The organism is Ruegeria hyattellae (assembly GCF_041537925.1).
Lineage (GTDB): Bacteria > Pseudomonadota > Alphaproteobacteria > Rhodobacterales > Rhodobacteraceae > Ruegeria_C.
In genome coordinates, this window is the sequence record NZ_JBGOSH010000015.1 from 54,812 (window position 1) to 111,704 (window position 56,893).

A 56,893-nucleotide genomic window follows, 5' to 3' on the forward strand; every position below is an offset into this window, starting at 1 on the left:
AATGCTGGCTCACCGGCACCGCCGCCGAGGTCACCCCCGTGGGTGAGATCGGGCCATACACGTTCGAGGTCGGAGCCCTGACCCGCGACATCGCCGAAGCCTATGAGAAACTGGTGCGCGCCTGATCCGGGCGCGTGCTTTACTCCGAAGCCCGATTCATCTTGCGCAGCGCTCCATTGACCAGCCGGCGCATCATCCAGCGGGCGGCCCACGGGGCGATATTGGTCATTGCCAATGCCAGCTTGGGCATCAGGCCCATCACCACCAAAGGCTTGCGCGCCGCAACGCCGCGCAGCATCAGATCAGCCGCGACCTCGGGCTGCAAGACACCGGGGAAAGCCTTGAGCTCGCGGGTGACGGGGTGCATGGTCTCACGCTCGGTCAGGACCATCGGAGTTTCGATCTCGGCCGGGCAGATAGCGGTGATGTCGATGCCACGTTCGATCATCTCGACCCGCAACACCTCTGCCAGGCCGACAACTCCGAATTTCGACGCGCAATACGCACCATAGGCATAGTTGCCGATCTTGCCAGCAAGCGACGCGATCAGCGCCAGATGTCCGCCCCGCTGCATGTGGTTCAGCACGGCGCTGGCGAAATAATGTGTGCCCAGCAGGTTGACCTCGATCACCTTGCGGAAATCGTCATCGTCGATCTGTCCATAAGGCGCTGCCAGCAGGATTCCTGCCGCATTCAGTGCAAAATCCGGCGCGCCGAGGGCTGTGACGGCCGCGTCCACTGATCTGTGCACAGAGTCCCGGTCAGAAATATCGAACTCGAAAAAAGCGACTGTCTGGCCCGGTTTGCACGCGGCTTGCAAGTCGTCGCGCATTGATTGCGAGAAGTTCAGATCGAACAGGGCCACGGAACTGCCCTCGGCGATCATGGTTCTTGCGACAATCAGGCCAAGCCCGCTTGCAGCGCCGGTGACAAAGGCGCAACGCGGTACACCGGTTTTCCAGCGATATGGCATCCTTGCCTCCGGCGATTAGAAATCGACGCCGCGCTGGGCCTTGATACCAGCCTGGAACGGGTGCTTCACCTCGGTCATTTCGGTGACCAGGTCGGCATAGTCGCACAGCTCAGCCGGGGCGTCGCGTCCGGTCAGGATGACGCCGGTCTTGTCCGACCGTTTGCGCAGCCCGTCCAGAACATCCGCCACTGTCAGATATTCATAGCGCAGCGCGATGTTGATTTCGTCCAGCACCACCAGATCATAGTCGCCGCTGGCCATCAGGTCGCAGGCCTTGCCAAAGGCCGACTTGGCCGCGGCCATATCGCGGTCACGGTCCTGCGTGTCCCAGGTGAACCCCTCACCCATCGTGTGCCAAGTGACGCCGCCATGCTCTTCGAAAAAGCGCCGTTCGCCGGTTTTCCACTTGCCCTTGATGAACTGAACCACCGCCACCTTCTGGCCCCAGCCCAGCGCCCGGATCACCACCCCGAACGCGGACGAGGATTTGCCCTTGCCCTTGCCGGTATGGATCAGAACCAGTCCCCGGCCCGGGTCCTGCGCCTCGGACACTTTGGCGCGGTGCTTGGCCTGCACCTCTTTCATTTTTTCCTTGTGGTCTTGGGCGTCTGTCATGATCGGTCCTCGCATGTCGGTTGCGCCACCCTATTGCGCATGGGCGAAAGGTAAAGCTCAGTTTTTTGGCAACCGCAGCGCGCGGGTCTTGCTGCGTTCCAGACCCAGCTGATGTTCGCGCCAGACCACGATGATATTGCCCGCAATAACCAGCGCGGCCCCGATCAGGATAACACTTGTCGGCCAGTCTCCAAACCAGACATAGCCGATCAGCACCGCAAACAGCATCGAAGCATAGTCGATCGGCGCCAGCATCGAAGCCGGACCAAAGCGATAGGACGAGGTCACCAATATCTGAGCGACGCCGCCGATAACCCCGGCAGCGATCAGTTTGAACAGTTGCGCCGGGTCCGGAACCACCCAACCGAAGAACCATGTCGTCAGCGACAGAATCGATGCCGTGACCGAGAAATAGAACGCAATTGCGGCGGTATGATCTGTCGCCACCAGTTGCCGGATGTGAATCTGCACGAAGGAGCGCGCGCAGGTCGCCGCAAGGATCAGTAATGCGCCGATCGTGGCGGTATCCTGAACCCCTCCTCCCGCGCCCAGGCGCGGCCAGATCATGATCAGAACCCCCAGCAGACCGATGGCAACGGCGGAGATCCGGATCATCCTGACACGCTCGCCCAGCATGACCGAGGCCAGAATGATGGTGAAGATCGGCGTGGCATAACCAATGGCGGTCGCCTCGGGTAGCGGGATCAGGGCCAGTCCGGTAAAGGTCAGCCCCATCGCGGCGGTGCCCAGCACTCCGCGCCAGAAATGGCCCATCGGGTTTCTGGCGATCAGGCCATGACGCAACTCACCCTTCAGGATCAGCCACAAGACGATCACCGGGATCGCGCAGAACGACCGAAAAAACACGGCCTGTCCGGGCGGGATCTCTCCATCCAGCGATTTGATCAGGGCCGCCAGCATCGTGAACAGAAAAATCGCGCTGGTCTTCAGACCGACCGCCAATAGCGGTCGATGCGATGTTAAGGATGTTGCCATGGCGCGGAGATTGCGCCTTTGGCCGGAAAAGATCAATTGCTTGATTTTCCCCGACCGCACCCGCAATTCTGCGCCTGAACCACTGACGGAGGCCGCCATGGGCGCTGAAAACCATCTGATATCCGCGCTTCGAGACGCAAGCGCGGGGCGCGATGCGGATGTGTTTGCGAATGTTCCAGGTGGCGACGATGTGAGTTTCGGCGCGCTTTTTGCCGGGTCCGAGCGGATGGCGGCCGCCCTTGTTGCGCTTGGTGTGCAGCCGGGCGACCGCGTCGCGGTGCAGGTGGCCAAGACGATTCAAGCGATTGAGCTTTACCTGGGCACTGTCATGGCGGGGGCCGTGTTTCTGCCTCTGAACACCGCTTATACCGGGGTCGAAGTGGGATATTTCGTCGGTGACGCCGCGCCAGCGCTTGTCGTATGTGACCCCGCACGCAAGGCTGAGATCGAAGCCATTGCGGATGGTGCGCTTGTCCACACACTGGATTCGTCCGGCGAGGGAACGCTGCGCACCCTTGCAGACAATCAAGACGGGTTTCAGCCGGTACCACGCACGCAGGACGATCTGGCGGCGATCCTTTATACCTCTGGCACAACGGGCCGGTCAAAGGGTGCAATGCTGAGCCACGCGAATCTCGTCTCTAATGCGGAGGTTTTGCGCGATTATTGGCACTTCACGTCTGAGGACGTACTGATCCACACCTTGCCGATCTTTCACACCCACGGTCTGTTTGTTGCGACTAATGTGGCGCTTCTTGCCGAGGCGAAGGTGGTGTTTCTGCCCGGTTTCGACGCGGATGCGATCCTAGATGCGATGCCGGGTGCGACGGCGATGATGGGGGTGCCCACCTTTTACACCCGCCTGTTAAGTGATCCGCGACTGACGCGGGCGCGGGCGTCGAATATGCGGCTCTTCATTTCGGGGTCTGCGCCGCTGCTGGTGGACACGCATGAGCAATGGGAGGCGCGCACAGGCCACCGCATCCTCGAACGCTATGGAATGACCGAGACCAATATGAGCACCTCGAACCCGCATGACGGCGAACGCCGCGCCGGCACTGTGGGTTTCCCGTTGCCCGGCGTCGAGGCGCAAATCATGAAAGACGGCGCGCCGGTGCCTTTGGGCGAGATTGGTGTGCTTGAGGTGCGTGGCCCTAACGTGTTCCAGGGCTATTGGAAGATGCCGGAAAAGACCGCCGAGGAATTGCGCCCGGATGGCTGGTTCATCACCGGCGATCTGGCCCAGATAGATGTGGACGGCTACATCTCGATCGTCGGCAGGCAAAAGGACCTGATCATCACCGGCGGTTTCAATGTTTACCCGAAAGAGGTGGAAAGCCTGATCGACGATCTGCCCGGCGTGCTGGAAAGTGCCGTCATCGGGGTGCCACATCCCGATTTCGGCGAAGCTGTTGTTGCTGTCATTGCCCGGGATTCCCCTAATTTAGAGCCTGATATAATTGCGACGGGCCTGGCGGATCATCTGGCGAAGTTCAAGCAACCCAAGCGCATCATCCTCACAGAAGCGCTACCGCGAAACACGATGGGCAAGGTACAGAAAAAGGCGCTGCGCGATCAGTACAAGGACCTGTTTGATGACAAACGCTGATCTTTCCGATTTTGGAACGTTGGAGTTCGAAGTCTTCGGCGATGCGACATGGTTCTCCTGTTTTGCCGTTAGCGAGTTGGCTGTGGTGTCGATGGGTGCTGTGGGCTCGGCCGTCGCCGATCTGATTGCAGCACTTGGTCTGGGAACAAAGCCAGTGGTGACGGTTGATCGACGGCTGGCCTCGCTCTGGTTCCAGGGGTCGATCCAACCGCAAGGCTGGTCGGTGCCGCCGCTCTGGGACGCGATTGCGGGCGATTACCGGGCGCAGGATGGCTGGATCAGATTGCACACCAACGCGCCCCATCACCGCGCGGCGGCCCTATCGGTTTTGGGATGCAAGCCCGAGAAAGACGCGGTTTCCGAGGCTGTGCGCGGATGGGCAAAAGACACTCTGGAAGCAGAGATTGTGGCTGCAGGCGGTGCTGCCGCCGCGATGCGCAGCCGTGATGAGTGGTTGGTGCATCCTCAGGGCAAGGCGGTTGCCGCCGAACCGCTGGTGCGCTGGGTGCGTCGGGATGGCCCGTGCCGCGATTGGTTACCGACGCGTGACCGGCCATTGAAGGGGTTGCGCGTGCTCGACCTCACGCGGGTGCTGGCTGGCCCGATCGCCACGCGGGCGCTGGCAGGCTTCGGCGCCGGCGTGCTGCGCGTCGACCCGCCGGACTGGCAAGAACCCGGCGTTGTGCCTGATGTGACGCTGGGCAAAAGATGCAGCCGATTGGACCTGAAAACCGCCGAAGGGCTGTCACGGTTCGAAGCCCTGATCGCCAGGGCGGATGTGCTTGTGCATGGCTACCGCCCCGGGGCGCTGGACGCGATCCTGCCATCCGAGCGGCGTGCGGCGCTTGCACCCGGCCTGATTGAAGTCTGTCTGGATGCCTATGGCTGGACCGGGCCCTGGGCCGGACGGCGCGGGTTCGATTCACTGGTGCAGATGAGCAGCGGGATTGCGGATGCGGGCGCGCGCTGGGCCGGGAGCGACCACCCCCATCCTCTGCCGGTTCAGGCGTTGGATCATGCGACCGGTTATCTAATGGCGGCGTCGGTCCTAACAGGCCTTCTGTACGCGCTGGAGCGACGCGAGATTGGAACCGCGCACCTGTCGCTCGCCCGCACCGCTGAATTGCTGACCTCGCTTGATGGGACGTGTGGGGGGGCCGTCGCCGGGCCGGTGCAGGCTGATTTCTCCGAACAGATCGAACATACGCCTTGGGGACCGGCCGATCGGCTGCGCCCGGCAATCCTTGTGGCAGGCGCGCCGATGCGTTGGGACCGGCCAGCCTCAGAACTTGGAAGTGCCGATCCCGCTTGGAGCTAATCCCAGGTTTCAGGCAGCGCGGCGCCGATTTCACCGGCAAAATAGCGCAAAAAATCCAGCATTAGAGCCTTTCTTTGCTCAGCCAGTATCCGCCCCCCAGTGGTCAGCATATCGTCGGGCAGTGCCAATAGTTTGATGCGCCAATGGTCGAGCGCAAATTGGCGGTCATCCGGGTCCCGGTGCTGACAGAACGGGTCGGTGGGATCGTAAAGCGCCCGGTCGAGCGCTCCGGCCACGCAAAACGCGCGGGCGATCCCGATGGCCCCCAGCGCATCCAGCCGGTCGGCATCGCGCAGAATGCGGGCCTCAGTGGTTTCGGGCGGAATACCTGCGGAAAAGCTGTGCGCCACAATGGCGTGGCGGGTGGCCTCGATCTGATCGGGGCTGAACCCGCAATCGGGTAGGATCGACTCTGCCACCTCGGCGGACATGCGCGAGGCCTGCGTCCGGTCGGGATGGTCCTTCGGCAGGTTGACCAGATCGTGCAGATAGCTTGCGGCCAACAAAACGCGTGGGTCGGCGCTGCCATCGTCGATCAGTTGCGCATTGGCCCACACCCGGTCCAGATGCGCCAGATCATGGGCCGGGTCCTGTGCCATGCGCGCAGCGGCCACCGCGCGCAGATGCGTGTGCAGGTCAGCCAATATGGCCACGGTTTTCACCGATCTGGCCGCGATGCAACAGCAGGTGGTCCAGGATCACACAGGCCATCATCGCCTCGCCCACCGGCACGGCGCGGATACCGACGCAAGGATCGTGGCGGCCCTTGGTGATAATCTGGGTCTCCTCGCCAGACACGGTGATGGTGCGGCGCGTGGTCAGAATCGACGAGGTTGGCTTAACCGCGAAACGCACCACAACATCCTGCCCGGTCGAGATACCGCCCAGCACCCCACCCGCGTGGTTGGAGCTGTATTCCGGGCCGTTTGGACCCATGAAGATCTCGTCCGCGTTGGCCTCGCCGGTCAGTTCGGCGGCAGCCATGCCCTCGCCGATCTCGACGGCTTTCACAGCGTTGATCGACATCATCGCAGCGGCCAAATCAGTGTCTAACTTGGCATAAACTGGCGCGCCGAGCCCGCGCGGCACGCCGCGCGCGACCACTTCGATCACCGCGCCGACCGAGTTTCCGCTCTTGCGCAACTCGTTGAGATAGCCCGCCCAGTCCTCGGCAGCCGTGGCATCGGGAGTCCAGAACGGGTTCTGTTCGATCTGGTCCCAGTCAAACCGGTCGCGATCAATCTTGTGCGGCCCCATCTGCACCATATAACCGGAGATCTGCACATGCGGGGCAAGCTGTTTGATCGCTTCGCGCGCCAGCCCGCCAGCAGCCACCCGCGCCGCAGTTTCGCGGGCCGAACTGCGCCCTCCACCGCGATAATCGCGGATGCCGTATTTCTGCCAATAGGTGATATCGGCGTGACCCGGGCGGAACTTGTCCATGATGTCGCCGTAGTCTTTCGACCGCTGATCGGTGTTTTCGATCATCAATTGCACCGGGGTGCCGGTGGTCTGGCCTTCGAACACGCCAGACAGGATCTTCACCTGATCCGCTTCGCGCCGCTGGGTAGTGAACTTGTTCTGGCCCGGCTTACGCTTGTCCAGCCAGTGCTGGATCATCGCCTCGTCAATGGGCACGCCCGGCGGGCAGCCGTCAACGGTGGCGCCCAGAGCAGGGCCGTGGCTTTCGCCCCAGGTCGAGACGCGGAAGAGATGGCCAAAACTGTTCATAGACATGAGCTGCTCCTTTGCGCGACGTGCTTAGCGACGTGTGCTGTGCGCCTCAAGGGGGATTCCCCCTGAGGCGCTGCGGTATCAGGCCGCCTGAGTGAGCGCTAAGCGGGTTCTGACAATCCCGATCGCGGCTTGCGCGGCTTCGCGGCCCTTTTCGACGAAATGGGAACGGTAGATGGCGTTGTGATGATCGGTTTCCTGGTATTGGTGCGGGGTCAGCGAGACCGACAGGACCGGCACGCCGCTATCCATCCCGGCTCGCATCAACCCGTCGACCACCGACTGGGCCACGAAATCATGACGGTAAATCCCGCCATCAACGACAAAAGCGGCGCAGGCGATGGCGGCATATTGGCCAGTCTGTGCCAGATCGCGGGCCAGCAGCGGCATTTCGAATGCGCCGGGGACGTCATAGACATCGATCTGCGCGACGGGGATCAACTCCTGAAACCCGTCAAGCGCGCGGTCGACGATATCGGAATGCCAGTTGGCTTTGACAAAAGCATATCGGGTGTGTGTCATTGTGAACTCCTTTCGTAACAGACACGTCACCCAAGGCGATCACGAGCAGCCACGCCATTTCACCGGCACAGCATGCGCGTTCTCTTCCATCCGGACTGTAACCGTCGGCCCTGGCCTCTCACCAGATCTGCTGACACTCTGCGCTGGTTCCACGATCAGCCCGAAAACCGGTTCCCGCTTTTCGGATCGTGGATACGGCAGAGCCGCTCGCGGGCTCACGGGTCTATGCCCGCATACCGCCGGTGGGGAATTTCGCCCCGCCCTGAGAACATCATGGACCTTGCCAAGATGCGCGCCGCACTGCAAGACCCTGATTGAGGAGAGCGCCGATGCATCCAAACTCTGCCTTTCGCGGCACCACACCCGAAAACAATATCCGGTTTGCGCGCGAGCGCGGCTTTGGTGTTCTGGCGGTTGCCGTCGACGGGCTACCCCTGCTCAGCCATGTGCCCTTTCTGTTGTCCGAAGGTGGCAGCACAGCGGATCTGCATCTGGTGCGGTCGAACCCGATTTCCCGGATGTTGCGGGACCCGGTTGTGGCACGGATCGCGGTGTCTGGTCCCGATGGCTATATCTCGCCCGATTGGTACGAGGTCGCGGATCAGGTGCCGACTTGGAACTATGTCGCGGTGCACCTGACCGGAGAGCTTGTGCCGCTGCCCGATAGTGATCTGCGCGGCATCCTGGATCGGGAAACGGCGTTTTTTGAAACCCGGCTGCTACCTAAAACGCCGTGGCACGCTGACAAGATGACCGAGGAGGCGCTGGGTCGCATGATGCGGATGATCGTGCCTTGCCGGTTCCATGTGCACAAAATTGACGGCACTTGGAAGCTGAACCAGAACAAGCCCGAAGAGGTGCGGCTGCGCGCCGCCGATCGGGTTGCGGCGGTTGGATTCGGACTTGACACTCCGGCCCTGTCCCAAATGATGCGGGACGCGGCAGAGTGATCGGCCAGCGGCGCGTGCCTTTTCCGATTTGACAGCTTTTGTTTTGACGCATGTTCTGTAAGTTCAGGTCAGCGCAGGAGGCTCCTCATGAAACTCTACCACAGTCCGACATCGCCCTATGTGCGCAAGGTCATGGTTTTGCTGCATGAAACCGGTCAGTTGCCGGATGTCGAGATCTCGTCCGTTGCTGGCACGCCCCTGTCTCCCGCCGATCCGCTGTTGGGCAAGAACCCGTTGACCAAAATACCGGCGCTGGAGCGCGCGGACGGGCCGACTTTGTTCGACAGTCGGGTGATCTGCGCATTCCTCGATACGCGGGTGCAGGCGGGTTTGTACCCTGATGGCTCGCGCCGCTGGGAGGTTCTGACGCTCGAGGCGCTGGCGGATGGTATCCTCGATGCCGCGCTGCTGATGACCTATGAGGGGCGGCTGCGACCCGAGGACATGCAATGGGACAGTTGGACTGACGCGCAATGGTCCAAGATCGCGCGCGCCTGTGCTGCGCTGAATCAGCGCTGGATGGCGCATCTGTCCGGCCCGCTGGACATGGGGCAGATCGCGGTGGGCTGCGCGCTGGGCTACCTCGACCTGCGCCATGGCGTTCGCGGTTGGCGTACCGGGAATGAGGCGCTGGCCGAGTGGTATTCCACCTTCGAATCGCGCCCAAGCATGGAGGCCACCCGGCCCCCGGGGTGACGAGATCGGCGCAGCTTCGCGTGTTTTTCCGCGCACAGTTGAAATTTTGTTCCCAAATGTCGACTTAAGAAACGTCCTGCGCGCCTATGACCGCTGGACGAACCGATTTCTGCCCGATAGATACCCGCGTTAAGTCACTGCATTCGCGTGCGGTGGATATGCACGTTTGCCCGTTCGCGGGCGCTGAGATCGGAGAAGGCTCGTGTCCCACGCAGAAGATCACGAAGGCACCCGCAGAGATTTCCTCTACTACGCCACGGGTGGCGCAGGTGTCGTAGTTACGGGGGCCGCTGTCTGGCCTCTGGTGAACCAGATGAACCCGTCCGCAGATGTTCAGGCACTGTCCTCGATCCGTGTGGATGTGTCGGGCGTCGCCGAAGGGACGCAAATCACGGTCAAGTGGTTGGGCAAGCCGGTTTTCATCCGCCGCCGCACACCCGAAGAGATCGACGAGGCGCGTTCGGTCGATCTGGCCGATCTGCCCGACAATGATGACCGCAACGCCAACAAGCCCGGCCTTGACGCCGCCGACGAGAACCGCTCGATGGACGAAGCCGGTGAGTGGCTGGTTATGATGGGTGTGTGCACCCATCTGGGCTGTGTGCCGCTGGGCGATGGCGCGGGCGACTTCCACGGTTGGTTCTGCCCCTGCCACGGATCGCATTACGACACATCGGGCCGTATCCGCAAAGGCCCCGCACCTGAAAACCTGCCGGTTCCGATCGCGGAATTCGTCGACCCAACCACCATCAAGCTGGGATAAGGAAGCGCGACATGTCCGGAATTCCGCACGACCATTACGAACCCAAATCAAACGCCGAAAAGTGGCTGGATAGCCGCCTACCGATTGTCGGCCTCCTCTACAACACGATCATGATCCCCACGCCGAAGAACCTGAACTGGTGGTGGATCTGGGGTATCGTCCTGGCCTTCTGCCTGGTGCTGCAGATCGTCACCGGCATCGTTCTGGTGATGCACTATACCCCGAATGTCGACTTGGCCTTCGCCAGCGTCGAGCACATCATGCGCAACGTGAATGGCGGCTATATGCTGCGTTATCTACACGCAAATGGCGCCTCGCTGTTCTTTGTGGCGGTCTACATTCACATCTTCCGCGGTCTGTTCTACGGGTCTTACAAATCCCCGCGAGAGATCACGTGGATCATCGGCATGCTCATCTATCTCTGCATGATGGGCACGGCCTTCATGGGCTATGTTCTGCCCTGGGGTCAGATGTCGTTCTGGGGTGCAACCGTGATCACCGGCCTGTTTGGTGCGATCCCGTTCGTGGGTGAAGCGATCCAGACATGGTTGCTGGGCGGACCGGCGGTGGACAACGCCACGCTGAACCGCTTTTTCTCGCTGCACTACCTGCTGCCCTTCGTGATCGCCGCGCTGGTCGTGGTGCATATCTGGGCCTTCCACACCACGGGCAATAACAACCCTACCGGTGTCGAAGTGCGTCGGACCTCGAAAGAGGATGTCAAGAAGGACACGCTGCCCTTCTGGCCCTATTTCGTTATCAAGGATTTCGTCGGCCTTGCCATCGTGATGGTGATCTTCTGGGCGATCGTGGGGTTCATGCCGAACTACCTGGGCCACCCCGATAACTATATCGAGGCCAATCCGCTGGTCACACCCGCGCACATCGTTCCCGAATGGTACTTCCTGCCCTTCTACGCGATCCTGCGCGCCTTCACCGGCGAGGTATGGGTGGTGCAGTTCGCCAGCTTCATCACCGGCGGCATCGTGGATGCGAAGTTCTTTGGTGTGATCGCGATGTTCGGCGCGATCCTGGCAATGGCACTGGCGCCTTGGCTGGACACCTCGAGCGTGCGCTCGGGCCGCTATCGTCCGATGTTCAAATGGTGGTTCTACCTGCTGATCGTCGATTTCATGGCACTGATGTGGCTGGGGGCCATGCCCGCTGAGGAGCCTTACGCCTCGTTCTCGTTGATCGCTTCGGCTTACTGGTTTGGCTATTTCTTCGTGATCCTGCCCATTCTGGGCGTGATCGAGAAGCCGCTGCCGCAGCCTGAGACGATCGAAGAAGACTTCAACGCCCATTACGGCACGCAAGCTGATGGTTCCGGTGCCGCCGAAACCACGCCCGCCGAGTAAGAAGAGGGACCGACTGAGATGTTCAAGAAACTAGCAATCGGTGCCGCTTTTGCCCTTGCACTGGCCCCTGCCGCGTCTTTCGCGGCGGGCGGCGGAGAACAGCATATCGAGGATTTCGCATTCTCGTTCGAGGGTCCGTTCGGCAAATATGATCAGAACCAGCTGCAGCGCGGCCTTCAGGTCTACACCGAAGTCTGCGCAGCCTGCCACGGGTTGCAATATGTGCCTCTGCGCACATTGGGCGACGAGGGTGGGCCGGGTCTGCCGGAAGATCAGGTGCGCGCCTACGCCACCGGGTTCTCTGTGTTGGATGAAGAATCCAACCGGCACCTCTATGACGCCGAAAACGACATCTTTCGGCCGTTGATCGCCAGTGACCATTTTCCGGCAAACCACGCATCCGGTGCACCGGATCTGAGTTTGATGGCCAAATCCCGCGCCGGGTTCCACGGGCCCTATGGTTTGGGTATCAACCAACTCTTCAAAGGCATTGGCGGTGCTGAATACATCGCGTCATTGCTGATCGGATACACCGGCGAAGAGAAAGAAGAAGCGGGTTCGGTTCTTTATGAGAACACGGCATTCCCGGGCGGTTGGATTTCCATGGCACCGCCGCTCTACGGCGAAGATGTCGAGTTCGCAGATGGGCACTCCAACGACCTGCATCACGAGTCCGAGGATGTGGCAGCGTTTCTGATGTGGGCGGCCGAACCCAAGATGATGGCCCGCAAGCAGGCAGGTTTCGTCGGCGTGCTGTTCCTGACGATCCTGGCGTCGCTGCTCTACCTGACCAACAAGCGTCTCTGGGCACCACATAAGGGCAAGAGGCACTAAGCGCTTCTTTCAGAATATCGACCTGACCCCTCGCGTCTTTGACTGCGGGGGGTTTTCTTTTTAGGGACCGAATTGCAGGGATCAGGATTGGGGCGGATTGGCCCCAATCCCCATCACTTCAGAAGACGCGTTCATAAACGCGACAGATCGATCCATGTAACACGCCTCTGGCGATCCTAAAGCTGTGAGCCAATTGGTAAGATACTCAGAAACCCTGAAACGATGTGATTCCAGGTCGAGCCGGTCGGTTCGGCGTCATACTCTGAGATAGTGCCATCCTCGTTTCGCGTTCTCCATTTGAGCTGGCCGGCATCCTCCAGCGTCACGCTGTAGGTATACGCCGGTAGCGCCTCGTCCAGTGCACCCATGGTTTGCGTGGTTAATGTCGGAGCGTCGATGAGAATGCCCATTTCGGTGTTTATGTTTACTGATCGTGGGTCCCAGTTGAACGATCCAACGAACAGGTAACGGTCATCGATTGCAAACGCCTTGGAATGCAAACCAGAGCGCGAATTAGCCCAGTTTATGCCGCGCTGGTGAACTTGATAGGCATCCGGGCGCAGCTCGTAGAGTTCGACGCCCCCGCGAAGCAATGCTCTGCGCTTTTTTGCGTAATGTGCATAGACCGGCGCAACGTCATTGGAGGCAAGGGAATTGGTGACAACCTTGACGTCGACCCCGCGATTTTCCAGCGCGGTCAACCACTTCACGCCACTATTATTAGGCACGAAATATGCAGAGACGATATTCACTTCGCTTTTGGCATCCTCGAAATACGGCAACAATTGAGAAGCGAGAATGGGATCTGCGTTTTCTTTGCCTGCGGTTTTTGAAGGCGGGTCTGCGTACAAACGGGCCATAACCCAATCAAGCGACAGGGCGTCATCCGAGAAATTCTCCTTGGCGGACTTTCTCAAAGCCGCTCCATATTGCGTTTGTTTTGCTTCCTCAACGAGTTCATCGAGCCTTTGCCGTGCGTCACTTAAGCTAAAGGCTTCTGGCTTTCCAACGACCACATGTGCTGGTACAGAAAACTCGCTATTCCAATACGCATCGAAGCTTTGGGAGACTTCGCTCACCACCGGTCCAGCAGCCAGTACATCCAGGTCCGCATAGTTCATTTCTTCCCTCGCTAGGAAATACTCGGCTCCGATGTTGCGTCCACCAACAATTGTAAACACATTGTCTGCAGTCATGGACTTGTTATGCATTCTGCGGTTGATGCGTTTGAAATCAGTCAAGCCCGCAAAAAGCAGGCTCTGGTCTCTCCAGAATGGATTGAAAAGTCGAATTTCAATGTTTTCGTGATGGTCCAACGCTGCTGTCATCGCGTCATAACTGGATGTATCAATGTCATCCAGCAGCAACCTGACACGTACGCCTCGATCTGCGGCGCGAAGTAGACTTGCCGCGAAAAGGTGCCCGGTAGGGTCGTTGTGCAAAAGGTAATACTGCGCATCAATCGTTTGTTCGGCTTCTGCCGCTAACACAAGTCTTGAGACAAGCGCTTGCTCACCGTCGCTGATCAATTTGACGCCTGAACGCCCGTCCTTGGGATCCCCGAGCCTGTTTGCCGCTCGTCCAAGGGCACTGTTCGAATGCGGTTGTTGTGCAGTAGTTACAGTTTTTTCATAAGTACGGACCTTGGGTGCGCAAGCAGCGAGAGCCAGCGCAAAACAGACATGAATCATGGCTACCCATGGCTTCATAAATATTCTCCCAACATCATCCGTTCAGTGACTATGCATACAGGCGAGACTTCAAGGTTGATCGAAAATATTTCGACAAGTTGTGTTCTCGTGCCGTTTGAACTCAGCTTACCTGAAGCGGGTTTGCGCGAAATTCTCTGGGTAAATCGCAAGCCTGTGATGAAGCTGGGAAACAAAATCGTCGGCTTTAAAATTTGATGAGCGCGTGCACCGTAATTCACGCAGTCACTGATGGTAATCGAGAAGCGGAAAAGCTCTTCATTCCAGCACCATGAATAGTAGCTCCGTTTGCAAAGTTGAATTATTTTGTCCCCGTATTATCGAGCTTTATTTTTCTTGGATGATTGCTAGGCTTAGTTTTGAAGTCTCGGTTTAGAGTTGAGGTGCCAGATGAACAGACGGGTACTGACCGCAATAATCTTGTTATCCGCAGGTTCGGTTTGCGCTGCTGGTATGGAACGTTGGGGTGAGTCTGGCGATTGGACTATTTTGATAGATCCCGAAAAGGGTAGTGGATGTCTCGCATGGCGGCAGTTTGATGACGGAATGACTGTTGAGATCGGAGCGGCGCCCGACCAGGCGGGCGGGTTCTTTGCGGCTTACAATCCGGTTTGGGAGCACATTGAAGACGGTGCCACTGGCATAGTGAGTTTTGACTTTGGTGACGCAAAATTTGCAGGTGAAGCGGTCGGCATATACAAGAACGGGGTTCCAGGTGGTTACGCCTTTTTTGATAATCCTGAATTTGTAAGCGAGTTCGGAAAGCGGCAAAGCGTTACCATTACTGGTGAAAGCGGCACCGAGGTCCAACTTGACCTAAGCGGATCTTCGAAAGCCATAGAGGCGGTTCAAGTATGCCAGAAAGAACAGCCCGAACCGCTTAAAGAATAAGACTGTAGCCAACTATTTCAGTTGATAGATGTCCGGCACACACGGCTGTCTGTTCGCGGGCATCTCATCTACGCCTCCGGCAGCCTTGCTTCTAGATCCACCCACATCCAACTCAAACTTTGGCGCCGAAAGGTGACCGGTGATGTCAAATGGCCAAGCACTGCGCGAAAGGGGTTTGCCAACCCGACGAGGTTCCGCTCTTAGCGTGATAGTATCGTTTGCCCAATCCACTTGTCCCTTGGCCACCAATTGAACGGAACCCGTCTCAACCACGATGGAGTCGGAGCTTACCTGCCCAGCTTCGATGCGGACTGGGGCCACGACGCAGGTGATGTCGGTGTAACCTTGACGAAGTTCTTCTGAGAACAGCCAGGGAAAGATACCCAAACCCGCCAGTTCCAGAAGGCTGGTGCTGATATATCCTTGTGACATTGCCAAAGAAGCGCTGCCGCGCATGGAGTTTACGAAGGCTTTGCCAGAGGCGATGTTGCCCCTAACGCTGAACCCCCCGCTCAAACGGCCATACGCGTCTATTCCAACACCCAGTTCATCAAGTATTTCTCCGAACTCCCATCCTGAGGTTGACCCGGACAAGGAGAGCCAATCAGGTGAGTCAATCAGGTCAATTACTGCGCTTAGGCTAAAAATTCCGCCGCCGTATGCCACTTGAAGTGGTCCAAAATCCACGGTTCCTTCTTTTGCAGACAATTGGCTTGAGACAGTTGTTACGCCTTGTTGACCAACGATCTCTTTGAAATCTATCTGCACCTCCACGTCAGCCTCAGTCAGTAAACGTTGTACGTCCAGTAGATCGGCTGGCTTGCCTTTCTCCTTCGGCAAAACCAAAGGTTGGACATCGGCTTCATCACTTTCCTTCGGCAAAACCAAAGGCTGGGCTTCGTCGTCAGCTACTTTTGGAGCGCTGCCTACTAAACTCTTAAACTGATCCAGCGTGGCAGTCAGATTCTTCAGGTCATTAAGATCAAGCCTTTGGCTGGTTATGCTTCCGCGAATGAAAGTTGCCCCCTCCGGAAACTTTGCTTCCAAAGTGGCCTGAAGCTGAGATGAACCGGCTTCAAATTCAACTGAAGCATCAAAGTCGTCGCCCTGCTTCGAGGTTTCTGCATCTACGGAAAGGGCTCCAATCTCGACAGGTTGCAGCTTGAGCGCAGTCAGAATACTGGCACCGTTGTCGACATCCAGTTCTAAGTCAAAATCGAGACCTGACAGCCCTTTCAGTTCGCCGACAGAAAGCGCAAGGTCAAGCGCCCAAAGATCGGTGCCATAGCTTGTGGCATTTAGCCTGTTTAGCGAAACCGGGCCTCCCTCATTGGACAAGCTGAAGTCGGCAATAATGCCACCGAACTGGTCAACATATTCTTCATCCATGCTCGGTAAAAGCAGCTTGGCGGGTCCGTCGAGCGTGCCTTCAAAGGTCACATCCTGAAGCTGGAGCAGGTCGAGGATCTCGCCTTCGGCTTTAAGAATTGGGTCCTCAACTGGCCCGGCTTGCAAGGCAATGCCGAGCATTGCAAGTCGGCCGTCAGGCATGCGGCGTAGGCGTTCAATGGAGGCTGGCCCGATCACGTCCAGTCCTTGGTCAAATGCGTTGGTTTGGAACAGCAGTTTCTCGAATTCGAAAGAAGCCAGTGATCCTACCATGTGCATTTCAAATGCCGTGAACTTCAGGTCTTGGATAATCTTTGCTGATTGTGGCGGCTGTCCCTCAGGATAAAGCCGCGCATCAAAAAACAGATCGACGCCTTGAGCGGTGTAGAGGTCTTCAATCGACCCCTCAGCTTTGAGTTGCTGTCCATCCTCAAGGCTCACGGTGGTCGCAAAAGCTTCGATTTTTAGAGCATCCTGAGATACAAGCTCTGCTTGCAACTGGCCGTTGCCTTCAAGAGCACGTTCCAACCCGATGACTTCGAGAAAATCGCCGAATTCTCCAGTGTCCATCTGCAAGACGGCTCGATAGCCACCACCTTCCGCCTCAGAATATGGCTCACCATCATAGCTCACGGTCATTTCACCGAAGTTGGCACGCGTCGTGAACGGCGCGCCGTGAGGATAGTCGCCCTCGATTTCAAACCTTTGACCGTTGACGGATCCTGTTCCCGAAACCCTCGTTCTTTGCCCTTCATCTACTTGTTCCAGAGCGAGAGATTGGAGGTCGAACACAAACGAAAAGCCTGAGGCTTGGTCATCAATGTTCAACCCAATGGAGGTAAAGCTTACGTTCTTGTCGCTCAGAAATGTGAGGATTCCGCTAGTTTCCGTGTCACTTTCATTGGACGTGCTGGTCTCAGCTAAAGCTTCTTGGTTGTCCACTGCCTCGGCGCTCTCGGATTCAGGCTTCGGTGCCTGTCGGCCTTTTTGCCAGCTTGTTGTGCCGTCAGCGGCTGTAAGAAAGTTCCCTTGGAGGCCTTCCAATACGAGATTGTCAAAGTTCAGACGCCCTTTGGCCAAAGCGGCAACATCCAACTCCAGTTCCAGAAGCTTCATCTCCGCAAGAGATGTGTCTGGCATTGTCTGACTCGGGATAACCACTCCAGCGACATAGATATGGGTAATGCGTCCAAGCGCGACACTCACGTCGTCGTTGACCAAAAGCGGCTGACCGATTTGCTCAGAAAGAACACTTTCGACAAAGCCACGTCGCATGTCTGAGAATAGCGGCGCAGCAAGTAGCAACCAAACAAACGCGATTGTTGCGAAAGCGAGTAATGCGACGGCGCCAAATATTCTAAATAGCCAAGTTTTCATACGTTCCCCTGTCGCCGCTTACGCCGATTTGTCTGTCTGTAAATCGGAATTCGCCAATGCTTCTGGCAAACTTAACACGTAAAGAAGGTCGTCTTAGGCCGCGCATGTCATGCTCATCGATCCAAAGCTGCCAGGATGCGAGCATCCCGTTCGTATGGGTCCTCACGGAAATGAACGCCACCGTCTTCGACCCACGCAGTCCAATATGTCAAAAGAACAGGCATAGGTTCAGGTAACTCAACGCGAGTTGTCTTGCCGCTGTCCAGAATGGATTGCAACTTTTGTCGGCTCCAGTCCGGTTCGCCCTCCATCAGAAGGCTCGCGAATTCGAATGGATGCTCTAGGCGAACACAGCCAGAACTGAGGTTTCTCTCGTTTCGGTCAAAAAGACTGCGGTCGTTGGTGTCGTGCAAGTATACCGCGTATTTGTTGGGAAACATGAACTTGACCAAGCCCAATGCGTTGTCTGGACCCGGTTGCTGAACCAGGGTCACACCGGGGTTCTTTGCCCCCCAGTTCACTGCGTTGGCAGGGATTGTTTGCCCGTCTTTGTTCCGAACAACATAATTGTTGCGCGTCAGGTAGGCTGGATCCTTGCGGATGCGTGAGAGCTTATCCTTCCGAAAAATCGAGGCGGGAACGGTCCAAGTCGGATTGAAATCCATGTATTTGATTTCATCTCGAAACACTGGGGTCTTTCTGTAGGCTGACCCTGTAATTGATCTGGTGGTCCAAAGCGTCCCTTCGGAGGTGACCAAGTAAGTGCGGGCGCCTGCAATGTTCACCAGCACAAATTCGTCGTCGATCTCCCGCATGAGCCAGCGACCTCGTTCGAGGCTCAGACGCAGCTTGTTAACACGATCTTCCGCTGGCTTGTTAAGCGAAGCGAAAGTTTTGCCGCCAATGACCCCGTCTGCTTCTAACCCATGCCGCTTCTGAAAGGTTTTGACCAGCTCCACCAAGTTATCGTCGTAAACCCAAGCTGGGTTTGTGCCATCTTGGCTAACTTCTGGAAATTCGCTTGTTCCAACGTAGCCTTCTGTCGCAAGTCTTTCGCGCAGCTTTGCGACGGCAGGGTCTACCATTTTTGGCTTCAGAACGTTTTCATCGGGAACTTTGGTCCAACCGCCTTGCAAAGCGATGGCCCTATACTTGCTCAGTGCTTCAATGAGCATCGCATACTGCGCATTGTCGATGTCGATGCGTTCAATTAATGCGCTAAAGCCGTCGCCTTGAAGAAACTGACTCAATACAACTGCTGGGTCTTGTTGAATTACCGGTTTTGAGAAGTTCCAGTCGTCGTCCAGTGCACTTGGGTCGACTTTTCCAAACACCAAGTGATGGACGAGTTTCACGGCAGCATCAGTCGCCAGAATATCGAATAGAGCTTGATCAGAGGCATCGCCACCTTGGGCGACTTCAAATGCGGCCCGAAGCTCCTTTAGTTTAAAGTCTTCCGGTCTGAGACCTTGGTCAACTGCTCCTTCCAATTCTTCAAAGAGCTCGCCCGCCAATTCATGGCGTGTCCATGCAGGGGTAAAGCCCCTTTCTTCGTAGAAATGCGGCACTAGGATTTCCGCATCCAAACTTTTGCTGTCAGGTAGTGCGCCACTCGCATCCACGTTTGCACCTATCAGCGCTGCAATCTGTTCTGAGACTTGGTTCGCAGAGCTTAAGTTGGGGCATGCCAACAGCATTGCAATAAGCGTAGTTGGAATTACTGACCTAATGTGTTTCACCATCCCACCTGCCGTGCCGATATACATTTACTCTCAAGACGGGACGATACTCCAGTATTATACATATTCAAATTGCAATTATTGATTTCTCAAATTTGCCATCCGATCGGAAGAAGCGAAGGCAGCGTGTAAATGGACGCTGGTTCTTGCTGAAGACAGATTTGGTTTGGCGCCTTTTTAACGCAGACGAAAATGCAAGCTCGAGCGCCCGCCGAATTCCGGGAGAAGCGCCCAACATCGACCACTGGGTATTCCCGCCAGAAGCAACGAAACAACATCTGGGCCCGTGAGACCATGTTGCAGGGATAAGGATTGAGGCGGATTGGCCCCATTGGGGAACTTGTTACTGCGGGCATCTACCGTCGCTCGCGTCAGAGAAAGCGCTGGAATTAACGCGACGGATCGATCAATGCAACACGCCCCTTTTTGGGGCTCTGCCCCGCCGCGCTATGCGCACTTCCCCCGGAGTATATTTTTGGCCAGACGAAGAGCGGATTGGCGCTGGGTTGCCCGCCTGTTCGCCTCAGGCGGTCAGGCGGTTGCCATTCTGGCCGAGGATGGCCGCAGTGACGATTTCGCCTTCGCGCTTAGGGGTCGAGAAATCGACCTCGGTAAACTGCTCCGTGCGGCCCATATGCGGACTCTCCATCAGGATCTGGTGGGTCTTGCCCAGTTGCGCCTGAAGGTGGCTGTCGACCTGTGACGCGCCGCTGGCGCGCAAACACGCGGCGCGGTGCTTGATAACCTTGCCGTCCACTTGCGGCATCCGCGCGGCAGGAGTGCCGGGGCGGGGAGAGTAGGGGAAGACGTGCAGCCAGGTCAGGTTGCACTCTTCGACTAGCTTCAGGGAATTTTCGAAATGCGCATCGGTTTCGGTGGGAAAACCCGCGATAATGTCCGCCCCGAAGGTCATCTCGGGGCGCAGGCGGCGGGCCTCTTCCGCAAAACGGATCGCGTCGTCGCGCAAATGGCGGCGCTTCATCCGTTTCAGGATCAGATCGTCGCCATGTTGCAGTGACAGGTGCAGATGTGGCATCAGGCGCGGTTCGGTCGCGATGGCCTGCATCAGGTTCTCGTCCACTTCGATGGAATCGATCGAACTTATCCGCAGCCGCGGCAGGTCCGACACCAGCTTCAGGATGCGCATCACCAGGTCACCCAGCTTGGGCTCTGCCGGCAGATCAGCGCCCCATGAGGTCAGGTCGACCCCGGTCAACACAACCTCGTTATAGCCCTTATCCACCAGCCGCTTGATCTGGTCCACGACGACGCCCGCAGGCACCGAGCGCGAGTTGCCGCGGCCATAAGGGATGATGCAGAAAGTGCAGCGGTGGTCACAGCCATTCTGAACCTGCACGTAGGCGCGCGAGCGTGTCCCAAACCCGTCGATCAGGTGCCCCGCGGTTTCGGTCACCGACATGATGTCATCGACCTGCACCGTCTCGGTTTCGCCAATGAAATCGGCCGCCAGTCCTTTCCAGGTCTCAGGCTGCATCTTTTCGGTGTTGCCGATTACCGCATCGACCTCGTCCATTCGGGCGAAGGTTTCGGGCTCGGTCTGGGCCGCGCAGCCGGTGACGATGACGCGCGCATCGGGGTTTTCGCGCCGAAGCCGACGGATCTCCTGCCGGGCCTTACGCACCGCTTCAGAGGTCACGGCGCAGGTGTTGACGATCACCGCGTTGCGCATCCCGACCTGCGCCGACAGCTCTTTCATCGCCTCAGTTTCATAGGCGTTCAGCCGACAGCCCAAAGTGGTGAATTTGGGGGCGCTCATTTCAGCGTCTCCAGAAACTCTGATGTCAGCGCGCCCGAGAAGACGTGCACGCTTGGACCCGTCATCCACACGCCGTCATCGCGCCAGGCTACGTGCAGCGTGCCCCCGTCCAGATCAATACGCACCTCACGCCCCGTCAGCCCGCGCCGCGCTGCTGCAACTGCTGTCGCGCAAGAGGAAGAGCCGGACGCCAGAGTCACGCCTACGCCACGCTCCCACACCCGCATGCGAATGTGGTCGGGGCCGACGATCTGTGCCACCTGTACATTGGTGCGTTGCGGGTAGAGCGGGTGATGCTCATAGCGCGCGCCGAAAACCTCCAGCGGCACCGCCTCGGCATCTTCTACGAAGAAGGTGCAATGGGGATTGCCCATGCCAGTGGCGACCGGGGCACCCTCGATGGGCAAGTCCAGTGTATCAACCTCTTCGGCCAGCGGCACCTCGTCCCAACGCAGTTGCGGCTGACCCATATTCACCGATGTCATTCCATCGCCTGCGTCGCGGGCCAACAGGTCGCCGCGATCGGTGGTCAGGTGCAGCTCGCTCTTGCCGCTCTCGTCCATCAAGTGCCGCGCAATGCAGCGCGTGGCGTTGCCGCAGGCCGCCGAGGTCGAGCCGTCGGCGTTGTAAAATACCAAATGCGCGTCCGATGCGCCCTTTTCGATGACCGCGAGTTGGTCGAATCCCACACCGAAATGACGGTGCGCCACCGCCTGCGCCAGTCGTGCCGAGACCGGTACTGCCTGCTCACGTGCATCAACAACGACAAAGTCATTGCCCAGCCCGTGCATCTTCATGAAGGGCAACCCGGTATCGTGTTCTTCTGTCATGGCGGGCATATAACGCCGGTGTGCAAGTGAATCCAGCCTTCGGCCAAGATTCCCCAAAAAAGGGCTTGACCGCTCCGGGTGCTGCTCATAATTAGGCCGCCTATCGGGTTGGCGGTTCCTTCGGGTTAATGGCCGAACGAGAGGCGAAACTGGTCTTGAACCTTGCAGGTGAAACGACTAGACATCGCGCGGGATTGAAAGATCCCGATAAAGAGAGTGGGCCGTTAGCTCAGTTGGTAGAGCAACTGACTTTTAATCAGTGGGTCGCAGGTTCGAATCCTGCACGGCTCACCACTTTTCTAAATAATTGTCATTAACGCATAAGAGTGCGTTTTGAACGCATAAGCGTGCAAATGCAGTGTTTAGCCGTAGATGTTGGCGCAACGCAGCGCGACCGTTTTGGACAAATTTCATAACAGGCAGGCTCAGTACTAAGCTTTTTGTCAGCCAGTTTGCCCGAATCCAAGGTAGCTTGCCGGCACCTTATCTGTGAGCCATACACCATTATCTGCACAGAAGAACTCGAAGCCATCGTCGAACATTCGCTTAGCTTCGACACGTAGTACAACTGGCTTGCCGTGACGCTGGCCAACGCGTTCGGCGGTTTCAGGGTTGGTTGAGAGATGTACTTGACGACGTCGCCCAGGGTTTAACCCATCGGAGAAAATTGCATCTAAATTTGCACTGGCTGTTCCGTGGTATAACTCGTTTGGTGGACGCCTAGGTTCTAAGCCAAGGTCCACATTTACCGAATGACCTTGCGCTGCCCTAATCCGGGAACCATCCTCGGACAAAGTGAACCGTTTTTTGTCGCTGCTTTCCACAAGCTGAACGAGCTCGTCGCGGCTTAGCTTTCGGTTTGCCTTTTTCAGCTTCCGCAGCAGTTCATCAACGCGAACCCAGCCATGCTTATCAAGCTGAAGACCGATCTCTTCAGGTTTGTGCCGAAGCACTAGGCTTAGGTATTTGCTCTCTCTACTCATACCCAATCCGCGAATGCGCGTTAGTCTTGTTGGTGATTAACACGAACGCATTCGCCAAGGAATTACGTATAATGCGCGCGTTTGGTCTCATCGTGGAAATTGTCGATTTGAGTTTGTTCCAGACTTCGATGCAGTAGAAGCAACCTGGCACCAGACACAAATCGCTCGAACGAGGCAGCCCAAAGTCGACATCCAATCCATGGGCTTAATGCTGCAGTCACAGTCTGCTTTGCAGTCATTCGCTGCAGGCACGAGAGCCTGATTTTGAAGAGGTACCGCACAAGTGCGTCTGCCAAGTCAGCAGACCTCTTCCAAGCATTTTTTGGGCCTGAGTTTCTTCGAAAATAACGGGTACTCGTACACCCCTGATAGTTCTCACGACCGAGACACGGTATCAATGGATTGGTATTATGAGGTTCGAAAAATGCTCGCCAACTTGCTCGATTTCTATGAACGATACCCGGATATTTTGCTCTACCTGAAGGGTGTTGATCGGGTGTCACTAAGACCCGACCTGATTGAATCCCTTGATTTTCACGGTAAGCGGCAACGTGAAATTTTCGATATCGCACAGTTCTATCAGATTGACGAGCGCGCGGAGATGATGCTGCACGACCTCTCAGCACAATGCGGATCTTCTCTTCCGCAGAATGATGCTTGCGCGTCTTGCGGCGGATGTCTTTGACGACCCGTTCGGCCGCCGGTTTGTCGGTTCCAACTTTCAGTCTCATCTTCACTCCTTGACGGTTCAGATGAGCCAGAAACCTTCCGTTATGCAAATACTCTAATCAGGCCCAAAGGTGCTGATCACGGACAGGCAGCGAAAGCTAATTTTGTCCGCATCTCGGATATTGCAAAGTTCTGATACGAAAGTCGGCTAAGGGCTGGGTACCGTCATTTGTCGCGTTTTGCATCACCGCTGTTTCGCGAAAATACTAGTGATTGCCCTTGAGCTGGTGTCAATACGACGACCGTGCTTTATGACAGATCAGGCAAATTGATAGGGTAGACGAAAACCATGGCAGAACGTTTTGAGCGCCACCGTCAAGCTTGGACACAAGAGGAAATTCAAAAATTGCACCTACTGGTATCAAAGGGGATGGGCTTGAAGGCCATTGCCAAAGCTCTCACGCGCTCCGAAGAATCGACCAAGAGTAGAGCGAAACTTGACAAGATAAAGATCAAGAAAGCACGCTGATTTTAGCGCCCTTAGTGTACTCTTGGCGTTCTTTTCAGCCACGACCAATGGATGTTTTGGGCTTCGACCAGTCACAGCATGGAACAGCTGGAGAGCCCAACCGCCTCATGCTCCGCAGTGCGCCGATGTCCTCCATTGCAGCGAAACATTCGCAGGCGCCACATGTCTAGTTCGATCAAAAACCCTTCCGCTTCTACGAACTACGCGAGCAGCTAGATGTGTAGCTCGACGCGGAACGGCTCGCGCGATACTTTGATGCCAGTGTTGAGCTAATGCAGGTACTCGTCCAGGCCTGTGGCCATGACAGCCTGTATGGCTTCACTCAACGCGACATCACGCCTTGAAACGCGAGATCTCTGATCAGAACGACATCCACTTCGCAGGGGTTCGCTGACGCATAGTCACTGTGCGTTTTGCGCTACTGTTGGGGGCTGATCCGGCCTCCCACCTATCGCCTGAAAGGAGACAACCGATGCTCGATACATACACCATCCGCCAAGACGACATGCCCCAAGAGATGCGGTTTCTCTTGAATCACTATCCCCGCGACAGCTGGGATGCTCATCCCGGGTTCAAGGAAAAAACCCGGCACTGGCTGGGCGCGCATCAGATGTTCCGCCGCGTGGCAGAGCGCATTCGGCTGGATACAGAAGGGTTGTTGAACAACGACATGGGGTTGGACGGCTATGCCGGGCGGCTGTCCTACTACGGCGGCAATCTGGTTGGGAACCTGCATGGTCATCATGGCTGGGAAGATCACAGCTATTTCCCTGAACTGTCAGCTGCGGACCCGCGCTTTGATGCGGGGCTTGAACTGCTGGAACAAGACCACTCCGAACTAGATAAGGTGCTTGATGACTTCACCCGGACAGCGAACCGTGTGATCAAGCTATCTGCCCTGGATGAGGCCCAGGCTTATGATGAAGTCGGAAAGGTTCATGCGACAAGCGAGATGATTGAAGCGTTCCTGAAACGGCATCTCAGCGATGAGGAAGAATTGGCCGTGCCAATCATCTTGCATCACCGGCTCAGGGGATGATGCTGACGTTATGACCGACACATCCACTGAAGAAGACCAAGCTGCCAAAAATGAGCGTCGCGCACGGGGTGAATTCGTGCGCGGCGTCAGCGGCTTTCGCCATGCTATTGGCGATCCGGAGTTTCCGGCAGCAACCGGCCGCTATCACCTGTTCGTGGCGCTGAATTGCCCGTGGTGTCACAGAGTTACGTTGGCGCGCAGTGTACTGGGCCTGAACAACAGCATCACGATGGATGTGGCCTTTCCGAACCGCACTGGTGATGACGATCCAGAAGGGCCGAATCTATGGGAGGTGCGGTCGGTTTTCTTGTATTGGTTCTCGAGGATGTCGAGGACGATCTCTTCAAAGAGTGCATCGTGGCGCGTCGTCCTGTTGCCTGATCGGTAGCGACCGTCCTGGAGTCCTGCGTCGCCGCGCTCGCGATGTGCTTTGATCCATTTCTGGATAGCGCGGGCGCCAGGAAAACTTTCTGCGTGTTTGGCGAAACGCTGGTCTTTGAGGAACCGCTCTCGCATTAACGCGATGCGTTCTTCCCAAGTGAAGCCATCATTCCCCAGCCTATTAGCCATGCTGATGACTTCAGAGCGAAACTCTGCGTTTAGCCTCTCTTCACCGCTCCTATACCGACCTAATGGCTGAGCCTCTGCGAGTTCTTCAACGTTGCCAAGTGAAATGTGCAACCGAAAATCTGCGCTTGATATTTCGTGTATGATGCCTTCCAGTGACTTGAGTTGCACCGCAGGTCGTCCAACAATTCGACCAATGACTTCGTGCTGGACTCCTTCCATGTCGATCCGGCGCCCATCATACTTTTCAATCAAGTCCGTCATAGGCTTAGGATCTCAAGGTGGGCAGTACTGCCACCCGCTGCCCAAAGATATGTCTTCGGTTTGATTTCGTGGATCTGGATGTCACATCTCAGAGCGCCGCTCAGAATGCATCCAATGATGTCAGGCTTGCCGAGGCCGGTCGCTTGCATCGCGTCGACAACAGTGAAGGGACCCACTCCAAGTTTGGCGACCGCGTTCAACACAGGCGGGGTCGGAACACAATCGGCGTGAAGGCGCAGCAGCTTCACGTTATACGAAAGAGCTGACGTGATGACTTCGTCGGTCACCAAAAGAAGCCGGTGCCCAAAATGAGCCAATCGCGCAGGTAGCTCGAGGGAGTCAGGATCTTTCGCGATAACCCAGTTGGATTTCGTCTCAACGAAAACCTGATCTCCGCAGTTGAGCGTGAACAGTAAATCGGGGGTATAAGCGCGTGGAGACTTGCCGGAACCTACGTATTCGCGCGTCAAGTCGTCCTTCGTTCCATAGATCTTACCCGTGTCCAAATCGAACGTGACCGGTTGGGGCGCGATCTCCCTCACCCGTGGGTCGATCATGCCCAAGTACACTGCGGCCGACTCCAAACGGCTCTCGGTCTGAACCATGCCATCGAGCTTCGGCCCAGACAGGAAATTTGCCTTTTGGCTCTTGCCGCGCTTGTGAATTCGGCGGGCGGGGGTTTTTGCATCTGGGTCGATCTTCATTCCTCGGCAAATGCATTTACGACGCCGCGAGATCAAGAAATTAAGGTCATATTTTTCAGGACGTTAGTAATCTCTCGCGGAAATTTTCGACCGTTTTTCTTCCGTCAGTCCTCACACGCGCTTGATTTCAAAGGAGAAGGACTCTTGAGAATTTTTAGCTTCAAAAACAGAAAATTGTGTGATTTTAGACGAACTCTTTCAATTTTCGAACTCTGCTCGTGTCGAAACCTGAAAAATCGCTTTGTGCTGGTTACTCGCAACGCCCCCCTGTGCCGATGAGTGGAGGCGACGCGGCGTATCACACAGATTGGAAGGCAGTATTCGAGTGATCGAGATCGGTCCTAAACAGCGTTTGCATTGAGATCATCGTCGCTGCGGTGTGGTTCATCATAGGAGACACACTTTGCTTTTGAGCGTTGGCATTGAAGCCGAACGATCGCATCATGAAGTCTTTCACACTTGGAGCAAGACTAACCAGCAGGGCGAGCGGAATCTCCTTTCGATCTTGCTGGAGGTGGTCCGTTTGACAGGCCCGACAATCCATTGATTATGTGCGCATGACCAAACCTCAACGACCGCCAAAGCCAAAACCCATTCCTTACACCCCGGAGCCGAACCGCTATGAGCGGATGGTGTATCGGCGATGTGGGCGGTCCGGTGTGAAGCTTCCTGTTATCAGTCTGGGGCTGTGGCACAATTTCGGCGCGGACTCGACGCACGAAAACAAGCGGGCAATGTGTCGGACCGCGTTCGACCATGGGATCACCCATTTTGACCTTGCGAACAACTACGGTCCACCACCCGGTTCAGCCGAAGAGGCATTTGGCGAGATCCTCAAAACGGATTTCGCGGGCTACAGGGATGAGCTGATCATTTCCTCCAAAGCAGGCTACGACATGTGGCCGGGACCCTACGGAGAATGGGGGTCACGCAAGTACATGATTGCGTCCTGTGATCAATCACTCGCGCGCATGGGGCTTGATTACGTCGACATCTTTTATTCCCACCGCTTTGACCCCGACACCCCGCTCGAAGAGACGATGGGCGCGTTGGATCATATCGTACGATCGGGCCGCGCGCTCTACGCAGGTATCTCGAGCTACAACTCCCAACGCACGCGCGAGGCGGTGAAAATTCTCAGCGACCTTGGGACACCTTGTCTGATTCACCAGCCTTCTTACAACTTGCTCAACCGGTGGGTGGAGCGGGATGGTTTGCTCGATACCCTTGACGATCTTGGGGTAGGATCGATTGCATTCACACCGCTGGCACAAGGCATTCTGACTTCCAAGTATCTGACCGATATTCCGAGTGGTAGCCGTGCCACGCAAGGGAAGTCATTGCTTGATGGCATGATCAACGAGCGGTCTCTGGCAAGTGTCCGTGCTCTGAACGACATGGCCGAGGCACGCGGGCAGACTCTGGCGCAAATGGCCCTGGCGTGGGTGCTCAGAGGTGGGCGCGTGACGACCGCACTTATTGGCGCGTCCCGACCCAAACAGATCGTGGATTGCGCAGGCGTTATCGATAATCTCGACTTCAGTTCAGACGAGTTGGAAAAGATCGATGAAATCAGTTCGGAAGAAGATATCAATTTGTGGGCGCGGTCGTCAGAAACAGAATGACAATCCAACGAAGTCCGCAATGCCGCGGCCTATAGAGCTTTAGACTAACGGCGGGTTCAACTTCTTCAGTTTGCCCAAGCAACTATCAAGAGCGATCGGCCCAGAGCCGACCTTGAACCTGGTCAAAGGATGCTGCAGCCGCAGCCCGCATTGCCGCCATTCGCCGCAAACGCGAAACTCAAAGCAGTTGAGGGTCAGGAGTTCGGTACGAAGCCGCCTTTGTCTCTTGCCACTATTGTTGAGGCAGAAAACCCTCGCTCTCGCGGTGCGAGATTTTGGAAGCGCAGCGTGCTACCCGTCTTCGGGTGGCAATTGCAGCGTCAAGTTTTGGGATGGTAGTTAGCTTGGAACCGTTCATGGCCAAACTGAACTTCCGAAAGTGGTACAGCCCATCGATCACGACTGGTTGCGATGCGAAGGACCAATGCTACCATGGGAGCTTCAGTCTTCGCAGGGTACGCGCGTGAATACGAACGCTCCGAGATCGGCGGGTATTGGCTCGGGTCTCTTGGTGCGCAAAACGCAAATTTTCGCGGCCTGTCCATCGATATGTCTGTATCCGACTATGCTCTCATAGAAAAAATCGCCATTGATCACCAGACACTGCATGGGCGCGACTCCGACGCACGGCACTCTATCGGCGGCAATCTCAAACACCAGTTTTTCCTCGTCATTGCCTGCAAACAGGACCAGTACCGGTGGTGTGTATTGAATGCCCGAGTCCCTGAATACCTCGCCCCATATAACTTCGGTGTCTGCAAGGACGACGGCCACAAACTCCTCTGTTTCATCGTTAATCTGAACAGGCGCATTTGCTTGCGGAGGAGCAACCTGACCCCCGCCACTCAGAAACGGCGTGATATCTACACCAAAAAACAGGCCGATCACCAGGACCACAATCAATCCGGCGCCGCCCATACCGGCACGAGACACCCCACGTGACGTGTGGCGTCGGTCGTCGATGTTTTTGCTTGTGCGTCGTCCTTTCCAGCGCATGTGGCCGCCAACCCATTCGGGAGTTTAAAACTAACTTCTAACGGCTCCCCGATCTACGAGGTTTGAACGGGGAACCGATCCGGAGTTCCAAAGTCTGAAGCAGTGACCGCCGATCCTAATGGACGATATCGGGTGTCACTTCGCCACCACTCACGTTTTGATCAAAGCTTTGGAGGGTCCGAATTTCTTAGCCGTCGATACCTGCGGTATCGCGTGCTGTTTCAGCGGGAGTGCACCGGTTGCTGACACCGATCGTTGCCTGCTGGACCTGACGTTTCGCGGCCTTTTCCGGTGTGCAGTCCGGGTCCACCACGTCGCAGCCGGTCAGCGCGACCATGGCGAGCAGCATCATGCCTCCAAGTGCTTTCATCATTGTCCATTCTCCTTCCTTTTTTGTTCAAAATCCGGCCAGCCGCTCGGCCAACCAGAACGCGGCGACACATCCGATGGGATATCCGAGGAATTGGCGCGACGGCACTTGTGCTACCGACCACCCCCAGACAATTTGCAGTGTTTTTTTCAGTGTCAGGAACACGCCCAATACCGCAAAGATGAAGGCCAGTTGCCCTGCCTCAACGCCGAGGTTGAAGGCCAGTAAAGCCGCTGGGATGTCCTGTTCAGGCAGACCAATCTCGGCCAGCGCTCCAGCAAATCCCAGACCGTGCAGCAGGCCGAACCCAAAGGAAATCACCCAGGGGAAACGGCTGGCCAGCGTCTTTGGTTTGTCCTCCGACCGTAGCACTTCGGTCGCGAGAAAGACGATCGACAGCGCGATTATAGCCTCAACGGGCGGGCCCGGTACGTTCAACACGCCAAAGGTGGCCAAGCCCAGCGTGATCGAATGCGCAACGGTAAATGCGGTCACGGCCCAGATCAGTTGGCGCAGGTTGCGGATCAGCACCAGCAGGGCAAATACAAACAGAAGGTGATCCCAGCCTTCAAGGATATGTTCAAACCCCAACACGCCGTATTGCCACAGCGTCTGCACCAGCCCCTGTTGCGCAGGCAACGTGACGGCAGGCGCATCAGGCGTCAGGCGGAAGGTGGCCATGTTCACTGTGTCCAGATATCCCACCCGTAGCAAGACGTCCGTTCGTTGTGTGTCCAGCCTGTCAATCTGGATCGTATGACCGCGCAGGTCTTCGGCGCAGGTCACACGCCAGACCTGCGTCCAGGCGCGGCCGTCAAAAACCGGAGCATCGAATGCGGGCGATGAGCAGCTCTGGGGCAGCGCGACGTCGATATCCATCGGTGCCCCCCGAACATCGGGCTTGCGCCAGAAGACGTACCAATCGCTTTCGGTCTCCTGCGAGATTTCCAGATAGCCGGGCTCCAATGCATGGGCTTGCACAAAGGCGGGCACCAGCAGCCCCGCCATCATCGCAATCAAGAGCAGAAGACGCTTCATGACTCACCCGCAGACAGGCCAGCTTCTCCGAGGTCTTGGATCACATAGGTGGATCGCAGATTTTCTAAAAAAGTCTCTGTCGCCCGTTCAGCGTGCTTTTCGCGCCAAGCAGCCAAAACGCGATCTCGGATCGCGCCAAACGGCGGCAAGACGGCGTCCCACCTGTTGTCGAGCCGAACCATGTGAAGCCCGAAGGAAGACTGAACAGGACCGCTCCATTCACCCAATGGCAGGGGGTGCAACTGGTCGAAGAAACCCGTTCCGAAGTTTCCATCAACCGAAGCTCGGATGCTCAGATCAAATCCTGTCGGAAGCAGTGACGCCTGACCCAACTGGCGGTGATCTTCCCCTGCAGCCAAACGAGCCTGCGTCTGGTCGATAAACCTGTCGCTGGGGTATTGCCCGAGATAAACAAGGCTGACTGCAAGCTGCGCGGGGGTCGTGAATGTCTCGGCATTGTCGGACAGGTAAGTTTGCAGCACCTCATCTTCAGGTCGGGCCGCGCCTGCCTCCGAGGTCAGAAGAAAGTTCATCTTCTGTACCAGGCGGTTGCGAATGATCTCATCATTACCATCCAACCCCAGCGCTAACGCTTCGCGCACCAGCACTTCGCGGTTCAGCCAATCCTCTTTCAGCTTTCCCAACTCGTCAGCTGTCGGAGGGCGCCGCCACGTGTCTTCGAACTGACCAGCCAGAACATCGACCTGCCTTTGATCGATGATGATAACCCGCGCGTCAGGATCAATGGACCACTCGTCTGGTTGGACAAGTTTGAACCAGCTAAAGATCGCTATGCTGAGAAGCGCAAAAAGGACAAAGGGTTCCGTGACAATCCGGCGGAACAGGCTCTTTTTGCGTGTCGAAGATTCCATCATTTGTGGAGGATCTGTCGTTCGCCAGCTCACATTCATCAGCTCTTCGCCCATTTCCTTAACCGCCCTTGGGCACCAACAATTTCAGCGTAAAGCTCACCGTGTCGGCCGCCGAAACCACGTCATCGTAAAAATTGTGCTCGTAGGACAAGGACCACTGCCACGGTAATCCGTTGCCGCGGACCAACTTGGACACCTTGACTCCCAGCGGCAGACTGCTGAAATCGCTGGTCTCCCAGTCGTAGACAAAAACCATTTCGGATGTCCCTGCCGACCAACCATTGCCGAGGTTGTAGTTGAAGACAGGCTGGGCCGTAGACAAGTTGACATCGGGCCGGTCGTCATCCCCGGCAAAAGTGAACAAGTTCTGGTTGAATAGGCCCCAAAGCCCCCACTTTTCCTGCTTTGCAAAACCGGCCGCTGGACCCAGTGCCCATTTCTCCGCACTCAGCCCGTCCTCACCTGTTGGTAACAGGGCTACGGCACCCACACCGAGACGACCCCATTGTCGATCAAACGTCACAAGGTCAAACAGTGTGGTGTCACTCAGTCCCGACTGCCCGGTGGCACTGTCCGTCACATAAGGCAGCGTAAGCCGCGCAATGTGGTTGGTTTGTCCCAGCGTGAACGGGATCGCGGCGCGAAATTGCAACAGACTGCTGTCTTCGGGCGAGTTGTGCAGATTGAACGAATGAAATCCCTGAAGCTGGAATGACATGATCGAAGCAGTCGGGTCATTGGCAGCCGATTGCAGCGATTCCGAATTGTCCTGCGCCTGAACACCTGAAGGGACCAAAAGAACAGCCACCAAACACGACAGGTAAATTTTCTTTGACACGTTTAACACCGTGATTTCAATTTCAGAAAGACAGAGAGATCACGGCCGTCAGGATATCGCTTTCGAACCGCCGTTTTGCTGCAAACTCATGCGTATATTTGAGCTTTAGGGAGGCGTCGGCTCCCAGCAAAGTTCCGCCATCATAGGTGACAAGCGGGCCAATACCGCTGACCTGAGCCCGCAGGCTGCTGGCCCCCAGGGCGATCCGGGTGAGCTCGGCGCCTGCACCACTGTCATCTTCAAGCTGATGGTAAGTGTACCCGGCAAGGCCAACCCCCCAGCCCGAGCGGAAGCGTTGCACAACGGCTCCTTCTAATTGAAATGCAGGAGCAGTCTGATAATCGGTCGCATCGTTTTCTTCGCTGAACAACAGGCTGGCCGCGCCTGAAACCTCAAAACCACGTTCCGGAACGAACCAGGTCGCGGCAATGAAGGGCTGGAAAGACCAGACATTCTTGCCTGCATTCAATACTTGGACGCTGCGCTGCTGAATGTTAATAGATGCGGTATTGTATTCGCCAGTCGGGGCATAAACGGTCAGGCCCGTACTGTAATGCAGATTACCGCGATGCCAACCCACCAAACCGGTCAGGCTGATGTCCCCGAAGCTGGAGAGCGTGTCGTCGATCATAGCGCCCTGCAGAGGAGGGCGGATCGCTGTGAACGTGAGTTCAGCAACAGGAAATGGAACAGTGAGGTTTATGGCAGGGGTCCCGCCAAATAGCTGCGCGTCGAAAACCTGAGTTACACCCAGTCGCCAGAGATTGAGCTCGAGGTCTGCGTCTGCTGCAATCGGAAGCCCTGCAAGCGAAACGCCGTCCACGCTGCCGTCCAGATGGTCGAATGTAAGGCTTGTGTAAGTTCCTGGCTCGGGCACGAAACCGGCAAACGTATCTCTGGTTCCCAGAAAATAGGCGCCCAACCCTCCTTCAACCGCAACCGCTGGTTTTACCGGCAGAACTATAAGCGCAGCAATGGCCGTAGCACCCATCGCTGAGCACATCTCGCGCAAAAATATCTTCATTTGTCACCTCGTTCTAACTTCTTGACGCGTTTGCCGCGCTGTTTGCTCTGTCGGATCACGGCGTGTACCAGATGGGCGATGTATAGGCCCGATCCTGAATTGACTCGGGCGCACCTTCTGGGAGTTCGACGCCAAAGAACTTGCGGTCATAGGTTGTCCAGCGCGGGGTTGGAATTTCCAGAACCCGAACATAGTAGAACGCACTTTGCTCAGGATCGAAATCCGGGTCTTCCCAATAACCACCCAAGATGGCCTGACCGATATCGTTGGTATAAGTGGCTTCTCTGGCATTGACGGTGTTGCCGACCAAATCGTCGCAGATGCCTTCAATCACTTCGCGGCCTCCGCAAGAGACGTCATAGACTTTCTCGGATGTGGTCCCATCTGCGTTTAGCCAACCCTTGATGATCTGAACACGGTCTAGATTGGCCCCGTCCGGGTCACGCAAGGCCCGCACAAGGAATCGCGGCGCACGACTTTCACTCTTTCCCAGATCACCCCCCATAGGTACGCCATTGGCGTAGCCGTGCACCGCGAAGTCTGACCGAGGGAGGTCAGATTCTTCAAAATCGTAACCTGCAAATACACGTACGCGGATGCGCGTGCCCGAAGTTGCATAGACTTCTTTGCGCTGCATCGCATCAAATATGGCTTCGCGCGTATTCTCGCGCGCCCATACGGCGGCCAACCCAGACGCTGAGGTTTGCCAGGCCTTAATTGCGTTTTCAGGAGCGCCCAGTCTTCCGGCGATGGTCTCTTCAAAACGGACCGGGTCAGCTGTTGGTTCAAGCTGGGCCACTTTGCCAAAAAAATTGTCTTCGCGCGTTGTCGGCAGTGATGTATGTGAGTCAGTTGATCCAATCATGCCGAATTTGAATGGGTTCGCACCCAACTGCGCTTCATAAGCCAAGCCGCGTCGCAACGCCGGACGTACATACTCATTCGGCAACATCTCGGGCGTTTTGGCATCAGCTCCAAAGTTGGCCGTATCCCAAGTTTCAAAATCAGCAAATGGATCATCTGGTGAAAGCATTGGATGCGCTTCGCCATCCCCCTTCATCTGGGTTACTTCGTACAACGGTTCCCATCGCGCCCGACGCTCGGCATAGGCTTTGTCGATGGGTTCATCCGAGTCATACCGGCTGTCATCGAACATTAGCCCGTTAGAAAGATTGCCGTTGTGCGGAATCGCCAAAACCCGCCCACCGGTTTCCACCTCCAGAGCCTCCATCCAGTCCCACAGAGCTTCGGGGTTTACTCCTGAGTCTGACGAAAGCGGGACGCGGCTGTTAGCGACATCCTTGCCATCCCTGTAGACAACCACGCGGTGCATATTGTTGCCGTTTGGTGTCGATGACCATTCGAACCCAATGATCGCAGAAAAAAGTCCCGGCTCATTTGCGGCATCGGCCGCATCAATGGTTTCTTCCCAAGGCCCTCGGGAAAATTCAGGGTTGTTCGAATATGGATTCTTGCCTTCGAACCGGGACCCGGCCCAAAGGTTCCATGCTTCTCCGGCGGCCTCGGCAGATCCATCCTGGACATACCCATGCAAAGTCCGACCAAATTCGGTATCCAGAACAGCAGGGTCGTCTCGTTTCAGCATCGGTGCTACGCCAAGTCCCTCAGCGTGGTCCGAAATAACAAGCCAGTCCAAAGGGCGCACCAGACGAACAGGTACACCCATCGAAGAAACCACCTCTTCTCCTTTGGCGAATTTGAACGCCTCGGCGGGACCCAGGTTGTTTCCGATCATGCCCGCATCCGGCGAATAAGAGGTGTGCAGATGGGTATCGCCAAACAGCACCTGATTGGGAAAATCCTGTTGAGGATAAGGTGAATACTCACGGTCGCCCGGATTCCACGGCGGCGCATCCTGCGCGATGGCTGCTGAGCAGACCGCCATGGCAGATATAGTTAGTGCTTTCAAATACATGGTAAATTCCTCAGGATGGCGTGTACCAGATGGGCGAAGTGTAGGCGCGTTCCTGGATCGAAACCGGAGCACCCTCGGGCAGTTCGGTCCCAAAGAACTTGGCGTCAAAGGTCGTCCAGCGCGGCGATGGAATCTCAAGCACGCGAACGTAATAGAACGCCGATTGCGCGAGATCGAAATCCGGGTCTTCCCAGAAGCCTGCAAGAATGGCCTGACCGATATCGTTGGTCCAGGTGGCTGTTTCCTGATCCACCGTATCACCGACAGGACCATCGCAGTCCCCGTCAACCAACTCGCGCCCGCCGCAGGCAATGTCGAACACCCGCTCGGTGGTTGTGCCGTCAGCATTCATCCAACCTTTGACGATCTGGATGCGGTCCAGATTAGCCCCATCTGGATCACGCAGGGCCCGCACCAAAAAACGCGGCGCACGATCATCGCCCGAGGCGACTAAATCCGCACCCATCGGAACTCCGTTTTCATAGCCGTGAACATCGAAATCGGAACGCTGCAGGTCGGACTCTTCAAAATCGTATCCCGCAAAGACCCGGACCCGCATGCGTGTTCCGGTGGTCGCAAAGACTTCACGCCGCATCATCGCGTCAAAGATGGCCTCGCGCGTGTTTTCACGAGCCCAGACAGCGGCGAGGCCCGAGGCAGAGGTTTCCCATGCTTTGATCTGGTTGGCCTCATCGCCAAGCCGGCCGGTGATGGCCTCGTTAAACCGCATCTCATGGGCCGAAGGCTCAAGAGCCGTGATCTTGCCAAAGAAGTTCTCTTCCCGCGAAGTGGGCAGAGACGTGTGCGCATCCGTGGACCCGATCATCCCAAACTTAAACGGGTTCGCGCCAAGCGCGGCCTGATGTTGGAGACCCAAACGATAGGCGGAGCGCGCATATTCGCGGGGCAGCATTTCCGGTGTTTTGACTTCGGTTCCGAAACTGCCTTTGTCCCATGTTTCGAAATCAGCGAAGGCGTCATCAGGGGACAAGGCTGGGTGGGTTTCTCCGTCCCCTTTCATTTGAGTTACTTCATAAAGAGGCTCCAGACGCTGCCGACGCTCGGCATATCCGGCAGACAGGGGCTCTCCAGAGAACCGTTTATCGTCGAACATCAACCCGTTGGACAGGTTTCCATTATGTGGGATGGCCAGAAGCTGGCCACCGGTTTCCGACTGGTATTCCTCCATCCAGTCCCACAGCGCCTCGGGATCATTGCTGAGCTCATTGGACAGCGGGATACGGGTGTTGGCCTCTTCCTTGCCGTCCCGATAGACAACTACTCGGTGCAGGTTGTTGCCGTCCGGGGCCGAACTCCATTCATATCCGATGAAGGCGGTAAAATGACCGGGTACGTAGGCCTCTTCAGCGGCATCGATGATCTCTTCCCACGGAACCTTGGGCACATTTTGATCCGAAGCCAGATGGTTCGTGCCTTCATACGCGCGGCCGAGCCAAAGGTTGTACGCAGCCTGGGTGCTCTCAATCGTCTTCTGACTGACCAGTTCGTAAAGTTCTGCGCCCAGGGGGTCTTCCAACAATGTCGGATCAGCGCGTGTCAGCAGCGGCGCGATGCCAAGACCGTCGGAATGATCGGATACCACCAACCAGTCGAGTGGTTTCTGCAATCTGGCGGGAATCCCGGTGGACGCAACCACCGTTTCGCCCTTGGCGAACTTATAGGCGTCCGCGGGCGACAGTTTGTTAAAAACCAGCCCGGCATCCCAAGAATAGGACGTGTGCAGGTGGGTGTCGCCAAAGAAGACCTGATTGGGAAAACTCTGTTCCGGGTATGGTGAATATTCAGCCCGATCTGGCGCAACATTGGGCGCATCCTGCGCCATAGCCGAATGTGCTATTATGCCTGCAATGCAAGTTACAGCAACGCAACTGATCGCAGAAGTCGAGAATAGAAGCCCACGAGAATTCTGAGCGGAATACATGCCTAATGCCCCCATAATATCGTTTATTATCAGGTAACTATGTTATTGTAACGTGAACGTTATTGGGCAAAGCTAACAGAACAGTTTTCAAAATACTTTCCCAAATGGGGTAATTGCGATGAAGAAGAAATCTAAAGATGCATTTTACCCTATCTTTTCTTCAGCGTGGCTAGCAGGCGTATCTCAAGGAAGCTTAGAAAAACTCGAGCAGATTTCGGAAATCGTTGCGTACAAGGATAAGGAAACGATTTACGCAATTGGCGGGCCCCAGAATTCGCTTTACGGAACTGTTTCGGGAAAGGTTCAGGTCCGTCTCACACTGACAGAAATGGAGCCGGTCCTGGGTCATATCCACCACCCTGGTGCCTGGTTTGGTGAATCAGAGTTGTTGCTTGATGTTGACGGTTTGGTTGAGATGAAGGCAGCAGGCGATGTCAGACTGGTCAGGATCGCGTATTCCCGATTTCGGCCACTGGCAAATGCGCGCCCTGATCTGTGGGAGGCATTTGCCCGCCTCAGTTCGATGAACCAACTGCTGGCCATGTCCGCGGCCAACGACCTTGCACAACGAAATACCCGAAAACGCATCGCTGCCGCGCTTTTGCGATTGGGCGGATGGCGTGGCGTTTTGCAGGGCGCTGAACCGACAGACACCGTTGTTGCCAGCCAGCAGGAACTTGCGGACCTGTCGAACATCGCCCTGTCCAAGATCTCTGTTTATTTGGGGGAAATGGCAACCGAAGGCCTGATACGTCTGGAATATGGTCGCACCGTCTTAGTCGATTTGGACGGGTTGCGGCGCGTGGTCGAGGAATAGAGTGATGCGTGCTGCTGCATGTCATAACCGTAGCCAATCTTGGAATAAGCTGCCCCCGGCCTTTTCAAGGGTTTTCATACTTGTTTCGATCTTCTGTTTTGGACTATTTGATTCGCGTTCGGCTTTGGCATGCCAAGTGTGCGTCACGCTGCCCGAGGCCTCACTTGCGGATCATTTGATCACGGCCGACGTCGTCGTCATGGCAGGACCAGCGCAGGACAATCCATTCAAGTTTGCCCCGCGTCAGATCATTAAAGGCACATCGGACGATCTGGAGAGATTTCCTGAAATTCCATTCTTGATCGACAGCACAACCTGCGCTGCCTTCCGCGCTGACCCCGAGATGTCAGTTCTGCTGACTTACGGAACACTTGCCAAGGATGGTGCCAGACGCGGCTTGTCACGCAAGTGGACAAGGATATTCACGCTGACCCCCGAGCGCGAAAAATTCTTGGAAGCGCTTTGGACCGAAGCCGAGCTGTGGCAGGGCCGCACTACGGCATCCAATGCGCACGTTGCGTTTTTTGCCCGATACGTTTCGCACGAAGATCGGGTGCTAAGAGATACTGCCCTAATAGAAATCGACCGTGCACCTTACGCAAGCATCCAGACGTTGCGTAACACAGTTGCGGCAGACGCGTTGTTGCGCGAGTTCGACAGTCTTACTCGCATGAGCTTTGTCCCGATCGCGATCCGATTGCTGGGCCTGCAGGTCGATGATGACAAAGCCAGAAAAATTGTCCGATCACGTTATCCCGGGTCGGTTCTTCAAGGCTCGGGATATGCGTATGATTGGGCTCTGGCTGGGATATCTGTCGATGGGTCAGACGCGATCATGGCTGTCGACGCCGCGTTAGGGTCAGCAAACCTCAAACAGGACCATAAACGATCTCTCATTCGCGCCTTGGCTGACTCCGGTACAGTGTCACCTGCCCTCAGAAATCAGATCATCAGGATTTTTTCCCGCGAGTTGGAACAGGATCACTCGTCGGCTTTGGAGATTGCGATTGCCATGCGCGATTGGAATGAGAAACGTCTGGACAGCCAGTTCGCAAACTTGCTCGAAAACGAAGACGTTGATCCGGTCACTCAGTTCGTCATTCAAACCAAATTGGCACCAAAAAACTGAATGCCAACAGTGTTTCCTCAGAGTGTTGAAGCGGCGCTACGCCTGCGCGCGACGTCGGCGATTGCACTAGCGTATTTTGTCACACAACGGTTTGGGTAGCGAGTTAGAGCAACTCTAAGTCTTGAAAAGCTGACCTTCGTGCAGAGTGCGGCATCGATCAAATCGGGCTCACAGTTGACTTCGGATGCAACGCAGCATCTTGCTGGCAGGCCTGCGTCGCTCGGATGGGGAACGGCCCATTGCTGCCATTCACTGACGGGCATCGCCGCCGCGTTGCGGCCCGCCAGAGCCGACATTCGCTGCAAGTGCACAGTTACAAGACTAGTGGAGGTCTGGATCGCGGACGAAGCAGTCATTGAACTTCGGCTAGCCTCTCCGCTGCAAACTCGGCAAGGGGTCGGCCAAAACATGGGTGTGGCCATGTGAGCGGCTCTTTCAACCTGTCAAACGCAAACAGGACTGACTTTCAAGTTGCACAGGAATTTGGTGAAAATACGAGAGCGAGAAAATTCCGAGTTTTTCAACACTATCCGGGCCAATCCGCTATTCGCGGGCCAGTCGGTCAATGTCCGCCAAAAGGCGGCAACGTTTTTCTTTATTGGTGGAGAATGCGTTCCAGTGCCTCCTTCGCCTCGATAACGATTTCTCGCACAATATCTCCAGCGGGTTGAACTTTCCTAACCATTGAAACGCCTTGTCCTGCCCACATTGAGATGGCTTCAACATCGCCCGTTAAATCCGCACTGGGCGTCTTGGATTGATATCGTAAAACATCGCCTTTCTTTTCAGAGAATGCCACAACGTCACCTTCTCCGGGTCTTTGGCCGCTTTTCGGGCGGCCTGCATTCTCCCACATTTGGGTTGTGCTGTTTTTCAAGACCCTATGAGGTGCATTGGGCCAGTCGATGTTGAACAAGTTGTCAAAATAGGCCGTGTCATTCTCAGACGCCGCTAAGAGGTGTGACAAGTAGTCTGTATGAACATACGCCTCAGAAGCTGCAAGAAATCTCGTTCCCACCCATACTGCCGAAGCACCGAGCGATAGCGCCGCCGCCAATCCACGCCCGTCTGCAATTCCACCGGCGGCCACGACCGGCACATGACCAACCGCATCAACAATCGCTGGAATGAGCGCCATGCTCCCAACGGTTCCACGGACGTGACCTCCGGCTTCCCATCCCTGAGCACAAATCGCATCAGCGCCAAGGTCTGCTACAGCCTTTGCATCAGCTGCATCACCAGCGGTGTAAATGACTTTGGCGCCTCCAGACTTGGCGTGGGCGAGCATATCCCCAGGCGCTTTCCAAAAAATAGAAATGACCTCGACGCCTTCCTCCAGGCATATGTCGAGATGCTCAATGCTCGGGAAATCCATGTTCAGGTTCACACCGAATGGCTTGTCAGTGAGTTGCTTTATGTTGCGCACCGATTTTCGAAGCTCGTCTGCGTCAACGTGCCAAAGAGGTGCCAAACCGAGCCCACCTGCATTGCTGACAGCCGCAACCAAGGCGTCGGAGACTACCCCGGCCATGGGAGCCAAAACCACTGGGTAGTCAATGCCAAATGTTCGGCAAAATTCCGTTCGCATAAGTTGTTCTCTCTGAATATAGGTGTTTGATTGCAGTATTGTTGTCGCTTCAGCGCTTTCTGAGGGTTTTGATAACGGCTGCAGTCTCCTGGCTTCCAAAACCAGCATCCTGCGCTCGCCTAACCCACTCACGCATCAGCGTCGGGAGTTCGCTGTTAATACCCATAGAAATAGCGTGATCGTACAATCCAGTAACTGCCTCACCCGCGACATCGACTGAAGCTCCACCTCCCGAAATCTTGTCGAATGAACCTGCGTGGATCGTTTCGGTCAGCGGAATTGCTCTGTCCCCCGGCGGCAGTATTGAGGTGAACTCTGACACAGGGACTCCTTCAGCCTCGCATACCAATGCGCCGTGAATGCTCCCAAAGATAATACCAAGAAGGCGCGAGAGAAACGCAAGTTCCAAGGTCGCAGCAGAACGCACATTTGAACCCAGATAGCGCATGTCCCCAGCGAGTACATTGAGGTCGCCATCGCATTCAGAAAATGTGGTACTGTCCCCAGCGACCGCGATCCGCCCCGATGGCTTCCCAATATTATCAGGCCAACACATAATGGTACCATCAAGGTAACCTGCGCCCCACTCATTGAATTGCGCTTTGCTGTCCTCGGATTCTTGCGGGGATGACGTGCCGAGCTGAACAATATTACGTCCGGCAACTGCTTTCGAGACTTTTGGAGTTTCAAAGAGAGCATTTGTCGTTGAGTAGTTGAGAAGGCAGATCACCGTCTTTGGACTTGCGGAAATGGCTTCACTCAGATCAGAGACACCCTGAGCGCCTCTTTCCTGCAACGGCATCATTTTGTCTGGCGAACGGTTCCAGACGGTCACGCTACGCCCCGCATCCATGAGCGCGGTTGCCAACGCCGACCCCATCGCTCCCAATCCCACCACCGTAATATCACTTTTCATAAATGACCCCCCAACATGGCATTCGGGTTTTAGAACCCAAGCAAGCGAACGATAACACGTATCATGAATGGTGGTTCTTATTCTGAAGCTCCGTTACAGGATCATCCTGGGCCTTGGGTTCCCGTAGGTTGGTAAAAAAGTGTCCCCCGCCATCCGCGCGATGCTGCGCAGTTCCTCTTCGCTGGCATGAGCACGGGACGCGATCTGAATGCCGTCGTTCAAAGTGGCATCAAAACGAGCGAGTTCGCGCGGTGTGCGCGTTCAGTTGAGTTCCCCCTCGTCTGAGAATCTATTCAGGCAACCCCACTGCACGAAGCCCATCCAGAATTGCGTCCCACCGCGTGGGGTCCTGAAAATGGAACCGGCGCACGCCACTAATCCGGAAGTCCGGATCGGACGCCAATAAGGCATCCCGCGCCCTTTCTCCTTGATCAGATAGACCAGCCTGACCAGCCGCGCTGGCAAGATACAATTGAGCGACTGGTAATCCCGGCGAGTTTTGCAGCGCTCGATTGGCGTTGGCGATGGCATTCTCGAAATCACCCATAATCAGATAGGTCTGGGCTAACGCTTGTGGGACACGGTGATATATCCGGTTCTTGGCCAGAGAAAACGAGCCCTTTTTGATAGACTTCAGCGCAAGCTCTGGTTGGCCCATCAAGTTCTGGATCCAGCCAAGTACCATATGCCCCTGGGCAAACTGCGGACTTATTTCGAACCCACGTTCAACACACCGCACCGCTGCATCCAAATCGCCGGTAATACCGTAATGAAAAATCCCCCGGATCAGGTGCACGTAGTCGCTTTGGTCATTCAACGACACCGCCTTGCTCAACCCGGCGTCGGCCGCTTCGATATCCTCCGTGCGTATCGGACGGTAACCCCATACCAATTCGCCGATCAACGTGTTCGCCTTCATCCCAACGGCCATAAAATTGCGTGGCTGGACCGTCAGGATCCTGTCCAGCAGACGTCCCGCCGCCTCCCATTCTTCAGGCTGCGATCCCATCATGTAATGCCCTGCAAGGTTCAGCATTGCCTCAGGATCGTTTGTCTCTGTCTCAGCCGCGCGCTCAGCAATTCGTTGCAGAATCCCGTATCGGATGGTTGTCGCGATTTCCCCTGACAACAGATCTTCTGCCAAGAAGGGGTCGGAAAGATCACCGTTCATCCGCTGGGTCAGATAGGTTGCCGATGTACCCGTCTCGCGCAGCTTAAGGGTGGCGCGGACCTGATTGCCGGAGGCATGAAACACCGCCGTGGCGATATGGTCCGGGCCCGCCTCGAGTGCGATCAGATCCAACCCTGTAAGATTGGCAAGCGCCGCCTCTACCGTGTGATTGCAAGCTTCGGCCAGCATCTTGGCATCGTCATTGTTGCCAAGGGTTTCGAATGCGGCGAGGGCTATCGTTGGTTTTTTGGATGTAACCCCGATGGACGGCGTGGTGACACTGTTCAATGCACCGCCATGGTCGGGAGGCCAGACAAAGGCGCGGATCGGGCGCGAGATGTTCTTAAGCGTCAACTCGCCCACATCCGTGAACAGCCCGTCCATTACGCCAACGATCTGGTCACGGACGGCAGCGGAGATGCAGATCCCGCCGGTCGGGGCTGCGCCTTCTAAGCGAGCCGCGAGATTCACACCGTCGCCATAAATGTCGCCGTCATCGACAACCACGTCGCCCAGATGAACGCCCATGCGGTAACTGATCTGCCGATCTTGAGGCACGGATTCTTCCTCTGCGCGCATCGCTTCTTGTGCCGAAATCGCGAACCGCACCGCTTCCACCACGCTTGAAAACTCGGCCAGAAATCCATCGCCGGTCGACTTAATGATCTTACCCCCAGCCTGCTCGATGCCGGGGTCGAGCACGGATAGGCGCAGTTCTTTCTGACGCGCGAGCGTGGCTTCCTCGGCGGATTCCACAAGCAGCGAAAAGCCTACAATGTCGGCTGCCAAGATCGAAGTGAGTTTGCGTTTCACCCTTGGGCTCGCGGGTTCAATGGAATCCAACCGGTTTTGTCCGGTTCGGGCACAACGACCCCATCCCCACCAAACGATGTCGGAACCGTCTTCCACTTTGGCAGGCCATCGGCCATGTCGAAAACACGTTCGCCATAGAAGATGTGAAAGGTCGGCTCAAAGCTCAAATCGGATTCGGCCAGCGACATCGCGTAAACCGCGACGATGTCCTTACCAGGTTTGATATTCACCAATGCACCACCGCATTTACCACAGGAAACACGATGGCTCTCATCATTCTTGTCCGATTGAACCGTCGGCCCTGACAATGAGACCTTGTCTGCCGACCAGAGACACCAAGCATTGACCGGCGCTGAATGCCACTTTCTACAAGAGTGGCAATGACAATAAGCCATGATCATCGGCTTACCGGTGGTAGAAACACTACATGCGCCGCAGTAGCAGATTCCTTGGTAGGTTTCAGAAACGCCGCTCATCATCTTTTTCCCAAATCGATCAAGGGCGCTCTTTGTAACACACTAGGGACACCCGACTTCCTCAATACATTTCTACACATACATCCCTATTGTGCTGCCCCAAAGTGGCTTCTTCATCTCCGCTGCTGAACTTCGAACGATATCCTGAAAGAGCCTTTGTCCGGTGTCCATCGCAATCACTCGATTTCGGGGTTTCAGCCAGTTTAATATGTCACCATGCCAAAGGTAGCGACAACAACCGAAGATCTTGCAACCCGGATCATTGCTGCATTTGACGGCCTTGATCCACCTGCTGATGGTGAACTTCTTCACCCCGAATGTATGGATGACGTGGATATTCTTGAATTCTACGGCGGGGTCAAATGGCACGAGATGACCGATCAAATGATCATATACAATTACGCTGCCCCCACGGCTTTCAGCGCCAAAGCCTTTCAGTACTACTTGCCCGCATATCTGATTTGGACTCTGCGAAATTCGGACAGCCCGGAATATGCCAGTGAAAGCATTCTTCTGGCACTTGACCCCGGCACATCGAAAGAAATGCTGCACGCGTTCAGGAAGTCCAAGTTCAACCAATTAACGCTTGCACAGAGCGAGGTTGTGTTGAGGTTCTTGTACTATTTCAGCGACCACCCCGATCTCGGTGAGTTTGCGGAAGCCGCATTGGTCAATTACTGGATTGAACAAGGCGTGTGGTCACCGGGGCGATGATTTTTACATATTTGATGTGGCTCTTCGCAGCGCTTTTTGTCGTAACCGGTTTGCCGTTGGCATTGACTGAGGATGAGCAATGGCAACGGCTATGGGGGGGATCCAGTGCGCTGTCACTTGGCCTTTTTGCAATATTGATGGCAGCGGATGGTTTGGTTAGAGGCCAGATAAGAATTAATACTTCGATTGTCCGTCGCTCCAGTCAACCGCGTTTGTTCTTCAGCGTTATCGCATTGGTGCTCGTCGCCGGCATCGGCGTCATCATCGCCGCTATCTGGGCAATTTTCTTTAAGGATTAGTGCGATTTACCCAGCACGGTGTGTCTCAGAGCCAACGGGCTACTTTTGGCTGAACTGACACGACCGTTGTGATTTCGTTGGTTCGTCAATTTTCCATGCTTTCGAGCCAGTCGAGCGCCATCGTGCCCCATTCTTTTGGGTAGCCGTGCCCGCCGTTGTGCAAAATGAGCTCAAGACTACCCTGTTCGCATTCCCACCGTTTGCGCCAGAGATTGGCTGTCACATCGTTTTCTGCCGCGTTGTGTTGGCATTCGTTTCGACGGCGCCATAACGCAAGACCCTCCCAGATATCGGCCTGAGTAATGGTGATCTCAAATTCTTCATTATGTATTGATCTGCCCTCAAGCGGCACAACCTTGTCAGTGAAACCGTGTGTGTGAAGCATGTGAACTGGCCCGAGGCACTCTTGGGTCATTGGGAGCCAGAAGCCACCGGAAGCAGGGGCATAGCCACGCGCCATATCTGGTGCGAGGCACGCAACTTCCCACACCATCGAGCCGCCTCGGGAGAACCCTGTCAGCAGCACCTGTTCCGGATCCACGTCTGCACGGATCACGACATCCGCCAGCACATCACGGAGAAACCTGACATCAGAGCGGGGATAGGTAATCCACCCATCCCGAACCGACCAATCAGCGGGTTTGCCTTCCAGCCATGGCAGAGCGGTCGGCGCCACAAACGCGTAGCCCCGCGCGGTGAATGCTTCGACGAACTGCTTATTCTTAAGTACCTTTGCTCCGGACCCGCCATAACCATGCAAGTGTACTACGACTGGCCCGCCCCGCCATTCATCTGGAAGGGCGATATGGTACTCACCAGTGTCTAATTTGCAGGGTTTGGTTACTTCGCCGCAGTCAAGCGCAATGGCCTGCCCGGAAGTCAAAAGCATAGACAAAAAGGCTGTTACCCTTTGGATCATATCTGTTCGCCTCCAATGCCTGACGATACCATAATACAGCACCGACTCTACTGACACGGAGTTGGTACAGGATTCTGCGCTCCTGTCTCTACAATATGCGGAATGCAAATCTATGCTGGTTTTATGGCTTGGCTTCACGCCTCGCAAATGAACTAATAGGTCAGCATCCGACGCTCCAAAAGCCCCAGCAACTGATTTTGCACCATATCCTGAGACACGGCTCCGAATAGCAATTGTGTCGTGACGGGCAAACTCTCGGAGTGTTGCGGTTGAGCTGCTCTGATTTCAAGCCAGCGGAAGCTGTCCAAGGTTGAGCCCGATTCCTGGAGAATATTGAAACTGGCGCCCAGGAGATATTCGGACAATTCTGCCGGTGTCGCGAGATGGCTGATTGAAGGTTCTCTGCCGTAACACGGCCCAAACCGTACATTCGAAGCGACGAAAATACGCCCAAGGGCATTCCCTAAACCGGACCTTCGTGTTTAGCGCAGCATTCTGACTGCTAAATCGACGGTCAGCGGACGAATCTGCCTTTCAAAGCAAAGGCCAATGCTATTCACGGCTCTTCAATTTTGGGAAGCTTGCAAGGTGGAACGGTAGCGAGGCACAATCGACGCATGTCAGCTTTGCAACGGATAGTTCTACCGGCAGCCACTCTGATGCTAGTTAATTCGGCAGCAGTAGCTTTGGAGATGACCTGCACTCATCCTGACAGGCCAAATCACACTTTCAGCATTACCGGTGATCAGGGCGTCTTTACCTGGGATGACCACGACATCGAGCGCTCTTGGAAGCTCAAGTGCAATGACCAACGAAACGGCATTTCTGCGTGCCACAGGTCTGAAAGCTTTGGCGAGCGCGGCGCTAGCGTTATGATTTTCGTGATGCTTGCAGACGGAAGCTTAGTCGAAAGCGGCTATTGGGCTTTGCTCGATGTAAGCCGCGTCAGCGTCACACGTGGTTTTGTTTGTAAAGCCCACGGCAAATGACTGCTTGGCGGACTAAAGCTGAAATCGCCCCCGGTTGCCTCGATAGTTAGTTAAGGCCAAATCGCTTGCACGGGGCTAAATCGATTTGAGCAAACCTGTACAGCGACACTTTGGGGCTCAGAGCGGTCATCCGACGCTTTTGGTCAAGCTTGCGGCCTGCCCGGACGGAATCGACGGCGGCTAAGCGGAGAGGCTGTGTGAAAACTCCGGCCCATGAGCTCTCTCGTCGCGCTCGTTTTCAGCACCTGTGCAAAATCTCTCCCAGTAGCGCGAGAGAGCGCACATAAAGGGTGTTTCCGGCGTATTCCGCCGGATGGTCAGAGTTTTCACACACCCTCCGGACAAAGCGGGCATTCCGCACTTCAAAGATTGGCATCTCAAGCACACGACTTCTTCAACGCGTGCAGGAAATCCTTGGCTTTCTGCCTTGAACCTCGTTTCTGTTAGTGCATTCTCGGGGCGCTGGTATCGAAAGAGAAAGCACGTCGTTTAGCGGGGCCTGCGGCAATGCGCGGCAAAGCACATTTGCGAGCGTTTTTCTGCGAGATGGTTACATGGAGGGCAGTCTATTGAGAAAAGGCGGGGTACTTTCGATATGGTTGGCAGCGTTCCTGTTGCTCTCGAGCGTGAGCATTGCCGGAACCGAAAAGGCTTACGAACAGTTCGGAGACTTATATATCGGTGGCCGAGTGGATTCGCCCGAAGTAAAAAAGTACGTCGATTCAATTACTAACGCGCTAGAGCGTCATTCTCCAAACCTTGCCAATCAGGTGGTGATAATTTATGCGATTGGTGACCTAGTATATGGTGAGAGCGCCAAGGAGGAGTTTCTCCCGACCGACCCAGATGGATTGCGACAACTGCTTCAGTCCAGAGAAATTGAACCTGTAGATTGTTACATCGACCGGGTAGAAATGACCGATGGACAAGTTGTTTTTTGGGTCGCCACAAACCTAGGCTTAACTGGCGTAGAAGTCGGGAAACTATGTGCCGGAAACGCAGTTGCATTGGCACTTTCTATGGACATTGTCGGTCTGAACGCCCTTAGTTCAGACGAATTAAGAGGCGTAATCTACCAGCGCCTTCGCTGAGATGGTGGCGTAGCCGTTCGGGCTCGAAGCGGACCTTGTACCCGGCCGCATGGTGGCCGCTCCGCGCGAATACTCGTTTTCGAACTGACTCCTGACCCCTTGCCAATTGAAGATGCGGATCGGCCGGGGATTGGAGGAATAGCTGCGCAGACATATCAAGGTTGTGGACGACGGTGCATACGCACACTCATGGCACCCATGCTAGGACTTGTGGCTATGTCGAGCGTCAGTTCGCCGTTCTCTTCGCAGAAATATCGCCAGGCCGATGTCGACTTCTGAAACATTGAATTGTTGTTGTTGATGATTTGCCCTGTTGGCATCCGCACAGTGGCACTGATCTTGGGCCCATCACCAACGTGACAGAGGTTCAGGGTATTGGGACTGACAGTCGACCAACACCCGCGACCACCCGTGGTTTCGCCATCACCGGTGGCCGTATGGCCTGCTGCGCTGACAGAGTAGGTGTAGGTGTAGGGCTCTATCACGAATTCACCGTCGGGATGAAAGGTAACGATGTATGCGGACTCGCTGGTAACGGTGAAAGGAATCCCTCGGGCGCGCATCCAGGCCGCCGGTCCGTTATGGGAGGCCTCCCAGCTCTGCATAAGGCACTGATCGAGAAAATCAGACCCGGCGCACTGGCCGCAATTATCCGGGTCGACGGGCTGACTTGCTACCGGCGTGGCCAAGGCTATCAATGATGCAAAGCAGAGAGGACGCATATCGTATACCTCCTAAGGAAATGGTGTGTGGGCGGCGCGATGGCGCAGTAATATCACACGTCTGATACGCAAACCAACTTACCTACCCGCTCTTCGAGCTGACCTCCGGCTCCTTGCTCACACATCATTCACTCATTGGATATCCTGGGCCTCCAACGCTGTGCGAAATTACGGTCGTATGGATGATCAAGTCGTGGGGTCAGCCACACTGAGTGAAGCCTTCTTTTCCTTTCTGACTCGCCTCGATCGCAGAGTGCAGATACTACATATAGGCGTCTGTTCGCCTTCGAACACAACATGATTGATCGGAGACCGCCATTGGCTTATGTTCAGAGTACGTTGCCAGAAGGGGATACCGATGTCCGATCTCGCCACAGACAACCCAACACAAATCCTGCCACCCACCCCAAAACAGATCGCCTACGCCCGCAGGATTGCAGTCGAAAGAGGCGCCGTCTTGCCCTGGGAGATTCAGCAGGACCGGCGCGAGATGAGCCGCTGGATCGATGCCCAGCTGAACGATCCCGTCGCCGAAGGAGACAGGCGCCCGAGCTCGAAACAGGTGGCTTTTGCCGAACGTATTGCCCGGATCAAGAGAAGCGCTGTTCCGGACGAATGCTTTCGCGACCGCGGGCTCATGTCTCGCTGGATCACAAGCAATAAACCCTAACCCGCAAACCAGAGGGCGCACCCGCCTCCGTTCTGCCGCCAACGCGGTCAGATTGCTTGTGACCTCCGGGGGCTTGATCGACGAAGTGAGTTTCACCGCGAGGTCTTCAACCTCGCCTGGCAAAAGCAGGTGCAACTGAAATCAATGGATACTCTGCTAGGTCGCATCGAAACAAAAGACCATCTCCCGCGACGTTCTTGTAGATGGTTTGGCTGCGAGTAAGACTGGCTGCCCCGCCCGAATTGTTTGCAGGCCAGGCCTGTACCGACGGTCTCGACCCTGCCAGCGTTGCCGAATTCATGTGCCACGCTACATAGCCAATCGCCTCGACAATCTTTGAGGCGTTTCTGTAGCTGGCGACCTCCTATTGGCGGTCCTTTGCGACGGAATTTGCGACGGAAAGCCGTCGAAACCGAGTTTGCGGGACCAGATGCTACAATTGGCAAGAAGAGTACATTTGACGCGCCCAAACCGAAGCGGCGAGTAGGGCCGCAACGTTCGTGCAAGCCCGTGCGATGATCGTGGGCAGAGCCAGCCAGTTTTTGGAAACGACAGCGGATGACTTTGACGCTCCTGTGGTGGATTTGCAGCCCATCAGAGACCAAATCTCAGAACTTCAAGACAAGGTCGATCCGCAGGCCAAGCGGGACCGGTTGAGGGATGCTGAAAACATGATCTCAACATACGCTTCGGGGATGTTGTCCGAACTCCCGACCGAGGTACCTGCAACCCAATCGAGAGTGCTATTTTCGGCTGCGCCTAAGCTTTCGTTGATCGAACCAGCGCAGCGCTCCGTGCTTTCACTCGCTGAAATTGGATCAGATCAAAACTATCTGTCCATTCACCTTTCTCTCAACTTTGCACTACAAAAGCACTTTGAAACCATTCAAGCGCCCGTACCCGGCGTGTTGGTAATCGACCAAATCAGCCGTCCGTACTACCCAGAAGGAGAGGGAGATGAGAAGGGCCTGGATGACATAGAGGCAGATGGTGATCGAGCAGCTATGAAGAAAATCGTTAACTTTTTGTTTGATGAAACTGGTAGCCGTTCTGGCCTACAAGTTATTTTGATTGAGCACGCCTACATCGAAAGCGACGCAAGGTATGTCAAAGCAACTCGGGAGCGGTGGACAAAGCAATCCGGTGTAAAGCTCATTCCGGAAGATTGGCCCGCTAGAAGCTAAGTCGAATAGGGATGAACTGTCCAGCGATTGCCTTACACCAAGATATTCAAAGAATTCGTATTATTCCGATCTCTTGACAGTTGGGGGTGAGGATGTGCAGTAAACTCGTTTAGCCGTTTTGCGCGGCTGTGAACCTGGCAACACGTCAGGGACTGTGTTGCACGGATCGGTCGCTCAGAGTATTCCCAGCGTTTTCTGCGACGTGAGTGACGGTCGATGCCCCACAAATTCAATGATGCCCGTCGCGACAAGTTTCCCAAAGCAAAGTTCCGGGTCACGAACTGCTCGGATTACAACGAAAGTCTCCGGCGCCGCGGTGACGTGACGGTCTGGGTTTCTGAAGATGTAGTGGAGAAGTGGAGATCACCACGCCGCAAGACACGCGGTGGCCAGTTGCGTTATTCTGATTTGGCAATCGAGATCTGTCTCACTCTACGGGTCGTGTTTCGACTTCCGCTCAGGCAAACTCAGGGTTTTATGCGATCGATTGCCAGGTTAATGGGCATTGACCTTGTGGTGCCGGATTTCTCGACCCTGTCGCGACGTGGCAAGGGGCTAAAGATCACCCCAAACGCGGCAGCAATGAAAATACCAATCGCCTTCTCAGACAATACTTTCCCAAAGGCATTGATATATCGGGCTTTAGTCAAGCCAAACTCAGCGCCGTAGCCCGCCAACTCAACGAGCGGCCTCGAAAGACCTTGCAATACCTAACACCAGCAGAGAAATTTGAGGCCTGTGTTGCAGCGATCCGTTGAAACCACAGGGACAATGCGGACGCTCACAAGTCTTGCTTGGCAGAAGGTTTGTCTATCGGCAATACCGTGATTGTCTTAAAGTACAACACCTCTCCATCCTGCTTGCCGCCATGTGATTTGGCCCGCATTGTTGGAAGTAAAGCAGATCAGGCGTTCGCCTGAAGCAATGAAACGAGAGTACCCATGTGCGAAGCAGGCGAGTTTTCCACTCGGGTTTCCCTCAATGTCAACAAATCCGAGGTTTTGTTTGACGACTTGTTCAAAAGTTGGGGGCTCTTGTTCAAGGCTCTGGGTTTCAACATTAATTCTATTTCTTGGGAACGCGCGTGTTTCAATCTTCGAAAAACCTCGCTTTTCGATGCTGGCTTGAGCCATCGAAGCGTCTGTGCCGATCAAGACCTGTCTGTTTAAGAAAGCTACATCTGCATCAGGGATTCTCGCACACCCAGCGATAATCGCCAAGATTACCGCTAGCGCTAGCGTCATAAGGCCATTCGATGAAATCAATTTTGAACTCTCCAACCAAAGCTACCTAATTTTAACTTACGGCTGACGTTGGCTGATGTCGCAGTTCTTTGCAATGAGGGCTCACAGCCGTCATCTGACAACTTCTGTCAGGCATCAATGGCCTCCCAGCGCGCCAGAGGTCGGCCTAGCGGGACGAAGGGGACATTGGCACCTAAAGAGGGCAAGTAGTTATTTCCCACGCGAAAAAGCCAAGCGGCACCAAAATCGTGAGACCAGTCAATGCGTTAATGAGTAGGCTTCTCTTGAATTTCTTGATGCTAACCGCTGCAAGAAGCGCATCTTTCAGCCTAAATCTGTTATGTTTTGCAATGCAGTATGCCGTCAAGGACGCACCCAACAAAAAGAAGCCCATCGGCCACGAATAGGGATCAAAACACTCCAAGGCGAACCTATCTGACAAGCTCTGACCACAAAGTTCAATCATTTGGCTGCAGTATGGTCAACCAACAAGTAGGGCTCAGAGCAGTCATTGATCGTAAAGATTTGATTTTTGCAGCTCGAAGGTCCGCTCTAGGGAAGTCGAGACACACAGATTGCAAGTGCGGCAACCGGTTCCGTTCTCGTGGCTCTTAGTCCGCTTCGGGCTGCCAGCAGCCTGATGCCACCGTAGCAAACGGTAACGCTTTGCGTGAAACTCTGGGCTCAGGCACCTTGACCACCTGTAGAGTAATTCCCAGTCCAGTCCAACAATGGAACTAAGTTTGGCTGTGCGGGGCTAAGCGGACCTTCCATCCACCTGTTTGCTGTACTGATGTGTGTCCACAACAAACTCGCCAGAAACGCCATCAGGCAGCCAGAGCCTATCAGCGAACGTCTTGGTCAAAGTCCAGCCTTCTCGATCATAGAAACGCTGAGCACGAGTATTCCCGGCAGTACAAAACAGCACTGCTTCTGCAATGCCCTGCTTAAGAATCTCAGTTTCTCCATAGGATAACAATTCGGTCGCTATCCCTGACCCTCGCGCATTAGGACCGACATATAATTTCACGAGTTCTGAACCTTGCGTCGATACGAACCCAAGAACCCTGTCATCGACCGCGACATGAAGCTTGTCGGATGAACAGTGAAGCCAGGACCAAAAACACTCGATAGTTCGATACCGCAAAGCGCCCTTGGGAACGATGTTCGCGTGCGCATTGTGCCAGCCGTCATGCCAGATTTTTATGACCTCCTCGAAGTCATCGGGTCTTAATGGTCGGATACCTGCCATGGCCATATTCTACGTTGCAGTGATGGGAGTATCAAAGTGCACTTTGGGCTCAGAGCAGTCATCTGATGGTTTCGGTAGGGCTTACAGCCTATCGCGACGTGATCAACGGCGGCAGTGCGGAGAGGGTGTGTGAAAACACTGGCCCATGATCTCTCTCGTCGTGCTCGTTTTCAGCGCCTGTGTAAATGCTCTCTCAGAAGCGCGAGGGAATGCACATAAAGGGTGTTTTCGGCAAAATTCGCCGACCGGTCAGAGTTTTCACACAGCCTCCGGACATTGCTGCCGTTGGCCAGAACATTGCAGATGACCGTTTCAATGACAGAAGCGCAATGCCCCATTTACTTTTCAATTGAATTAGATTGAATAATCTCTAACAAAGCCTGCGCATTTGGTATGTAGTCGAAGGTCACCATTGAGGTGGTACGATCCCGTAGAAATGAGTGACCTGGGTGAGAAAGTCCCAACCCGAATGGCTGCACCAGATTAACTGACAACAATGTCCCGATTTGCAATGATGGATATGGGTGACTGGAAATCAGCGAATATGGATACGTTGTAGAATGAGGACAAGAAACCACGTACAACCTTACACCCAGCCGCCAGTTTCTCCCACGACGACATATGATAGCGCGGCTGTCAGTAACAAAGTAAACAAGGTTATATAGAACATATTGACGTTCGCTTGCTAAGAACATCGACCCAACAAGGAACATGAGGGTGGCCGCACTGTAAATCCAGATAGCTTCGTTGCGTCCAAATCGCGCTTCAGCATCAATAAAAAACACTGTGCTCCACATAACGACAACACCCACAAGAGCAGCAATGTGAATTTTCCGTTCATCACCGACGGCCTCTAGAAATCGCCGCCCATAGCCCGGCGTACCCGACCAAAGCAATTTTTCGTTGGGATCAAGGATTTCGCCCATCTCGGCATGATGAAAGCTTTGTATGGTGATGTCTTGCATTTGGCCGTTCTTACTTTGAACTTCAGTTTTAGGCTACCCCTTGGTGTAGGTCTGGGCTCGAAGCCGACCTTGACCATTGGTAGAGTCCCCCCAGACCAGTCCAACTAAGGAACGGAGGTCGGCTCTGCGGACAATGCCGTCATTCGATTTTGAGCCTTCGCGGACGCAGTATTTCCTCGCACGCGCAGCGCACGTTCTGCGGCGACGCAGCAAGATTCCAGTTTGCGGTCATTCAAACGCTCGATTGGAGCCAAATTCTAAACCGACTCTTCGGTGCCCGCACGACAGACAAGCACGGAGCGGACAAACCCGAAGTTCGAAAATTGCACCTGTGGCCCGGAAACAAGCCTTCCAGCACCGCCACGCAGCGCCCGACCTCTCCCCTAGGGAGAACGCCTTGCTATGTTTTGGTTAAAAAGAACCGTCAAAGGCAAAACGCGACGTTAAATACACTTCGTTATGGATTGCCCCAATACGGTCCTTCTGCAAACGGGCTTTGTTGTCCCAGAACGTCCAAAGGGACAAAATCAAACACCAAATCCTCCAAGTCAGCGTCGAGCAGCCCGGGGCACGCACTATTTTGAGCGACGTCTTCTGTCAAAACGTCGATAACAGCTTGAAATTTTGGCGCCAACTGAGAGGCACGGTCCCCGTGTTCCTGCGCAAATTCCAAAAGCAATCCAACCCGTACGATCGGACAAATCAAATCTGAGTTCTCATCGATTTCGCGCAGCGCCTTGTCCCAGCCGCTAAATTCTCGTGCCAGCCCTCGAATTTCAAAGAGCTGTGCGTATTGCTCTAATTTGTTGCGAGCGTAGTTTTCAAGATACTCCATCCTGTGTAGCCCGAAATAGATCGCATTCTGCGTATACCCGTCCCACCTTAACAGATCGGCACCCGCGTTTTCCACCGCTGCGCTCTGGTTTTTCAATTCATCTGCCAACTTGGTCCAATTTTTCGGATCATAAGGCGCTATCGCAACTTTACGCTGCAAATAGGCCAATCTGTCTTCGGGACTGGGAGAATCCTTTATTGGTGTAATCATTGCTTGCTCGATGATTTCATCACCGTAAGGGATTTCCATTAGGGTCACTGTGTGGGACTGACGGATCAACGTGTCGAGCAGATGGGGATTGTAAGGGTCGTTTTCCAGCGCCGCACGTGCGCGTTCTTTTTCTTCGGCCAGAACCTTTTCCGTCTGTGGTTCGAAATTGTGGAGTCGAGCCACGCTCCTGTCGTAGTATTCCGCCCAGTAGAGTGAAGACAGGCCGTGTTCTTCGACGTGATCGCGAACTGCGTCGGCTTGCGCAGGGGTCATTGGGTGGTTGTTGAGTTGTGCTAAAAAACGGTAGCGGTCCAGCGAAGGATCTTCACCAAGATCTTCCATCAGGGTCAATGCCATGTAAGGCCAGTCCTGGAAATTACGTTGCTCGACCAGGAGCTGGATTTTGCAGTATCGTGCAGCATCTTTGCCATCAAGATCGACCATCGGGGCAAAGTGATCGCAGAGCATCTCACCGATCTGATAGGAACCGCCGTAACCAGGGTGGCCGAACGAGAAAGCCCGGGTCAACGTCCCCCAGTTCGGCATTTGACTCATTGTTTCCTCAAACACCTGAAATGAATAATCCTTGTCGCCACCCGTATTCGATAAAAGGATGATCGCGTCCGACGCAGCGACCAACATCTCATTTTGTTCATAAGCCGCCCGCGCCAAGTTAAGCGCCTTCCCATGCAGGTCATAATGCGTTTGCAGCGCATCAGGATGCGTCTCGTTCGCATATCTGTCGCCGCGAACGATCCAACCAGCACGAAATAGAACCCATGTACGCGCAATCTGCGCGTAAGGTGACTGTGGCCGCGCATCGAGCCAGTCTTCGGTAAAGCTGATGACTTTGGGATGTGTGACGGCAAAGATACCATATAAGGTTCGAACGTCGTCTTCGGTAATCACTCCGCTTTCCAGCCCGCTTTGAGCAGCCTCTAATGCGGACTCGACAGCACTAAATTCCCGAGCATAGACAAGACCACGCAGATCTTCCCGTGAAACGTAATCGGGCGATTTTGCATGAAGCTGTGTGGAAAACAGAAAAACGCTAATAAATGTAAGTACGAATCTCATGAGCATGCCAGAACCAAGAAGCTAAGACCGTTAGCATCATGCGAATTGAATCTGACCAAATCGTGGCAGCTTCCACATATTTTCCAAAAACCTTACCAAAAACAGATAATTACGAGGTCGAAGCTCTTCGAGCAAATTTAGTTCGGCAGTATTTTGAAAGGTTTGACTTGTCATTCATCCTTTATATGAGGCCTTATGTGAGGATCGCGAACTTGCCAGCAGTGTTTCCAAAGGAACTTCAGCCTCCGAAAATAGATTAGCCACACTTGATCCTTTTCGCCGAAAAGCGACCCTCCGCGCTGCCCAGTGAAAGCTCACTTTGTCCGCGTCTTGCTC

At 55.3% G+C, this 56,893-nt stretch carries 53 protein-coding genes, 1 tRNA gene, 2 pseudogenes and 1 riboswitch (1 of these 57 only partly in view); of the genes and pseudogenes, 24 read left to right on the forward strand and 32 right to left on the reverse strand.

The window, feature by feature from the left end:
- Positions 1-125 carry the 3' portion of a branched-chain amino acid aminotransferase gene (locus AB1E33_RS24700; protein ID WP_372579907.1) on the forward strand. The gene continues 742 nt to the left of window position 1, outside the view, so the window shows 125 of its 867 coding nt (coding positions 743-867); its start codon lies off the left edge, out of view; the stop codon is at positions 123-125.
- A 14-nt stretch (positions 126-139) separates the two neighbouring features.
- Here the strand turns inward: AB1E33_RS24700 and AB1E33_RS24705 are convergent, their stop codons facing one another.
- From AB1E33_RS24705 to AB1E33_RS24715, 3 genes are read right to left on the reverse strand one after another with little or no spacing between them, the layout of a single operon-like run.
- Positions 140-973 (reverse strand): SDR family NAD(P)-dependent oxidoreductase, encoded by an 834-nt coding sequence (locus tag AB1E33_RS24705; RefSeq protein WP_372579908.1) that lies wholly within the window; start codon positions 971-973, stop codon positions 140-142.
- 15 nt (positions 974-988) lie between these two features.
- Positions 989-1,588: a cob(I)yrinic acid a,c-diamide adenosyltransferase gene (gene cobO, locus AB1E33_RS24710; RefSeq protein ID WP_372579909.1), complete on the reverse strand. Its 600-nt coding sequence runs from the start codon at positions 1,586-1,588 to the stop codon at positions 989-991.
- Positions 1,589-1,645: 57 nt separating this feature from the next.
- The gene (locus AB1E33_RS24715; protein WP_372579910.1) at positions 1,646-2,584 is read right to left on the reverse strand and encodes a DMT family transporter; all 939 of its coding nucleotides are present in this window, start codon (positions 2,582-2,584) and stop codon (positions 1,646-1,648) included.
- 97 nt (positions 2,585-2,681) lie between these two features.
- On the opposite strand from AB1E33_RS24715, the gene AB1E33_RS24720 reads away from it, so the two are divergent.
- Together AB1E33_RS24720 and AB1E33_RS24725 are read left to right on the forward strand one after the other, a co-directional pair.
- Complete coding sequence (locus tag AB1E33_RS24720; RefSeq protein WP_372579966.1) at positions 2,682-4,193, forward strand: malonate--CoA ligase; 1,512 nt, start codon at positions 2,682-2,684, stop codon at positions 4,191-4,193.
- Positions 4,180-5,511, forward strand: a complete 1,332-nt coding sequence (locus AB1E33_RS24725) for a CoA transferase (protein ID WP_372579911.1) — start codon at positions 4,180-4,182, stop codon at positions 5,509-5,511. Before AB1E33_RS24720 ends, AB1E33_RS24725 begins: the two co-directional genes overlap by 14 nt.
- On the opposite strand, the gene AB1E33_RS24730 is transcribed toward AB1E33_RS24725, so the two are convergent.
- The 3 genes from AB1E33_RS24730 to AB1E33_RS24740 all read right to left on the reverse strand — a co-directional run bounded on the left by AB1E33_RS24730 (position 5,508) and on the right by AB1E33_RS24740 (position 7,767).
- Positions 5,508-6,164: an HD domain-containing protein gene (locus tag AB1E33_RS24730; protein WP_372579912.1), complete on the reverse strand. Its 657-nt coding sequence runs from the start codon at positions 6,162-6,164 to the stop codon at positions 5,508-5,510. The genes AB1E33_RS24725 and AB1E33_RS24730 overlap by 4 nt on opposite strands.
- The gene (gene aroC, locus AB1E33_RS24735; protein WP_372579913.1) at positions 6,148-7,248 is read right to left on the reverse strand and encodes a chorismate synthase; all 1,101 of its coding nucleotides are present in this window, start codon (positions 7,246-7,248) and stop codon (positions 6,148-6,150) included. Before aroC ends, AB1E33_RS24730 begins: the two co-directional genes overlap by 17 nt.
- 78 nt (positions 7,249-7,326) lie before the next feature.
- On the reverse strand, positions 7,327-7,767 hold the full coding sequence (locus AB1E33_RS24740; protein WP_372579914.1) for a 6,7-dimethyl-8-ribityllumazine synthase: 441 nt from the start codon (positions 7,765-7,767) through the stop codon (positions 7,327-7,329).
- 74 nt (positions 7,768-7,841) lie between these two features.
- Positions 7,842-8,041, reverse strand: a riboswitch (FMN riboswitch).
- 55 nt (positions 8,042-8,096) lie between these two features.
- Here AB1E33_RS24740 and AB1E33_RS24745 point away from each other — a divergent pair.
- The 5 genes from AB1E33_RS24745 (at position 8,097) to AB1E33_RS24765 (ending at position 12,368) form a co-directional block, all read left to right on the forward strand.
- Positions 8,097-8,717 carry an FMN-binding negative transcriptional regulator gene (locus AB1E33_RS24745; RefSeq protein WP_372579915.1) on the forward strand — a complete coding sequence of 207 codons (621 nt, stop codon included), beginning with the start codon at positions 8,097-8,099 and terminating at the stop codon, positions 8,715-8,717.
- An 87-nt stretch (positions 8,718-8,804) separates the two neighbouring features.
- On the forward strand, positions 8,805-9,413 hold the full coding sequence (locus AB1E33_RS24750; protein ID WP_372579916.1) for a glutathione S-transferase: 609 nt from the start codon (positions 8,805-8,807) through the stop codon (positions 9,411-9,413).
- A gap of 202 nt (positions 9,414-9,615) precedes the next feature.
- Positions 9,616-10,176, forward strand: a complete 561-nt coding sequence (gene petA, locus AB1E33_RS24755) for a ubiquinol-cytochrome c reductase iron-sulfur subunit (protein ID WP_372579917.1) — start codon at positions 9,616-9,618, stop codon at positions 10,174-10,176.
- Between the two features lie 11 nt (positions 10,177-10,187).
- Positions 10,188-11,534 (forward strand): cytochrome b, encoded by a 1,347-nt coding sequence (locus AB1E33_RS24760; protein ID WP_372579918.1) that lies wholly within the window; start codon positions 10,188-10,190, stop codon positions 11,532-11,534.
- Between the two features lie 18 nt (positions 11,535-11,552).
- The gene (locus tag AB1E33_RS24765; RefSeq protein ID WP_372579919.1) at positions 11,553-12,368 is read left to right on the forward strand and encodes a cytochrome c1; all 816 of its coding nucleotides are present in this window, start codon (positions 11,553-11,555) and stop codon (positions 12,366-12,368) included.
- Positions 12,369-12,544: 176 nt separating this feature from the next.
- On the opposite strand, the gene AB1E33_RS24770 is transcribed toward AB1E33_RS24765, so the two are convergent.
- Positions 12,545-14,077 carry a phospholipase D family protein gene (locus AB1E33_RS24770; RefSeq protein WP_372579920.1) on the reverse strand — a complete coding sequence of 511 codons (1,533 nt, stop codon included), beginning with the start codon at positions 14,075-14,077 and terminating at the stop codon, positions 12,545-12,547.
- Positions 14,078-14,467: 390 nt separating this feature from the next.
- Here AB1E33_RS24770 and AB1E33_RS24775 point away from each other — a divergent pair, with 390 nt between their 5' ends.
- On the forward strand, positions 14,468-14,968 hold the full coding sequence (locus tag AB1E33_RS24775) for a hypothetical protein (RefSeq protein ID WP_372579921.1): 501 nt from the start codon (positions 14,468-14,470) through the stop codon (positions 14,966-14,968).
- 12 nt (positions 14,969-14,980) lie between these two features.
- Here AB1E33_RS24775 and AB1E33_RS24780 read toward each other — a convergent pair whose 3' ends face one another.
- The 4 genes from AB1E33_RS24780 to dapF all read right to left on the reverse strand — a co-directional run bounded on the left by AB1E33_RS24780 (position 14,981) and on the right by dapF (position 22,089).
- The gene (locus AB1E33_RS24780; RefSeq protein WP_372579922.1) at positions 14,981-17,734 is read right to left on the reverse strand and encodes an AsmA family protein; all 2,754 of its coding nucleotides are present in this window, start codon (positions 17,732-17,734) and stop codon (positions 14,981-14,983) included.
- A gap of 113 nt (positions 17,735-17,847) precedes the next feature.
- Positions 17,848-19,500 (reverse strand): L,D-transpeptidase family protein, encoded by a 1,653-nt coding sequence (locus tag AB1E33_RS24785; RefSeq protein ID WP_372579923.1) that lies wholly within the window; start codon positions 19,498-19,500, stop codon positions 17,848-17,850.
- A gap of 496 nt (positions 19,501-19,996) precedes the next feature.
- Positions 19,997-21,250: a tRNA (N(6)-L-threonylcarbamoyladenosine(37)-C(2))-methylthiotransferase MtaB gene (gene mtaB, locus AB1E33_RS24790; protein ID WP_372579924.1), complete on the reverse strand. Its 1,254-nt coding sequence runs from the start codon at positions 21,248-21,250 to the stop codon at positions 19,997-19,999.
- Entirely contained in the window at positions 21,247-22,089 is an 843-nt protein-coding gene (gene dapF / locus AB1E33_RS24795; RefSeq protein WP_372579925.1) for a diaminopimelate epimerase, read from the reverse strand. The genes mtaB and dapF overlap by 4 nt, the downstream gene beginning before the upstream one ends.
- 209 nt (positions 22,090-22,298) lie before the next feature.
- On the opposite strand from dapF, the gene AB1E33_RS24800 reads away from it, so the two are divergent.
- Positions 22,299-22,374, forward strand: a tRNA-Lys gene (locus tag AB1E33_RS24800).
- A gap of 149 nt (positions 22,375-22,523) precedes the next feature.
- On the opposite strand, the gene AB1E33_RS24805 is transcribed toward AB1E33_RS24800, so the two are convergent.
- On the reverse strand, positions 22,524-23,063 hold the full coding sequence (locus tag AB1E33_RS24805) for an RNA 2'-phosphotransferase (protein WP_372579926.1): 540 nt from the start codon (positions 23,061-23,063) through the stop codon (positions 22,524-22,526).
- 397 nt (positions 23,064-23,460) lie between these two features.
- On the opposite strand from AB1E33_RS24805, the gene AB1E33_RS24810 reads away from it, so the two are divergent.
- From AB1E33_RS24810 to AB1E33_RS24820, 3 genes are all read left to right on the forward strand, one after another.
- Positions 23,461-23,748: a hypothetical protein gene (locus tag AB1E33_RS24810; protein ID WP_372579969.1), complete on the forward strand. Its 288-nt coding sequence runs from the start codon at positions 23,461-23,463 to the stop codon at positions 23,746-23,748.
- Positions 23,749-24,081: 333 nt separating this feature from the next.
- Complete coding sequence (locus tag AB1E33_RS24815) at positions 24,082-24,261, forward strand: hypothetical protein (protein ID WP_058275054.1); 180 nt, start codon at positions 24,082-24,084, stop codon at positions 24,259-24,261.
- Positions 24,262-24,733: 472 nt separating this feature from the next.
- A complete protein-coding gene (locus tag AB1E33_RS24820; protein WP_372579927.1) occupies positions 24,734-25,300 on the forward strand; it encodes a hemerythrin domain-containing protein in 567 nt (188 codons plus the stop codon).
- Between the two features lie 177 nt (positions 25,301-25,477).
- Here the strand turns inward: AB1E33_RS24820 and AB1E33_RS24825 are convergent, their stop codons facing one another.
- On the reverse strand, positions 25,478-26,131 hold the full coding sequence (locus tag AB1E33_RS24825; protein ID WP_372579928.1) for a hypothetical protein: 654 nt from the start codon (positions 26,129-26,131) through the stop codon (positions 25,478-25,480).
- Positions 26,128-26,835, reverse strand: a complete 708-nt coding sequence (locus tag AB1E33_RS24830) for a hypothetical protein (protein WP_372579929.1) — start codon at positions 26,833-26,835, stop codon at positions 26,128-26,130. The genes AB1E33_RS24825 and AB1E33_RS24830 overlap by 4 nt, the downstream gene beginning before the upstream one ends.
- A 593-nt stretch (positions 26,836-27,428) precedes the next feature.
- Between AB1E33_RS24830 and mgrA the strand changes: the two genes are divergently transcribed.
- The gene (gene mgrA / locus AB1E33_RS24835) at positions 27,429-28,460 is read left to right on the forward strand and encodes an L-glyceraldehyde 3-phosphate reductase (RefSeq protein ID WP_372579967.1); all 1,032 of its coding nucleotides are present in this window, start codon (positions 27,429-27,431) and stop codon (positions 28,458-28,460) included.
- A gap of 441 nt (positions 28,461-28,901) precedes the next feature.
- Here mgrA and AB1E33_RS24840 read toward each other — a convergent pair whose 3' ends face one another.
- The 8 genes from AB1E33_RS24840 to AB1E33_RS24875 form a co-directional block, all read right to left on the reverse strand.
- The gene (locus AB1E33_RS24840) at positions 28,902-29,456 is read right to left on the reverse strand and encodes a neutral zinc metallopeptidase (protein ID WP_298855270.1); all 555 of its coding nucleotides are present in this window, start codon (positions 29,454-29,456) and stop codon (positions 28,902-28,904) included.
- Positions 29,457-29,643: 187 nt separating this feature from the next.
- Positions 29,644-29,829 carry a hypothetical protein gene (locus AB1E33_RS24845; RefSeq protein ID WP_298855268.1) on the reverse strand — a complete coding sequence of 62 codons (186 nt, stop codon included), beginning with the start codon at positions 29,827-29,829 and terminating at the stop codon, positions 29,644-29,646.
- 24 nt (positions 29,830-29,853) lie between these two features.
- A complete protein-coding gene (locus tag AB1E33_RS24850; protein ID WP_298855266.1) occupies positions 29,854-30,864 on the reverse strand; it encodes a HupE/UreJ family protein in 1,011 nt (336 codons plus the stop codon).
- Complete coding sequence (locus AB1E33_RS24855) at positions 30,861-31,739, reverse strand: peptidylprolyl isomerase (protein WP_298855263.1); 879 nt, start codon at positions 31,737-31,739, stop codon at positions 30,861-30,863. Before AB1E33_RS24855 ends, AB1E33_RS24850 begins: the two co-directional genes overlap by 4 nt.
- 55 nt (positions 31,740-31,794) lie before the next feature.
- A complete protein-coding gene (locus tag AB1E33_RS24860; protein WP_298855261.1) occupies positions 31,795-32,574 on the reverse strand; it encodes a hypothetical protein in 780 nt (259 codons plus the stop codon).
- Between the two features lie 22 nt (positions 32,575-32,596).
- Complete coding sequence (locus AB1E33_RS24865) at positions 32,597-33,496, reverse strand: SphA family protein (RefSeq protein WP_372579930.1); 900 nt, start codon at positions 33,494-33,496, stop codon at positions 32,597-32,599.
- A gap of 157 nt (positions 33,497-33,653) precedes the next feature.
- Positions 33,654-35,642 (reverse strand): DUF3604 domain-containing protein, encoded by a 1,989-nt coding sequence (locus tag AB1E33_RS24870; RefSeq protein WP_372579931.1) that lies wholly within the window; start codon positions 35,640-35,642, stop codon positions 33,654-33,656.
- On the reverse strand, positions 35,545-37,377 hold the full coding sequence (locus tag AB1E33_RS24875; RefSeq protein ID WP_298855258.1) for a DUF3604 domain-containing protein: 1,833 nt from the start codon (positions 37,375-37,377) through the stop codon (positions 35,545-35,547). The genes AB1E33_RS24870 and AB1E33_RS24875 overlap by 98 nt, the downstream gene beginning before the upstream one ends.
- A gap of 217 nt (positions 37,378-37,594) precedes the next feature.
- Between AB1E33_RS24875 and AB1E33_RS24880 the strand changes: the two genes are divergently transcribed.
- Positions 37,595-38,293: a Crp/Fnr family transcriptional regulator gene (locus AB1E33_RS24880; RefSeq protein WP_298855257.1), complete on the forward strand. Its 699-nt coding sequence runs from the start codon at positions 37,595-37,597 to the stop codon at positions 38,291-38,293.
- A gap of 4 nt (positions 38,294-38,297) precedes the next feature.
- Positions 38,298-39,422 carry a hypothetical protein gene (locus AB1E33_RS24885; RefSeq protein WP_372579932.1) on the forward strand — a complete coding sequence of 375 codons (1,125 nt, stop codon included), beginning with the start codon at positions 38,298-38,300 and terminating at the stop codon, positions 39,420-39,422.
- A 595-nt stretch (positions 39,423-40,017) separates the two neighbouring features.
- On the opposite strand, the gene AB1E33_RS24890 is transcribed toward AB1E33_RS24885, so the two are convergent.
- From AB1E33_RS24890 to AB1E33_RS24905, 4 genes are all read right to left on the reverse strand, one after another.
- Positions 40,018-41,118, reverse strand: coding sequence for an NAD(P)H-dependent flavin oxidoreductase (locus AB1E33_RS24890; protein WP_372579933.1), 1,101 nt, complete (start codon positions 41,116-41,118; stop codon positions 40,018-40,020).
- Positions 41,060-41,926, reverse strand: a complete 867-nt coding sequence (locus AB1E33_RS24895) for an NAD(P)-dependent oxidoreductase (RefSeq protein WP_372579934.1) — start codon at positions 41,924-41,926, stop codon at positions 41,060-41,062. Before AB1E33_RS24895 ends, AB1E33_RS24890 begins: the two co-directional genes overlap by 59 nt.
- Before the next feature lie 289 nt (positions 41,927-42,215).
- Positions 42,216-43,910, reverse strand: a complete 1,695-nt coding sequence (locus AB1E33_RS24900) for an adenylate/guanylate cyclase domain-containing protein (protein ID WP_372579935.1) — start codon at positions 43,908-43,910, stop codon at positions 42,216-42,218.
- Positions 43,907-44,386 (reverse strand): GFA family protein, encoded by a 480-nt coding sequence (locus tag AB1E33_RS24905; protein WP_372579936.1) that lies wholly within the window; start codon positions 44,384-44,386, stop codon positions 43,907-43,909. The genes AB1E33_RS24900 and AB1E33_RS24905 overlap by 4 nt, the downstream gene beginning before the upstream one ends.
- 330 nt (positions 44,387-44,716) lie before the next feature.
- Between AB1E33_RS24905 and AB1E33_RS24910 the strand changes: the two genes are divergently transcribed.
- Together AB1E33_RS24910 and AB1E33_RS24915 are read left to right on the forward strand one after the other, a co-directional pair.
- A complete protein-coding gene (locus AB1E33_RS24910) occupies positions 44,717-45,100 on the forward strand; it encodes a DUF6714 family protein (protein WP_372579937.1) in 384 nt (127 codons plus the stop codon).
- The gene (locus AB1E33_RS24915) at positions 45,097-45,399 is read left to right on the forward strand and encodes a hypothetical protein (RefSeq protein WP_372579938.1); all 303 of its coding nucleotides are present in this window, start codon (positions 45,097-45,099) and stop codon (positions 45,397-45,399) included. The genes AB1E33_RS24910 and AB1E33_RS24915 overlap by 4 nt, the downstream gene beginning before the upstream one ends.
- 85 nt (positions 45,400-45,484) lie before the next feature.
- Here the strand turns inward: AB1E33_RS24915 and AB1E33_RS24920 are convergent, their stop codons facing one another.
- Positions 45,485-46,318 (reverse strand): CE1 family esterase, encoded by an 834-nt coding sequence (locus tag AB1E33_RS24920; RefSeq protein WP_372579939.1) that lies wholly within the window; start codon positions 46,316-46,318, stop codon positions 45,485-45,487.
- Between the two features lie 659 nt (positions 46,319-46,977).
- Between AB1E33_RS24920 and AB1E33_RS24925 the strand changes: the two genes are divergently transcribed.
- Complete coding sequence (locus AB1E33_RS24925; RefSeq protein ID WP_372579940.1) at positions 46,978-47,307, forward strand: hypothetical protein; 330 nt, start codon at positions 46,978-46,980, stop codon at positions 47,305-47,307.
- 554 nt (positions 47,308-47,861) lie between these two features.
- The gene (locus tag AB1E33_RS24930; RefSeq protein ID WP_372579941.1) at positions 47,862-48,398 is read left to right on the forward strand and encodes a hypothetical protein; all 537 of its coding nucleotides are present in this window, start codon (positions 47,862-47,864) and stop codon (positions 48,396-48,398) included.
- A 155-nt stretch (positions 48,399-48,553) separates the two neighbouring features.
- On the opposite strand, the gene AB1E33_RS24935 is transcribed toward AB1E33_RS24930, so the two are convergent.
- A complete protein-coding gene (locus AB1E33_RS24935) occupies positions 48,554-49,120 on the reverse strand; it encodes a hypothetical protein (RefSeq protein WP_372579942.1) in 567 nt (188 codons plus the stop codon).
- A 358-nt stretch (positions 49,121-49,478) separates the two neighbouring features.
- On the opposite strand from AB1E33_RS24935, the gene AB1E33_RS24940 reads away from it, so the two are divergent.
- From AB1E33_RS24940 to AB1E33_RS24955, 4 genes and pseudogenes are all read left to right on the forward strand, one after another.
- Positions 49,479-49,790: a hypothetical protein gene (locus tag AB1E33_RS24940; protein WP_372579943.1), complete on the forward strand. Its 312-nt coding sequence runs from the start codon at positions 49,479-49,481 to the stop codon at positions 49,788-49,790.
- Positions 49,791-50,305: 515 nt separating this feature from the next.
- Entirely contained in the window at positions 50,306-50,974 is a 669-nt protein-coding gene (locus tag AB1E33_RS24945; RefSeq protein ID WP_372579944.1) for a DUF3732 domain-containing protein, read from the forward strand.
- A gap of 216 nt (positions 50,975-51,190) precedes the next feature.
- A pseudogene (locus AB1E33_RS24950) lies at positions 51,191-51,484 on the forward strand (transposase); the annotation flags it as partial.
- Positions 51,485-51,498: 14 nt separating this feature from the next.
- A pseudogene (locus tag AB1E33_RS24955) lies at positions 51,499-51,732 on the forward strand (transposase); the annotation flags it as partial.
- 75 nt (positions 51,733-51,807) lie between these two features.
- On the opposite strand, the gene AB1E33_RS24960 reads toward AB1E33_RS24955, so the two are convergent.
- From AB1E33_RS24960 to AB1E33_RS24975, 4 genes are all read right to left on the reverse strand, one after another.
- Complete coding sequence (locus tag AB1E33_RS24960) at positions 51,808-52,128, reverse strand: hypothetical protein (protein ID WP_372579945.1); 321 nt, start codon at positions 52,126-52,128, stop codon at positions 51,808-51,810.
- Positions 52,129-52,975: 847 nt separating this feature from the next.
- On the reverse strand, positions 52,976-53,470 hold the full coding sequence (locus AB1E33_RS24965; RefSeq protein ID WP_372579946.1) for a GNAT family N-acetyltransferase: 495 nt from the start codon (positions 53,468-53,470) through the stop codon (positions 52,976-52,978).
- Positions 53,471-53,808: 338 nt separating this feature from the next.
- On the reverse strand, positions 53,809-54,435 hold the full coding sequence (locus AB1E33_RS24970) for a hypothetical protein (protein ID WP_372579947.1): 627 nt from the start codon (positions 54,433-54,435) through the stop codon (positions 53,809-53,811).
- Positions 54,436-54,892: 457 nt separating this feature from the next.
- Positions 54,893-56,557 (reverse strand): hypothetical protein, encoded by a 1,665-nt coding sequence (locus AB1E33_RS24975; protein WP_372579948.1) that lies wholly within the window; start codon positions 56,555-56,557, stop codon positions 54,893-54,895.
- Positions 56,558-56,893 lie beyond the last annotated feature (336 nt).

Excerpts from the sequence above, each read along its gene's own strand:
- cobO (WP_372579909.1), bottom strand. The coding sequence starts at position 1,588 with ATGACAGACGCCCAAGACCACAAGGAAAAAATGAAAGAGGTGCAGGCC.
- AB1E33_RS24905 (WP_372579936.1), bottom strand. The coding sequence starts at position 44,386 with ATGAGCGGCGTTTCTGAAACCTACCAAGGAATCTGCTACTGCGGCGCA.
- AB1E33_RS24745 (WP_372579915.1), top strand. The coding sequence starts at position 8,097 with ATGCATCCAAACTCTGCCTTTCGCGGCACCACACCCGAAAACAATATC.
- AB1E33_RS24935 (WP_372579942.1), bottom strand. The coding sequence starts at position 49,120 with ATGCGTCCTCTCTGCTTTGCATCATTGATAGCCTTGGCCACGCCGGTA.
- AB1E33_RS24925 (WP_372579940.1), top strand. The coding sequence starts at position 46,978 with ATGCTAGTTAATTCGGCAGCAGTAGCTTTGGAGATGACCTGCACTCAT.
- AB1E33_RS24765 (WP_372579919.1), top strand. The coding sequence starts at position 11,553 with ATGTTCAAGAAACTAGCAATCGGTGCCGCTTTTGCCCTTGCACTGGCC.
- AB1E33_RS24785 (WP_372579923.1), bottom strand. The coding sequence starts at position 19,500 with ATGTATATCGGCACGGCAGGTGGGATGGTGAAACACATTAGGTCAGTA.
- AB1E33_RS24775 (WP_372579921.1), top strand. The coding sequence starts at position 14,468 with ATGAACAGACGGGTACTGACCGCAATAATCTTGTTATCCGCAGGTTCG.
- AB1E33_RS24780 (WP_372579922.1), bottom strand. The coding sequence starts at position 17,734 with ATGAAAACTTGGCTATTTAGAATATTTGGCGCCGTCGCATTACTCGCT.
- AB1E33_RS24820 (WP_372579927.1), top strand. The coding sequence starts at position 24,734 with ATGCTCGATACATACACCATCCGCCAAGACGACATGCCCCAAGAGATG.
- AB1E33_RS24750 (WP_372579916.1), top strand. The coding sequence starts at position 8,805 with ATGAAACTCTACCACAGTCCGACATCGCCCTATGTGCGCAAGGTCATG.
- AB1E33_RS24850 (WP_298855266.1), bottom strand. The coding sequence starts at position 30,864 with ATGAAGCGTCTTCTGCTCTTGATTGCGATGATGGCGGGGCTGCTGGTG.
- mtaB (WP_372579924.1), bottom strand. The coding sequence starts at position 21,250 with ATGAGCGCCCCCAAATTCACCACTTTGGGCTGTCGGCTGAACGCCTAT.
- AB1E33_RS24855 (WP_298855263.1), bottom strand. The coding sequence starts at position 31,739 with ATGATGGAATCTTCGACACGCAAAAAGAGCCTGTTCCGCCGGATTGTC.
- AB1E33_RS24975 (WP_372579948.1), bottom strand. The coding sequence starts at position 56,557 with ATGAGATTCGTACTTACATTTATTAGCGTTTTTCTGTTTTCCACACAG.
- AB1E33_RS24840 (WP_298855270.1), bottom strand. The coding sequence starts at position 29,456 with ATGCGCTGGAAAGGACGACGCACAAGCAAAAACATCGACGACCGACGC.
- dapF (WP_372579925.1), bottom strand. The coding sequence starts at position 22,089 with ATGCCCGCCATGACAGAAGAACACGATACCGGGTTGCCCTTCATGAAG.
- AB1E33_RS24890 (WP_372579933.1), bottom strand. The coding sequence starts at position 41,118 with ATGCTGGTTTTGGAAGCCAGGAGACTGCAGCCGTTATCAAAACCCTCA.
- AB1E33_RS24920 (WP_372579939.1), bottom strand. The coding sequence starts at position 46,318 with ATGATCCAAAGGGTAACAGCCTTTTTGTCTATGCTTTTGACTTCCGGG.
- AB1E33_RS24930 (WP_372579941.1), top strand. The coding sequence starts at position 47,862 with ATGGAGGGCAGTCTATTGAGAAAAGGCGGGGTACTTTCGATATGGTTG.
- AB1E33_RS24875 (WP_298855258.1), bottom strand. The coding sequence starts at position 37,377 with ATGGCGCAGGATGCGCCCAATGTTGCGCCAGATCGGGCTGAATATTCA.
- AB1E33_RS24945 (WP_372579944.1), top strand. The coding sequence starts at position 50,306 with ATGATCGTGGGCAGAGCCAGCCAGTTTTTGGAAACGACAGCGGATGAC.
- AB1E33_RS24810 (WP_372579969.1), top strand. The coding sequence starts at position 23,461 with ATGGATTGGTATTATGAGGTTCGAAAAATGCTCGCCAACTTGCTCGAT.
- AB1E33_RS24970 (WP_372579947.1), bottom strand. The coding sequence starts at position 54,435 with ATGCAAGACATCACCATACAAAGCTTTCATCATGCCGAGATGGGCGAA.
- AB1E33_RS24715 (WP_372579910.1), bottom strand. The coding sequence starts at position 2,584 with ATGGCAACATCCTTAACATCGCATCGACCGCTATTGGCGGTCGGTCTG.
- AB1E33_RS24825 (WP_372579928.1), bottom strand. The coding sequence starts at position 26,131 with ATGACGGACTTGATTGAAAAGTATGATGGGCGCCGGATCGACATGGAA.
- AB1E33_RS24720 (WP_372579966.1), top strand. The coding sequence starts at position 2,682 with ATGGGCGCTGAAAACCATCTGATATCCGCGCTTCGAGACGCAAGCGCG.
- AB1E33_RS24965 (WP_372579946.1), bottom strand. The coding sequence starts at position 53,470 with ATGGCAGGTATCCGACCATTAAGACCCGATGACTTCGAGGAGGTCATA.
- aroC (WP_372579913.1), bottom strand. The coding sequence starts at position 7,248 with ATGTCTATGAACAGTTTTGGCCATCTCTTCCGCGTCTCGACCTGGGGC.
- AB1E33_RS24885 (WP_372579932.1), top strand. The coding sequence starts at position 38,298 with ATGCGTGCTGCTGCATGTCATAACCGTAGCCAATCTTGGAATAAGCTG.
- AB1E33_RS24760 (WP_372579918.1), top strand. The coding sequence starts at position 10,188 with ATGTCCGGAATTCCGCACGACCATTACGAACCCAAATCAAACGCCGAA.
- AB1E33_RS24815 (WP_058275054.1), top strand. The coding sequence starts at position 24,082 with ATGGCAGAACGTTTTGAGCGCCACCGTCAAGCTTGGACACAAGAGGAA.
- AB1E33_RS24770 (WP_372579920.1), bottom strand. The coding sequence starts at position 14,077 with ATGAAGCCATGGGTAGCCATGATTCATGTCTGTTTTGCGCTGGCTCTC.
- AB1E33_RS24740 (WP_372579914.1), bottom strand. The coding sequence starts at position 7,767 with ATGACACACACCCGATATGCTTTTGTCAAAGCCAACTGGCATTCCGAT.
- AB1E33_RS24915 (WP_372579938.1), top strand. The coding sequence starts at position 45,097 with ATGATTTTTACATATTTGATGTGGCTCTTCGCAGCGCTTTTTGTCGTA.
- AB1E33_RS24895 (WP_372579934.1), bottom strand. The coding sequence starts at position 41,926 with ATGAAAAGTGATATTACGGTGGTGGGATTGGGAGCGATGGGGTCGGCG.
- AB1E33_RS24845 (WP_298855268.1), bottom strand. The coding sequence starts at position 29,829 with ATGATGAAAGCACTTGGAGGCATGATGCTGCTCGCCATGGTCGCGCTG.
- AB1E33_RS24805 (WP_372579926.1), bottom strand. The coding sequence starts at position 23,063 with ATGAGTAGAGAGAGCAAATACCTAAGCCTAGTGCTTCGGCACAAACCT.
- AB1E33_RS24705 (WP_372579908.1), bottom strand. The coding sequence starts at position 973 with ATGCCATATCGCTGGAAAACCGGTGTACCGCGTTGCGCCTTTGTCACC.
- AB1E33_RS24940 (WP_372579943.1), top strand. The coding sequence starts at position 49,479 with ATGTCCGATCTCGCCACAGACAACCCAACACAAATCCTGCCACCCACC.
- AB1E33_RS24830 (WP_372579929.1), bottom strand. The coding sequence starts at position 26,835 with ATGAAGATCGACCCAGATGCAAAAACCCCCGCCCGCCGAATTCACAAG.
- AB1E33_RS24725 (WP_372579911.1), top strand. The coding sequence starts at position 4,180 with ATGACAAACGCTGATCTTTCCGATTTTGGAACGTTGGAGTTCGAAGTC.
- AB1E33_RS24880 (WP_298855257.1), top strand. The coding sequence starts at position 37,595 with ATGAAGAAGAAATCTAAAGATGCATTTTACCCTATCTTTTCTTCAGCG.